Source organism: Ruminococcus sp. 1001713B170207_170306_F1, from assembly GCF_015668065.1.
Classification (GTDB): domain Bacteria; phylum Bacillota; class Clostridia; order Lachnospirales; family Lachnospiraceae; genus Blautia_A; species Blautia_A faecis.
On record NZ_JADPEX010000033.1, the window covers coordinates 1 to 52,780 of the forward strand.

Here is a 52,780-nt window from a genome sequence, read left to right on the forward strand (position 1 = left end):
ACAGAACGAAGAGCCAATGGCAAGTTAAGATGGGGAAAACCTCATTTTAACTTGTACTAAATCTTGACATAGTACCAATATTTACTGAGAAGAGGTGGTAATTATTTTGAATATCATGTATAATAGAAATCTACTGGTTACAGAATGGATAGATTTATCTGGTATGGTTATAATAAATGCCAGATTACAGATTCCGTTCAGGATTAATAGGAAGCTTTGTAGGTTTTCTTTATTAACTGGTCTTGCGGGAAGAAGGTGTTTTGAGGGGGGCTTACAGTATAGTTAGGAGTTATACATTATGAAGAAATCGGATACAGAACAGGAACAGCCTGGTCTGGAAGAGAATAAAGTTCCCGACAGCCAGTCCAAGCGGGAGCTTGACAGAGAATTACAGGAACTGGCAGAGAAGGAACACCAGGAAGAGATATATTACGAAGAACGACGGCGCGAGAGACATGAGCGCAATCTGAAGAGAAAGAAGAGGCAGATACGGAATCGTAATCTGGCTCTTATTATTACTGCTTTGGCAGTGTTGGGCGGTGTGGGATACTTTTATAGAGAGCAGACAGGGTTAAAAGACGGCATGGAAACGCTGGTAGCCAAGGTAAGGGATTTGGTTCCTGATAAGAATTCCGGTAAAGAGAGCAAGGCAGCAGAAGAACTGGCAAAGGCTGACCAAAGCACCGAAAGCATCGAAAACCCCGAAAGCACCGAAAACCCCGATATTAATACAGAGGAAGCTGCTGACAGCTCAGACAGTACAGATATACAACCGGAATCTGGTGAAGGCACGGCAGATGACAGTGATGAGACAACTGGAAATACAGATGACAATTCAGAGGATACTGCACAGGATAAATCCGGGAATATGTCCGATAAAGAGAAAACAGAAGATAATTCTTCAGATTCTGCAAATCAGCCAGAGCAGGAAGCAGCCCAGACAGCAGCCATAGATTTAAATGGGGTTATGCCACAGGCAGCAGCTGCCGGCACAGGTATCATCAGGAGGCAGATCCGTCACGAGAAGAAGGTACTGACCACAGCCAAGGAGAAAGCTGCCCAGTATGATTATGACGGTGCAATCAGCCTTTTGCAGAAGGACAATGCATATGTGAGAAATGTCCATTTTCAGAATGCTGCAGAGAAATTCCAGAAGAAAAAGGATAAATGTGTAGCCTGGTCTCCGGAACAGGTAACTCACATTTTTTATCATTCCCTGATCGTGGATACTTCCAAGGCGTTTGATGGAGATTACAAGACAGATGGTTATAATCAGGTTATGACCACTATGGATGAGTTTAATAAGATAACCCAGATCATGTATGACGAGGGATATGTAATGGTAAACCTTTATGATCTGGCAGACGTTGATGAAAATGGGAAAATGCAGGCAAAGCAGATTTATCTTCCTAAGGGAAAAACACCGTTTGTTCTTTCGCAGGACGATGTATGTTATTATCACTCCCAGGATGGAGATGGAATTGCCACCAAGCTTGTTATAGACGAAGAGGGGAAGGTTCGCAACGAATATGTACAGGATGATGGAAGCACAGTTGTAGGTGACTATGATGTTGTACCGCTGATCGACCGGTTTGTGGAGGAACATCCTGATTTTGCATATCATGGACATAAGGGAATTGTAGCGCTTACAGGCTACAATGGAATCCTGGGTTACCGCACAGATATCAGCTATCAGACAAGACCAGATGATCTGAATGATGATAAAAAGGCGTGGCTTGACGCGCATCCTGATTTTGATCTGGATACAGAGCGGGCAGAAGCGAAAAAGGTCGCAGATGCCATGAAGGCGGAGGGCTGGACTTTTGCCAGCCATACATGGGGACATAAAAACATGTCCACAGTTTCCATGGAACGCCTTGAAACAGATACACAGAATTTCAAAGAGAACATTGACCCGCTTATTGGCGGAACAGATATTATTATCTTTGCTTTCGGAGCAGATATTAATAACGGCGGAGAGTACACTGGCAATGAGAAATTTGAATATCTGAAATCCCAGGGCTATGATTATTATTGCAATGTGGACTCTAACAAATATTTTGTACAGATGACGGATGAATATTTCCGAATGGGAAGAAGAAATGTGGATGGATACCGAATGTATTACAATCCGGACATGCTGGCAGATCTGTTTGACGTAAGCCAGGTATTTGACTCATCCAGACCCACTCCTGTACCGCCGATGAACGGCGGCTGATAAGACCAGCTGCACAAAAATCATGCATTCGCATGATTTCGCGCTGAGATTCCCGGGGTTTCTGTGAACGTTGTTCACAAAAAGCACCTCGCGGAACGTTTCCAGTGAACAGTAACGGTGGAGAGGCAAAATAAAAATGATTGCCTCAGTGGGCTTTCTTTTTAATAGAAAATGTGATAATTTTATAAAAGAGTAACTGAAGGGAGTATGAAATGAAAAGAAAAGTATATTTGGCAGCGTTAGTAATGTGTATGGCACTTGCTGTAAATGGCTGCGGAAGTGATAAAGAAACTACCAGTACAGAGAGTGAGAGCACTGCCACAGAGCAGCAGGCAGAGGATTCGGCAGAGGAAGAAGAGGTACAGGAACCTTATACAGATTCTACCGGTGCGACACGCCTGGTTTCAGTGGATAATGTGGAGAAATACGTTACAATTGCAGACTATAAGGGGATAACTCTTGATAATTCTGTACCAGAAGTGACAGATGAGGATATTGAGAATCGTATCGCAGAGAATTTGAAAGATAATTCAGTGGAAGTGACAGATGAGAACGCTGTCATCCAGAATGGTGATACCGCTACTATTAATTTCGTAGGTACAAAAGACGGGGAAGCTTTTGAAGGTGGAACTGGTAATAATTATGACCTTGTGATCGGAAGCGGCACAATGATTCCCGGATTTGAAGAAGGAATCGTGGGAATGAAGAAGGGTGAGACTAAAGACGTATCGGTAACCTTCCCGGAGAGCTACCGCAACAGTGAACTGGCTGGACAGGATGCAGTATTCCAGATTACCGTGCAGAGCTTTAAGAGACCACCGGAACTGACCGATGACTGGGTTGCAGCGAATACCGATTACAAGACAATTGATGAATATAAGGCTTCTGTTCGCGCACAGCTGGAGCAGGAGGCACAGGATCAGGCCGACAGCAGTCTGCGCAGCACTGCATGGAATACTGTTTACACCAATTCTGAGGTTGTGGAATATCCGGAGAAAGACGTAGAAGAGGCAGTGAAGACATTTAAGAAACAGGCAGAAGCATACGCGAAGCAGGGAAATATGGAGCTTGAAGACTTCGTAGAGTCTCAGGGCGTTTCCATGGATGATTTCGAAGCCCAGTGCCAGCAGTATGCCCAGGCCAAGGTAAAACAGAATCTGCTTATTCAGGGAATCATGGACGCAGAGGGAATGACTCTGGAGGATGAGGAAAGCCTTGCAATCCAGAATCAGCTGGTAGAGCAGTATGCTTCTGGCGATCTTGCAGTTCTTATCGATACTTACGGTCAGGTTGCAGTGGATGAGAGTATCGGACTTATGAGAGTTCAGGATTTCATTATTGCAAATGCAAATTATGATCAGACAGCAGCGGATACATCTGCTGAAGGTGAGGCCGCACAGGCTGCTGAGGGAACAGAAGCAGCAGATCATGCAGATGGCAGTACAACTGACGGACAGAGCACGGATGGCGGGGATACAGCAGAAGAGCAGGAAGCTGGTGCAACCGCAGATACAGGCACAGCAGCGGATGCTTCAACAGATACACAGGATGACAGTACGGAGAATTGACGGTTGCCGCTTATAACAGAAACAGCAGCCAATGAATCTCAGGAGGGAATGGAGTTATGATTATTAAAAATGGAGAAGTTTTTCAGGAGGATGGAAGCTTCAGATTACAGGATCTGTATGTGGAGAATCATAGAATCGTGGCTTCAGAGGATGAGGTTACGGACAAGACGATTGTAGACGCGGCTGGGCTCAGGGTGCTTCCGGGGCTGGTGGATATTCACAGTCACGGTGCATTTGGACATGATTTTTCTGATGCTGATCCGGAAGGACTTAAGATTATTCTGAAATACGAAAAGAGTCACGGAATTACTTCCTATTGTCCTACTTCCATGACATTGCCGGCAGAAGAACTGAAGGAAATTTTTGCTACTATTAAGACTGTGGGAGAAATGAAAGACGGAGCTGCTGTCCGGGGAATCAATATGGAAGGCCCATTTCTGGATGCGAAGAAAAAAGGCGCCCATGTGGAGGGCTATATCCGCAAACCAGATGCCGGATTTTTCCGTGAACTGAATGAATATTCCGGAAATATGGTGAAGCTGGTAACTCTGGCACCGAATGTGGATGGTGCTATGGAATTCATTGATGAGGTACATAATGAGGTGTGCATTTCCCTTGGTCATACAGCAGCTGATTACGATACAGCAGCGGAGGCCATGAGAAGAGGTGCACACCATGTGACACATCTTTATAATGCCATGCAGCCACTGGCGCACAGAGAACCAGGACTGATCGGAGCTGCCTGTGATGATGGGCAGTGTATGGCAGAGATGATCTGTGATGGCATTCACATTCATCCCGCTGTGATCCGCGCTACATTTAAGATGTTTGGACCAGAGAGGATTGTACTGATCAGTGACTCTATGATGGCTACTGGAATGGAGAACGGAACCTACCAGCTGGGTGGACAGGAAGTAACGATGAAGGACTGTAAGGCAACTTTGAAGGACGGTACGATTGCCGGTTCTGCTACGAACCTGTATGATTGTATGCGCAAGGCTGTTTCTTTTGGTGTTCCCCTTGAAGAAGCGATTTTTGCAGCAACACGAAATCCGGCAAAGAGTATTGGTATTTATGATGAAGTTGGTTCCCTTTCTGTTGGAAAGAAAGCGGATATTCTTCTTGTAACAGATGATCTGGAGCTGAGAGAAGTGCTATGACAGAACTTTTTTGCGGAAAATTTTTTCCACTATGTAACGAGAGATAAAGAGGGAATATGAATGGATAGAAGGGTTTTGCGCGAAAGAATGCGCAGGAAACAGCGCCAGATAAGACGAAGGAAGATCATTAAGCTGGTTACCTATGTTGTGGCAATGGTGCTGGCTGTGATTTTTGTAATAAGAGGAGTGATTTTTCCAATCGTAAGTCGTGTGGGAGGAAAGAGTACTGGAAAATCACAGAGCGTGCAGGCGGATGCAGGTGACGGAGCTGCTTCGAATGCGGATTCCAATTCTACAGATGCTCTGAGACAGCCTCTGAAAGGACAGAGCGATGTGACCAAGGTTTCTTCACTGACTCCAGGCTGGCATGAGGATTCCAGCGGACGCTGGTATCAGAATGCAGATGGTACATATTATACCAATGGTTTTGCAGAGATTGACGGAGTGAAATATGCATTTGATTCCAATGGATACATGCAGACCGGCTGGGTGACCAAGGGGGTAAACGATTATTATTTTAATGAGGATGGTTCTTACAATGCTGAGAAGAAACGCCCTTTGATCGCACTTACCTTTGATGATGGTCCGGGACAGTATACAGACAAGCTTCTGGACTGTCTGGAGGAGAACAATGCACATGCTACCTTCTTTATGTTGGGACAGCTGGTTGGACAGTATCCGGACGAAGTGAAGAGAATGGTGGAACTTGGCTGTGAGATCGGAAACCATTCCTGGGATCATCAGGATATGCTGAATCTGAGTATTGATGATGTTATAAAGGAATTCGGCGATACCGATCAGGCATTGATCGATGCCTGTGGACAGGAGTCCACGGTAATTCGTCCGCCTTATGGAGACTGCAATGATGAAATTATTTCGGCAGTTGGGAAACCTTTTATTTTGTGGTCTATTGACAGTCTGGACTGGAAATATCTGGATGCAGATCTGGATTACAATGGCATTATGAATGACAGCAATCTGGGAGACGGAGCCGTTATTCTGATGCATGATATTCATGGTCCTTCAGTTGATGCGGCACTCAGACTGATTCCAGATCTTATTGCACAGGGATATAAACTGGTAACGGTAAGTGAGATGGCAGCGGCGAAGAATGTTACCCTTCAGCCAGCAAAATATGCAGAGTTCTGGCAGAGCGCCCTTGATGCAGGTTATGTGCCTGGATATAATGGAAATGGCTCTTCTGAGGACTCTTCCACAGATGGAACTTCTGATGGCAGTTCAGATGACAGCAGTAATGGAGATGAGAGCGACTTCAGTGATGGTTCCGGTGATGGAAGCGACGGCAGTGAAAGTGACGGATACACAGACGGCAGTGAGAATAGCGAAGGGGATTTTAGCAGCGACTCAGGCGAATAACGGAGAAAATAAGAGGCTCTAGAGCCTGTCTGGCATATGTGTTAAGCTTCGGGACTTCCGGAAATCGCAGATGCTGTATAGTGTGAATGATAGTATACGCTTGTACTTATGAGAAAAATGTCAAAGTACAGGCGTATTTTTTTACAGTAAAAATGAATTTTGATGTAGATTTTTTATGAATAATAGACAAGTTTTTGGTGGCATGGAGGAAAAGAGTATGCTATAATGTGCATAAGAATTTGAAAGTTTAGGGAGGTAACTTTCTGATGGGAGAGAAATTACAGTTTACAGAGCTTGACCAGTATCTCTTTGGTCAGGGAACCCATTATGATGTTTACAGAAAGCTTGGCGCACATCCTGTGAAACAAGGGAAAAAAGAAGGTGTTTATTTTGCAGTATGGGCACCTAATGCGCAAGCTGTTTCTGTAATTGGAGAGTTTAATGACTGGAATGAACAGGCTGCTCCAATGAAAAAGGCAGGTCCGATCGGTGTATTTGAGACATTTGTCCCTGGAGCGAAAATTGGACAGCTGTATAAGTTTTTTATTGTAGGAATGAACGGGGAGCATATTTATAAAGCTGACCCTTATGCAAATGAGGCAGAATTAAGACCGGGAACGGCATCCAGAATCACGGATATCGGGGATTACAAATGGAAAGATACCACCTGGATGAAGAATCGTCAGAAATTTGACGAGACTAAGGATGCCATGGCGATCTATGAGGTACATCCTGGCTCCTGGATGAAGCATCCGGCTACAGAGGAGAATGAGAAAGGCTTTTTCAATTACAGGGAACTGGCGGTGAAGCTTGCCCAGTATGTGAAGGATATGGGCTATACACATGTGGAGCTGATGGGGATTGCAGAGCATCCCTTTGACGGTTCCTGGGGATATCAGGTCACCGGTTATTATGCGCCTACTTCCCGCTATGGAACACCCCAGGATTTCAAATATCTGGTAGATTATCTTCACAGACAGAAAATCGGGGTTATTCTGGACTGGGTGCCGGCACATTTTCCCAAGGATGCCCATGGACTGGCGAATTTTGACGGAACTGCAGTTTATGAGCATGCAGATCCCAGACAGGGAGAGCATCCGGACTGGGGAACCAAGATCTACAATTATGGCAGACCGGAGGTAAAGAACTTCCTGATCGCAAATGCTCTGTTCTGGATCGAGGAGTGTCATGTGGACGGTCTTCGTGTGGATGCCGTTGCATCCATGCTGTATCTGGATTATGGAAAGAATGATGGTCAGTGGGTAGCCAATAAATATGGCGGAAATCAGAATCTGGAAGCAATTGAGTTTTTTAAGCATCTGAATACAGTGGTTCTTGGAAGAAACCATGGTACTGTGATGATTGCAGAGGAGTCTACCGCATGGCCGAAGGTTACAGGTAAGGCAGAGGATGACGGCCTTGGATTTTCCCTGAAATGGAACATGGGCTGGATGAATGACTTCCTGGAATATATGAAGCTGGACCCCTATTTCCGTAAGTTTAACCATAATAAGATGACTTTCTCCATGACATATGCTTACAGTGAGAAATATGTGTTAGTAATCTCCCATGATGAGGTGGTTCATCTGAAGAAGTCTATGCTGGAGAAAATGCCAGGTGAGCTAGATGATAAGTTTAAGAATCTGAAGGCTGCTTATACATTTATGTTCTGCCATCCGGGCAAGAAGCTTTTATTTATGGGGCAGGAATTCGGTCAACTTCGGGAGTGGAGCGAGGAGAGAGAACTTGACTGGTTCCTTCTTGGGGAAGAGAAGCATCGGGATTTGAAGGATTTTGTGCAGACATTGCTGAAGATGTATCGCAAATATCCTGCGCTCTATGGAACGGATACGGATCCGTCTGGCTTTGAGTGGATCAATGCAGATGACGGGGACAGAAGTATTTACAGCTTCGTAAGGAAATCCCCTACAAAAAGAAATAACCTTCTGGTAGTATGCAATTTCACTCCTGTAGAACGTCCGGATTACCGTGTTGGTGTGCCGAAGAAGAAACAATACACACTGGTTCTGGATGAAAACGGACAGACTGCGAAGAAGGTATTTAAGGCAGAAAAGCAGGATTGTGACAATCGTCCGTTCTCCTTTGCTTATCCGCTGCCAGCTTACGGGGTTGCTGTGTTCCAGTATTAGAAGCTGTCAAATTCCGCAAGGAACAATTCTCACAGACAATTTTCAGATTGCTGTGATAATTTAGTATTAAAAATACCCAAAGAATGGGGCAAATTCGGGTTTTGTTTGTGACTGTTGGGGATTTTTTCCCAGAAGGTGAAAAACCTGTTGCTATTTGGAAAAAGTTGAGATATAATGAGCCCGAACAAAAAGAAATGGAAAAAGTTGTACATGTTGAAAGGAGAATATTGACATGAAGGTATCTAATATTAAAGACATTCAGAAATTTTTTGATGTAGTAGACAGCTGCGCTGGTAAAGTAGAGCTTGTAACTGGCGAAGGTGACAGACTGAACCTGAAATCTAAATTATCACAGTATGTATCTCTTGCAAACATCTTCTCTAACGGTGAGATTCCGGAGCTTGAGATCGTTGCATATGAGAAAGAAGACATTGATAAGCTTATGCACTTCATGATCAACGGCTGATTTGCATAAAACTGTGAAATTGGGATAAATATATTAGGGGATGTGACTTGGTCATGTCCCCTTTTTCTGGCATAATAGAAAGGGGAATACAAAATGGTAAAGATTGACATTATCTCCGGTTTCCTTGGAGCTGGTAAGACAACTCTTATTAAGAAACTGCTGAAAGAAGCATTTGAAGGTGAACAGGTAGTTTTGATCGAGAATGAGTTCGGTGAGATTGGTATTGACGGGGGATTCCTGAAAGATGCCGGAATCGAGATCCGTGAGATGAACTCCGGATGTATCTGCTGTTCTCTGGTTGGAGATTTTGGTGCTTCCCTGAAGGAAGTTGTAGAGAAGTATCATCCGGACCGTATCCTGATCGAGCCATCAGGTGTTGGTAAGCTTTCCGACGTTATCAAGGCTGTACAGGGTGTGGAAGAGGATGTTGATATTCAGCTGAACAGCTACACTACAGTTGTTGATGCCAAGAAATGCAAAATGTATATGAGAAACTTCGGCGAGTTCTTTGACAATCAGGTTCAGTATGCAGGCGCGATTATCATGAGCCGTACCGATATTGTAGACGAGAAGAAAGCAATGGAGTCTATGGAGCTTCTTCGTTCTATCAATGAGAAGGCAGCTATTATTACCACTCCGATTGAGAAGCTGGATGGAAAGAAAATCCTGGAGGTTATGGAGCATCCGGTATCTCTGGCGGATGAGCTGCTGAAAGAGGAGCATGAGCATCATCATCATGCCCATGATGATGAGTGCGGTTGCGGACATGACCACGATCACGAGCATCATCACGACCATGATGATGAGTGCGGCTGCGGACATGACCACGATCATGAGCATCATCACCATCATGACCATGATGATGAATGTGGCTGCGGACATGACCACGATCACGAGCATCATCATCACGACCATGACGAGTGCGGCTGCGGACATGACCACGATCATGAGCATCATCATCACGACCATGATGACGAATGTGGCTGCGGACATCATCATGATCATCACCATCATCACGCAGACGAAGTATTTACCAGCTGGGGACGTGAGACTATTAAGAAGTTTACAAGAGAAGAGCTTGAGAAAATGCTGGAGAGCCTTTCCGCTTCTGAAGAGTATGGCGTGATCCTTCGTGCTAAGGGAATGCTTCCGGCAGAGGACGGAACATGGATCTACTTCGATATGGTTCCGGAAGAAACTGAGATCCGTGAAGGTTCACCGGAGTACACCGGACGTCTTTGCGTAATTGGTTCCAAGTTAAATGAAGAGAAACTGGTCAAGCTGTTCGGCGTAGCTTAATGATTGACATATAAACGGGATAAAAGACTTTTGGTAAGCTTATTTGTTGCTGTTTATAAGCGATATATGCGAACGTACTGCTTTTAATTAAGAAAAATACAGGGAGGTTTCTGTAAATGGATGAAATTACAGTACCGATTTATCTCATAACCGGCTTCCTGGAAAGCGGCAAGACCTCTTTCCTTAGCTTTACCCTCCAGCAGGATTACTTCCGTACAGAGGGAAAGACACTTCTCATTCTCTGCGAAGAGGGAGAGGAAGAGTACGATGAAGAGGCTCTTGCAAAAGATAATGTTGTAGTTGAGGTTATTGAGAAAGAAGAAGATTTTACACCGGAGCGCCTTCAGGCACTGGATATTATCCATCAGCCGGAGCGTGTGGTTATGGAATATAATGGAATGTGGCTGGTAAGCAAATTTGAGGAGATGAAGCTCCCGGCAGGCTGGGGAATTGAACAGCACATTACCTGTGTAGATGCAAGCACATTCCAGGTATATATGCAGAATATGAAATCCATTTTTATGGATATGGTTCGTAATGCGGATATGGTTGTGTTTAACCGCAGCAAGAAAGAATATCCTCTTGCAAACTTCCGCAGAAGCATTAAGGTTGTAAACCCAAGTGCAGAGGTTATTTTTGAGGACGAAGAAGGCGAGATGACGGATATTTTTGCAGATCAGATGCCATTTGACCTGGATGCAGAGATTGTAGATATTCCGCCTGAAGATTACGGAATCTGGTTTGTAGATGCTATGGATCATCCGGATCGCTATGTGGGAAAAACTCTTCGCTTTAAGGCTCGTGCAAGACGTCCGAGAGGTATGGGAAGCAAGTTCTTCATTCCGGGACGTACTGCCATGACCTGCTGTGCAGATGATACTTCATTCCTGGGATATATCTGTAAGAGTGCATATGCACCGAAGCTGAAGCCCGGCGAGTGGGTTGAGGTGACTGCCAAGGTTGCCTTTGAAAACCGTTCTGAGTACCAGGGCGAGGGAATTGTTCTTTATGCAGAGAATGTGACCCCGTGCGAACCTCTGGCTGATGAGATGGTTTATTTCAACTAATTTGATGATACCAGTGTCAAAAGGTCAAAAAGCTGTTCGTGCTTGCACGATAAGGCTTTTGAACTTGGGACACGCCAAATATGAGAAAGTAGCGATTTACGCAGTAAATCAGCGGATTTCGAATATTTGGAGGATTGCGGGAGCAACGTAGCTGCGTAGCAATCCGGGTATCAAATGAGTGTCAAAAGACCTTTTGACACTCATATCATTCGATAATAAATGAAAGTCATCTGTTTTATGCTATTGGTTAAGCCGGTTGCGGCAGTGATTACAGGGCTGTGGCTGACCAGAGCTTTGGAATTGCTGTGGAGGACTTTCGTAGTAGAATAAGGAAAATAAGATTATGTATTTAGTTGTTGGACTGGGAAACCCCGGGAAGCAGTATGAGGCGACCCGCCACAATATGGGTTTTGATACGATCGATGTGCTTGTGGAACGTCATAAGATTCCGCAGGGCGGCGTAAAATTTAATGCTATGTACGGTTCCGGATTCATCGGAGGAGAGAAGGTAATCTTTATGAAACCTTTGTCCTTTATGAATTTAAGCGGTGGTCCGGTACAGGAGATGGCTGCTTATTTCAAAATCAATCCGGAGAGTGAGCTGATCATTATTCAGGACGATATTGATCTGGAGCCGGGACAGCTTCGTATCCGGAAGCAGGGCAGTGCAGGCGGCCATAATGGTCTGAAGGACATTATTGGCAGACTTGGCACACAGAAATTCATGCGTGTAAAAATTGGTGTAGGAGCCAAACCAAAAGGATGGGATCTGGCAGACCATGTGCTTGGCCGTTTTTCATCCGGGGACCGCAAGCTCGTGGATGAAGCAATTGAGTTTGCAGCAGACGCTGTAGAAAAAATCATAACAGATGGTCCGGATGCGGCGATGAATGAATACAACCGAAAGAGGGTTACTGAGTAACAAAGGAAGTCCAGCAACAAGCTGGGCTTCTTTTGCCCCTGGAGCGTCCCCAAAAAGCTTTGTGAAAATTATGACGTGCAGATAGCTTGCAGGAATGGTTTCATGTTTTGGGTGGGCTCTGAGGTGCGGCTTTTGAGAAAAGGAGGAAAGCCATGCTTTCATTTACCCAGCCCCTGAAGGGGATGGCAGAATTTGAAGAAATAGAGAAAAGCCTTGAGAAAAATCAGGGCATTGTGCAGATCACAGGCTGCCTGGAATCCCAGAAGGCACATCTGATCCATGGGCTTTCCGGCAAAACACCTATGCGCCTTGTGATCGCAGGAGATGAGCGCCAGGCTAAGGAAATCTTCGAGGACTTGCGCTTTTATGACAAAAATACCATGTTTTACCCGGCGAAGGATCTTCTCTTTTTCCAGGCAGATATTCAGGGAAATCTGTTGATCCGCCAGAGAATGTGTGTGGTAAAGGCACTTCTGGAGCAGAAGGAACTGACTGTGGTTACCAGCATTGACGGCTGTATGGACTATCTGATGCCCCTGGAAGAAATCGGGAAAAAGGTGCTTCATTTCTATTCTGACAGCGTGATCAACATGGATGTACTGAAAAATACCCTTGTGCAGCTTGGATATGAACGCGTAGGACAGGTGGAAATGCCGGGACAGTTTTCTGTGCGCGGTGGTATAGTAGATATTTATTCCCTTACAGAAGAGAATCCATGGAGAATTGAGCTATGGGGAGATGAAGTGGATTCTATCCGAAGCTTTGACGCAGAGAGCCAGCGCTCTCTTGAAAATCTGGATGAGATTGCCATTTATCCGGCTGTGGAGTGGAATGATGGCAAAAAGATGGTATCTTTTGTGGATTATTTTCCCAAAGAAAAAATGCTTCTGTTTCTGGATGAACCCAACCGTATTCTGGAAAACGGACTGGGCGTGGAGGAAGAGTATGCCGCCAGCCGCACACATCGCGAAGAAAAAGGGGAAAAGAACCTTCCGGTTCAGTGGCTTTGTGAATTTTCCAAGGTTCAGAAAGAACTGAATAAACTTCGTGCAGTGTCGTTGTCGGCATTGGAGCCAAGAGGCGTGGAGTGGAATTTTGCCTCGGAGAAATACAATCTGACGGTGCAGAGTGTAACTTCTTATAACAGCAGCTTTGAGCTTCTGGTGGAGGATCTGAAAAAGTATAAGAAAAAAGGCTACCAGATTGCCTTGCTTTCCGGTTCCAGGACAAGGGCGGAGCGTCTGGCGAAGGATTTGCAGGAGCATGAGCTGAATGCTTTTTACGGTTCAGATTATGACCGTGTGATCAATCCAGGGGAAATTATGGTCCTCTATGGACACGCCCGGAAAGGCTTTGAGTATCCACTGATCAAATTTGCGGTGATCACAGAGTCCGATATTTTCGGTCAGGAGCAGAAAAAAAAGAAAAAGAAAAAAGTCTACAACGGCAAGCGGATCCAGGATTTTGCAGAGCTGTCTATCGGGGATTATGTGGTCCATGAAAAGCATGGACTGGGAATTTACCGTGGAATTGAGAAAGTTGAAGTAGATAAGGTCTTAAAAGACTATATCAAGATTGAATACCGTGACGGAAGCAATCTGTATATTCTGGCGACGCAGCTGGATGCGCTGCAGAAATATTCCGGCGCAGATACAGCCAGGGCACCGAAGCTGAACAAGCTGGGAACCCAGGAGTGGAATCGCACGAAGTCCAAGGTAAAGGGCGCTGTCAAAAATATCGCCAAAGAGCTGGTGGAGCTTTACGCTGTGCGTCAGGAAAAAGAGGGGTATGTGTGTGGCCCGGATACAGTGTGGCAAAAGGAATTTGAGGAAATGTTCCCATATGAGGAGACAGAGGATCAGCTGAACGCCATTGAGGATACCAAGCGGGATATGGAGAGCACCAAGATCATGGATCGTCTGGTGTGCGGAGATGTTGGATATGGTAAGACGGAGGTTGCTCTTCGCGCAGCGTTTAAAGAGGTGCAGGAGAGCCGGCAGGTTGTTTACCTTGCACCAACTACCATTCTGGCGCAGCAGGTGTACAACACCTTTGTCCAGAGAATGAAGGAGTTTCCGGTGCGCGTGGATCTGCTTTGCCGATTCCGTACACCTGCCCAGCAGAAAAAGACTTTGCAGGATCTGAAAAAAGGACAGGTAGACGTTGTGATCGGTACTCACAGAGTTCTTTCTAAGGATGTGGAGTATAAGAATCTGGGGCTTCTGATCGTTGACGAGGAACAGCGTTTCGGTGTTACCCACAAGGAGAAAATCAAGCAGCTGAAAAAGGATATTGATGTTCTGACTCTGACTGCGACTCCCATTCCACGAACCCTTCATATGAGTATGATCGGAATCCGTGACATGAGTGTGCTGGAGGAGCCGCCTATGGATCGTATGCCGATCCAGACTTATGTAATGGAGTATGATGAGGAGACTGTCAGGGAAGCTATCGGAAGAGAGCTGCGAAGAGGCGGCCAGGTTTATTATGTTTATAACCGGGTTACAGATATTGATGAGGTTGCCCTGCGGATTTCCAAACTGGTGCCGGACGCAAGGGTGGATTTTGCCCATGGACAGATGAGCGAGAGAGAACTGGAACGGGTTATGTACGATTTTATCAATGGGGACATTGATGTGCTGGTTTCCACTACTATTATCGAGACAGGACTGGATATTTCCAATGTGAATACCATGATCATCCATGATTCTGACAAGTACGGACTTTCCCAGCTTTATCAGCTGCGAGGCAGGATTGGACGTTCCAACAGGACGGCGTATGCGTTTCTGATGTACCGAAGGAACACCATGCTTCGGGAGGTGGCGGAAAAACGACTTTCTGCTATCCGTGAGTTTACAGATTTGGGAAGTGGATTCAAGATCGCCATGCGTGACCTGGAGCTTCGTGGCGCGGGAAATCTGCTGGGAGCACAGCAGCATGGGCATATGAACGCAGTGGGCTATGATCTTTACTGTAAAATGCTTAGCGAGGCGGTCAAAGAGGCAAAGGGTATTCATACTATGGAAGACTTCGAGACTACCATTGATCTGAATATGGATGCTTTTATTCCGGACACCTACATCAGCAATGAATTCCAGAAGCTGGATATTTATAAGCGCATTGCAGGGATTGAGTCCCAGCAGGAGTATGATGATATGCTGGAAGAACTGATCGACCGGTTTGGGGAGCCGCCGAAAGCAGTGCTGAATCTGCTAGCTATTGCAAGACTGAAAGCACTGGCACATCAGGGCTACATTACGGAAATCAAGCAGATGCAGCGTGAGATCAGGATCACCCTTTACGAAAATGCACATCTGAACCCGGAAGGAATTCCGCCGCTGGTTGCCAAGTACCGCAGACAGCTGCAGTTTAAACCGGATAAAGAGCCGAAGTTCCTGTTTGCGCCAGTGGGGGATATTGTGCAGGCGCTGACGGTGTTTGCGAAGGAACTGATGGAATTGGTGGAAGAGGAAGGAAAGAGCGAAAAGTAGTAGGCGGCTGGGCTGTTGAATGCTTTCGGATATTTTGATTTAAAGTAGGTTTTGGGTGGAGAAGATCCGATGGAAATTCGCGAAAATTGTGTGAATTCTATCAGATTTTCCCCTTTCTACTTGCCCTCATGGGAAAAAAGTTTTATACTCTTATTAGCGTGTCCGCATTGGGAAATCATGCTGGCTGTGCGTGGTGACTAAGCGGCACATCAGTGAAAGGGTAATTGGTGATCAATATGAAGAAAATCGTGAAGAACACAACCGTAGTGGCATTAAGTGGCGTAATGGCAATTGGAATGCTTTCCGGATGTGGAAGTAAGTCTATAGATGGAGAGAAGACCGTTGCAACTGTAGATGGCACAGACATTCCTATGGGTGTTGTAAGTCTGTATGCACGTGAGTCACAGGCACAGACGGTTGCTATGTATAAGAGCTTTATGGGAAGTGCAGGAAATATCTGGAGCCAGGTAGTAGATGAGAATGCTGGTACTACATACGGTGAGCAGGCTGTAGGACAGTTCCTGGAGCAGGTTGAGCTGATGTACATCATGAAGGAGAAGGCAGCTGATTACGGTGTTGAGGTTACTTCTGATGATGAGACTGCTATTGCAGATGCAGCAGCACAGTTTATGCAGGACAATGACGAGGACACTCTGAAGGAGCTTGCTGTTTCCGAAGACCAGGTTAAGACTCTTCTGGAGCTTGAGACTTACCGTCAGAGAATTTACGATCCGATCCGCAATGAGGCTGAGGTTAACATAACGGATGAGGAGGCACAGCAGTCTTCTTTCAGCTATGTAAGTATTTCCATCAGTGGAGATGACCTTACCGATGATGATATTGCTACCCGCAAGGAGCAGGCACAGGAGATCCTGGATAAGATGAAAGAGGATCCGACAGCAGACATGGGCGAGACAGCCAAGGCTGTTGATGATACTTACAGCGGACTGACCGGAACTATTTTCACAAATGACAGTGATGATGAGGATATTTCCAATTCTTATGATGACGCTGTTGTAGAAGCGCTGAGAACTCTGAAGGACGGCGAAGTTTACGGCGAGCTGGTTGAGACTGATAGCAGCGTATACGTGCTTCGGATGGACAAAGTAAATGACGAGGATGCAACCGCTTCCAAGAAAGAGTCCCTTGAGAACACCAAGCGCAGCGAATACTATTCCGAGACAACTCAGAAATGGCTGGATGATGCTGATATTACTGTAAATGATAAGGTGCTTTCTACTTTGACAATTACAGATGAGCACAGTTTCACAATTAAAGAGACTACAGCGGATACAAGTGAAGATGCAGCAGCAGATACAACAGATGCTACTGAGGATACTGCTTCTGAGGATGTCGAGGCAGCAGATGAGAGCGATGATGCTGATACTGCTGAGACAGATGCTGCAAAGAGCGACAGCGCAGAGGAAGCTGATACTACAGACAGCGCTGACAGTACAGACGAGACTGCAGAAGCGAACAGTGCAGACAGCAAGGCCGAGGACAGCAGCGAGAGCGCTGATTCTGAGGAGAACTAAAAGTGAGATAAAGACCGAAACTTGTTATATCGTATGTATTGCAAAATGTTTTCTGAAAGAATTGAGATTATATAAAGTGGAGAAAATGATAAAAGAGCCTGCCTGGGGTGATTCGGGCGGGCCCTTTGTCTATACAAAGTAAAATACTTATGAAAAAAAGCTTTTCGCTACAAAGTAAGGTTTGAGAAAATGCAGGTACAGCAGATTGAACATGTGGATAACAATTACACAGGGGGACAACATGAAAAAGATACTTCTTATTGCAACCGGGGGGACCATTGCTTCCAAATATACAGCAGAGGGGCTGGCACCGCAGATTTCTGCAGATGAGCTGTTGGAATATATTCCTGAAGCCCGGGAATTCTGCACCATTGATACCGTTCAGCCTTTTGCCCTGGACAGTACCAATGTGTGCGCAGACCATTGGCTGAAGCTGGCCAGACTGATCGAATCCAAATATGAATTTTATGATGGCTTTGTGCTTTGCCATGGAACGGACACTATGGCATATACGGCTGCTGCTTTGTCTTATCTGATCCAGAATAACCGCAGACCTATCGTGATTACCGGTGCACAGAAACCTATTGATCTGGCAATTACAGATGCACGTTCCAATCTTCTGGACAGTCTCCGCTTTGCCTCTCACGACCGCGCTCATGGAATTTCCATTGTGTTTGGGGGAAAAGTGATCGCAGGAACCAGAGCAAAGAAGGAATTTTCCAAAAGCTACAATGCCTTTTCCAGCATTAATTATCCGGATATTGCATCCATTCACGATCAGAAGATCATTTTTTATATTGATGACAAAGACCAGTCCACCAAGCCACTGGTGTTTTATCATGAGATGAATCAGAAGATTTTTCTGCTCAAACTGATTCCAGGGATTGACGGGAAAGTATTGGATGCTCTTTTTCCATCTTATTCCGGACTGATCATTGAATCCTTCGGTGTAGGCGGTCTGCCTCATTACGAAAATGATAATTTTATAGATGCGATCGCGCATTGGATTGAAGCTGGCAAGCCTGTGTGTATGGCGACCCAGGTTACCCATGAGGGAAGTGACATGGAAGTTTACCAGGTTGGAAAAGTCATCAAGGAACGGTTCCCGGTGCTGGAGTCTTATGATATGACGCTGGAGGCGTCTGTAACGAAAATGATGTGGGCGCTGGGACAGACATGGGATATGGAGAAGTTTAAGGAGTTATTTTATACGACTATTAATCATGATTTATTGTTCCTGTAAGTAAGTCTTGAAATTTTCTGGAGTGTTAGGCTAAACTTGATATAGAAAATCCGATTATCCGCATAAATACAGCATTTAAGGGCTGTTCATCACTTGAAAAAATAAGTGTTTTACCACGAATTTACCATAATTGAATATGAGTCTTGATATGACGAAATATAAAGGGAGATTGCACGTATAATAAAACCGCGTATCTCCCTTTAACAAACTATCTAAAGTTTTCTACATTTATAACTCTGGAAAAACAATCGCACAAATTCATGTTGTGAGTGACCATGATTATAGTAATGCCCTTTTCATTTAATTCTTTCAAAAGTTTCATCACTATCAATTCGTTCTCTTTATCAAGTCCAGAAGTTGGTTCATCAGCTAATATAATCTGACTTCCTTGCAAAATCAATTTAATAATTGCAATTCGCTGTTGCTCTCCACCGCTTAACTGATATACTTTTTTGTTAAGCATGTCACTTAGCTCAAATTGCTTTAAATACTTATTGATTAGTTTCAGTTTTTCTTCTTTTTTTACTTTTTTATATTCAAGAGCTAATTTTAAATTCCACAACACGCTTTCATCTTCTATTAGTCCATAATTTTGAAATAGATAGCCTATTGTATATCTTCTCAAAATCATAGCATTTTTACCGTTCATGGACAAATTTTTATGACTATCAATAGTGATTGTTCCCTCGGATATATCAGTAATCAATCCTATTATATTTAAAAGTGTCGTTTTACCTGCCCCGCTTTTCCCTACAAGCCCCACAAATTCGCCTTTTTCTATTTCTAAAGATAAATTTTCAAATAGAACCTGATTTTTCCCATATTCTTTTTTGACGTTCTTTAATGTAATCAATGACATACTTATGCCCCCTTTTCAATCTCATATAAAGCGTTTGAGATATAAATTCTATAAAGCAATTCGCAGAATATGTAGTCAATAAGTATAATCGCAAAAAGGCAAGCAAAATAATAATTTATAGCAGTTAATACGCCTGATATAATTATTTCGATTCCCCAAAAAATATACCGATTTTTCAGTGTCCTAAAATGAGAGAATCCTAAAATCTCTTTTGCCGCATATCTCTTTCGATTTACAAAAATGTCCACATAATTTGAAATATACAAAATAAACAGTAAAGACACTATAAAGACAATCGTAAACATAGTGAGTGTTTTAAGAACGAATGTCACATTTTCAAGTTGCATTAAATAAGGTGTAAGTAATGTTCCAGCTGTAACTAATTGCTCTAAATCATATTCTGATAACAAAGAAGAAAAATCTTCTCTTGACTCCATTTGAAAAAATAAACACCTTGTATTTAAAGAATCCAAATAGTAAAGTCCTGCAAAATTGCCCGTATCAACAATGATAACAGGATTAGCCATATCCGAAAAACCATTTTCTGTATTGACTTTTATCGTAGAATCATCGTCTATATAAACAACATTAAATTTATCAATAGTTTTTTCTTCTCCCGGTATTCCATAAAATTGATTGTAATTCATCAATCGGAAATATTCTTGCTTAATATATTCGCTAATAGAATTTTCATCATTCTTATATTTATGTGGAACTAATACTGTTGGTTCACTAAATATATCTTCTCCCAATGGTTTTCCACTGAGCTGGATATTTGAAAATTCATTCAGATAATTTCTATTTGCAATAACAAGCTGTTGTTCATAATAGGGGCGTGATGTCTGCAAACCACCGTCTGTCCTAAAATCACATAGTAGTGAATGGTTATGATTATACATCTCTAATGTTTGTTCAGAATATTTTTCTAATATGTCTGTGTTTGCTAACGCATAATCATACTCCGATGAATTAAAACCATTAGCGGTATAATATCCGTCCAGATACTTATAATCTAAAACAGCTTGTTGGCTTTGTCTAAATGAGTTCCCCTGATTCAGCAATGAAATAATAGTGATAGCGATTATTACCGAAAAAATTATTTTTATAGCCTGAACTACAATATTTGTGCCGCTATTTAAAGTCTTATTTTTTATCATTGCCTCTAAAGAAACAAACTTAATTAAAATACTTGTAATTAAAACACAAAGTATATTTATAGCTAAAACACCAATAAAGAACAGTACACTTGTTGCTAAATAAGAAAAATCATATCTGTTTGTTAATGCGTAATATAAATTTAGCAAGAACAGTAATACTAAACATATTACAGCAAAATATTTTATTACACTGGTAATTTGCTCCTTTAAAATATGTATAGTAGAAAAGCCCATGCTTTTTTTAATACCTATTTTTTTCAAACTATAAGACGTATAAATACAGTATATGATTTGAAGTACAATAAATAAGATTACAAAATTCAGAAGATTCAATTCTAATACCATACTATACGGAATAGCGTCATTTTCAAAGTTATTTATTGCGACGGACAGTTGAGAAGCTATCTCTTTAATTGCGTTAGCTGGTAAATCTGTATAGAATACACCAACACTATCTAAAAAATCTTCCTTTTGCAATTCATGATATTGAAACAAAATAGAGGAAGATATAGGCTGTTTTTGTGTAAACTCATTTAATGGATAGCAATATAAATCATAAACAGATTTATCTGTGGAAGTGAGCGTATTGTTAATGAGTTCTAATTTATTTTGAGAATATTCTTCTGTAAATATTGTATAAAATTTGTCGAGAATTTCTGGCGATGTTTCTTCTAAAACATACCCTTTTAAATTCTCAGTAGCAATGTTATTCTTTTCATAAATGTTGTAAATAGAAGTATTAAAAATATATGCAAAGAGTATGACTTCAAGGAAAATAAAAATCTTTAAAAATTTTTTCATAACATACGCCCCTTTCTTTGAAGAAATGTATAAAATAGGGCGGGACAAATAGCCCCGCCCTAGGTGTTTGAACTATTTTACTTAATATGGATAATAATCATAATAAGATGTTTCGTTCGCCCATCAAACTCTCTTTGCATCTTTGTAAGCGTAGTTTGACTTGAATCCACTGGTATATGTATCTCCGCCGACCTTTACAGTTGCCTTTACCATGTAGTTGCGACTAATACCTGCTTTACGCCCAATTTCGGAATATACAATGGTGTCTGTTTGCCCTCCATTGTAGTACAAATCTCCACCCGCTACATCAATAGCCCACGCTGTAAGTGGAGCGCCGACAACCATAACTGCTGCTACAAGACCAACTACTTTCGTTCTCAACTTCTTTGCTCTCATTCGATAAACCTCCTTTCTCTTTTTTACTTTTTGATAGTTTTATGTCACGTACTGTTTTTACTAACCTCAACATAAAATATATTTCATTAAATGTCAAGTTATTTTTGTTTCTATTTTATATATGACCTCTTTGTTGCTATCATATTTTGTGCATAATGCACAAAATCAAAGTGCCAATATTAGTGCTTTCCACGATTGTACTTTTACAATGAAAAGACGAAGTACCTGTGATAAATTCATTGCTCTAAAATTATTAGAGAAACTATACAATATAGCTATCCTTTTTTCTCTTGTCTGCCATAAACAGAAAAGAAAAAGCCCTGTCAAGAGCCTGCCACTTCTTTAGAAGTGGTGCTTGCACTCTTGATCTGGGCTTTTTGTTTGCTGTATCTTTTTGCAAGAGGAAAAAGGCTACTCGTCCCCGTTGTCAAAATGGCTGTCCTTTAAGACTTCCCGCAACAGCTCCATATCTTCTTTTGAGTTGGGATTTATCCTCTTTACAACCTGATAAGGTGTACCGTACTTGTGTCCGTCTGTGCTTTCCCCGAACATATCCATGCTGTATAAATCATCATAACGGTCTAATACTTTCTGAAATTTCAAGTGCTGGATAAATGTTTTGATAGGGTAAAGGTCGGACGCTTGTATGTCCTCTCCCTTGATATAGTCTGTGATGTATTTCCGCAACTGCTCCAACTCATACTCTAGCCATTCTTCTTCACTGTCAAAGAAGTTATCATAGTGTCCGTGTTTCAGTTCTGCATTTAGGCGTTCTTCCGTCCGTAAAAACTTGCATACCTCTTTTTCCGCCTGTTGGACAAACTTCCATTCTCCCGACAACAATTCATTCGGTGTTACTTCCAGTACGTCCATTATCTTTTCCAGCGTGTCAAAGGTGGGATAGTTTACCCCTCGTTCAATCTTAGAAAGGCTCTGCATATTGATACCGATGGCGTCCGCAAGCTCCTGCTGTTTCATTTTCCTGTGTTTTCTTATGGTCTGTATGTTCTCCCCTAAAAAATTTATTTTCTTTGTGTCATGCTCCATAACTTCTTATATCTTTTCCTTTCCCGGCTTTTTCGTTCCTTTATAAGCCTATCATACTTATTATAGCCGAAAAAGTCAAGAAAAAGTTCTTGACAAGTAATTCTAACGGCGTTATTATCATGGAGGATATAGTGATTAAGCACAATGAGGTCAATCACACGCTTGAGTAGGCATAGAAAAGAGTTATTTTCGCTTTGATAGCATGAATAGGCATGGACTATCCGACCGAAAACGGTGTTTCTTCCTGTGCCTGCCCCGTTTAGCCACGAGCCTCCCAAAGGCTCGTGAGCGTTAAGAACGGGGCTGGTGCAGGAAGAAAAGGAACGCCGTAGGCGTTCCGTACAGGGCGTATATGTAACACCGCCCTGCGCATACATGTCATAGTACCTAGAAACTGTGATAAATAAAGGACAAAACACGATTTTTACCCCGCAAAAAAACGGGGAGTACGAAAGGAGTAATGCACTATCGCAACACATGAAAATTTATCCGTCAAGATTGATTACATCAGCATTGTCTTTGATACGGCAACGGCAGAAGATGTGATACGGCACATTTTATGCTTGCCGACCGATATTTTTAATGTCTATCCTGCAACGGTCAAATTTAAGACGTATCAGGCGCGTTGGGAAATCGGAGATATTTATGTATCGGGCGACGCAAAAAAGACAGAGGACAACCCACAAGGGCTGGGCTGTTATCTCGTGATGACAGGCAGGGGGTGTGATGATATTTTCCGTATCCTCGATAACAACGGCTTGACCTTTGGGGATATGTTCGGACGCTGTGAAAGGAGATATGGGGCTGGAAACTACCATTTCACAAGGCTGGACGTTGCCATTGACGACAGGAACGAAACGCCGTTCTTTACCATAGAGCAGATAAAGAAGAAATGTGAAAAAGAGGAATTTATCGCCAACAGTGAGGGCTACCATTTTGACGAGAGCAAGTTTGATGATTTTGACACCGCAAAGACCGTCTATATCGGGGCTGGAAAATCGGGGCTTTCCTACCGCTTTTATGACAAGGACAAGGAAGTGTGCGGCAAATACAACAGGACGCTTGATGAAGTCGGGAGTTGGAAACGGACGGAAATGCAACTGCGTGATGAAAAGGCTCATGCCTTTGCTATGGCATTTCAGGCAAGACCGCTGGAGATTGGGGAACTGGCTTTCGGACTGCTGGCGGACAACCTGCGTTTTGTCGTAGCAAACAGGAATGAGAGCAACAAGAGCAGGTGGAAAACGTGCCGTTTCTGGCAACGCTTTTTAGGGGCTGTGGAACTTTTAAAACTCCATGTACCCACACCGCATAATTCCCTTGAAGAAACGCAACAGTGGCTTACAGAGGGTGGTGTCATATCCGCTGTCAAAGGCTTTTACTTCCTCGAATCCCATGACGCTTTAGGTGGGCTGGAACGTGTCGGGGATATGGTAGATAAGGCAAGGTACAGCACTTCCCTTTCCAGCAAGCTGACCGCCCATTTACAGCGGATAGACAGGACAGAATTGATACCCTACGTCCAGTATGACACAAAGAACAGGTAGGGGGGTGGCATGATGAACGAAAAGATTGATATTCCTGTATGGGAAAAATACACCCTTACCATTGAGGAAGCGTCAAGATACTTCACAATCGGACAGAACAAGCTACGCCGATTGGTAGAAGAAAACCGACACGGCGACTGGTATGTGATGAACGGCAACCGTATCTTGATTAAGAAAAAACAGTTTGAGAAATTTATGGATAAAACAGACGCAATCTAATGCAAAAGAGCCTTGTATGTGATATTATTTCAGTAAGTCATATCAAGGCTCTTTCTTACGAAAGGAGCAGATAAGAAATGTCGGAAAAAAGACGGGACAGTAAAGGTCGCCTCTTAAAGACAGGAGAGAGCCAGCGAGCAGACGGAAGATACTTATACAAATATGTGGACAAGGCAGGAAAGACAAGGTATGCCTATTCATGGAAACTTGTGCCGACAGACCTCGTACCTAAAGGCAAGAGGGACGGGAAATCCCTAAGGGAATTAGAAACGGAGATACAAAGGGATTTACAGGACGGTATCGACACAACAGGCGGAAAAATGACGCTGTGCCAGCTATACGCCAAACAGAACGCCCAGAGAGCCAACGTAAAGGAAAGCACAAGACAGGGCAGGAAAAAGCTCATGCGGACATTAGAGGGCGATATACTGGGGGCTAGGAGCATTGACAGCATACGCCTTTCAGACGCTAAGGAATGGGCGTTACGCATGAAAGACAAGGGCTATGCTTATCAGACCATAAGCAATTATAAACGCTCGTTAAATGCGTCATTCCGCATTGCCATAGCGGACGACCTCGTGAGGAAGAACCCCTTTGATTTCAAGCTGAATGAGGTCATAGAGGACGACAGGACACCACGGCAGGCATTGACCGAGGAACAGGAAGAAAGGCTCTTGTCCTTTGCCAGCAGGGACAGGGTATATAAAAAGTATTATGACGCAATCGTAATACTGTTAAAGACAGGGCTTCGTATCTCGGAACTGTGCGGACTGACAAGGCAGGATATAGACTTTGAAAACGGCGTTATCCATGTAGACCACCAGCTATTATCCAGCAAGGAAACGGGCTATTATATCGAAACACCAAAGACAAAAAGCGGTGTGCGTGATGTTCCCATGAGTGAGGAAGTGAAACAGGCATTTGAGCGTGTCATGGCAAACAAGGCAAAGGCAGAGCCGACAGAGATAGACGGGTACAGTGGTTTCCTCTTTCTGAACGGGAAAGGCTTTCCTATGACGAATGCCTATTATACTTCTACTTTCGCTAATCTGAGAAAGAAATATAACAAGAGCCATGAGGACAGCTTACCAAAGATAACGCCCCATATCCTGCGTCATACGTTCTGTACCAGACTTGCGAACAGGAACATGAACCCTAAGAGTTTACAGTATATCATGGGACACGCAAACATCAGTATCACGCTGAACCTGTACGCCCATGCGTCCATAGAGAACGTCAAGGCAGAATTAAGAAGCATGATAGCTTAAAGTTTTACCACGATATTTACCACGATTGACCGTGAGAAAACGTGATGAAACGTAGCTGTTTGGAAGTATCAGCCGAAAAGAGAAATGCCCGTAAAGCTGATAAAATAAGGCTTTGCGGACATTTAAGAAGATATGAAAAGATAATCAAAAATTTATATTAAGTTTTTGTTAAAAATAAAAAAGCTGAAATCATGGAGCTGATAATACTTTCAGAGAATCTTTATGAATGGAGAGCAAGGCAACAGACTCAAATTCATATCAGAGATGGGATATCGGTTTTGAAAACATATTTTCTGGAATACTGGAGGACATATATAAATGAACAAAAAAGAAATTTCTGAAATCAAGAAACAGCTGACACCAGCCAACTGCAACATTACCAGAATTTGTGGATGCTATGTGGATGCTGAAAAGAATAAAAAAACAGAACTGAAAGAAGCATTCCTTTCCCTTTCGGAGGAAGAAATGTTCAAATATTTTGAAATATTCAAGAAAACCCTTTCTGGTACTCTTGGAAAGAACCTGATGAATATGGAATTCCCACTGGCAGAGGAAAAAGAGGGCGGCAAACACGAATTTCTCATGAAGCTCCGCGCCAGTAAACTGAAGGATGACGCTTTAATCGAGAGCTTTTATGACAAAATTATTGAAAATTACGATTATCCGGAAAATTACTACATAATCCTGGTACACGCTGTGTACGATATCCCGGGAAGAACTTCAGATGGAATCGATATGGATGATGCTTCTGAAGAGATTTATGAGCACCTTCTTTGCAGTATCTGTCCAGTGAAGCTGTCTAAAGCAGGTCTTTGCTACAATGCGGAGGCAAATTTGATCCAGGACCGTATCCGTGACTGGATCGTGGAAATGCCAGAGAACGGCTTCCTTTTCCCGTTATTTAATGACAGAAGCACAGACATCCACGGCATGCTCTACTATTCCAAGAATGCAGAGCAGCTTCATGACATTTTCGTGGACGAAGTGTTTGGATGTACAGCACCGCTTTCCGCAGGCGGACAGCGTGATTCTTTCAACATGCTGGTGGAGGAAACCCTTGGTGACGACTGCCAGTATGACACAGTTATTGGAATCCATGAGAAATTGAACGAGATCATTGAAGCACAGAAAGATTCCCCAGACCCGGTTGTGCTCACTCAGTCTGAGGTGAAACGTCTCTTTGAGGACTGCGGTGTAGAAGACGAGAAACTGGAAACTTTTGATAACCAGTATGAGGCTGTAGCCGGTGAAAAAGCCACCATGGTAGCCTCTAATATTACCAATACCCGTAAATTCGAGATCAAAACTCCGGATGTAGTGATCCATGTTGAACCAGATAAAGTGGAACTGGTGGAGACCAGGATCATTGACGGCCGCAAGTGTCTGGTGATTCCTATGGAAGACGTAGAGATCAACGGAATCCGTGTGCGGATGGGCGGGGAGAGCAGTGAGGAATCCGAGGAAGAGTTTGAGTAATATTCTTGGTTGTGATAAAATTTTTTTGCCGAATATGAAATATAAAAGGCTTGTTGTAAAAGAAATAGTTGTAAAACAAATAGTTTTAAAACAGGAAGGATGCAATTCTTGGCGAGTTGCATCCTTCCTGTTTTTGCCTGGATGAGGGTTTCATAATGGGGGCATGCAAATTGTGGGAATGATTTTGGGGCGTAATCTGGAATTAAGAATATCAGAAGTAAAACCTAAATAATTCTACGATTGTAGAAAAAGTGATTGACATTTAATTTCTACAGATGTAGTATATAACCAACTTCTACAAAAGTAGAAAATGAAAGGGGATTTTACTATGAAAATGAAACTGGTTAAAATGATAGCACTTATGGCGGCGGTGACATTAAGTGGTTGTTCAGCTGGAACTTTAGAAAATACCGGAAATTCTGCCTCTGATTCTGCTGCAAATATAGTATCTTCAAATAAAAAGGCTTCTTCATCCACGAAGGGATCAAATACTGTAAGTTCCATTGGTACGGCAGGTAATACTGCAAGTGGTGCAGCAGGTAATACCGCAAATAGCACAGCAGGTAATACTACAGGTGGCGCGGCAGGGAATACCATAGCCAGTACAGCAGGTAATACCACAGCTGGCACAGCAGGTAATACCACAGGTGGTGCGGCAGGGAATACCACAGCCAGTACAGCAGGTAATGCCACAGCTGGTACGACAAGTAATACCACAACTGCCACAACAGATGCTACATCCGATATTCTTTCCACCACAACAATCACCCTGTATGATAGTGATGGAAATACAGTTTCTGTAGAAAGAACAATTTACAAAAATTATGACTGCGAATATGTAGATGCTGACGGTATGGAATATAGCACCGATGACGATGTTTATTTTACAGATGAAAATGGAAAGACCTACCAGTCCTTAAATGACAGTACCCATTATTTTGGTGCCGAGTTAGAGCAGCATGTATTACAAGATGCCAATGGAAACGGTGTGACAGTTACAGAAACAACTAATGGAGATTATTACTATATGGATGATAATGGTACTGGTTATATTGACAACGGCGACGGAACCTGGACGGATGAGAATGGGAATAGTTATACAGAATAAGAGGAGGGATGCGGCTGAAAGTTTTTTTCAAAAAGGTGTCAGGCTGTGTACCATTCTCGGGCTATAGAAATGTGGTGTTTGGCTTTTTTAGTCATACACCCTTTTTTTGTATTAAAGACTGGCAAAAATCCTCAGTGGAATAAATCGCAGTGCTGTGTTAATATAGAAGAAAATTGTTATTGTTTATTGGTAACGCAAAATCGCAGAAAGGACGGCTGTCTTATGGGAATCTACCTGAATCCGGGGAATAATAAATTCAAAAGAGCGGTGAATTCGGATATTTACGTGGATAAAACAGGATTAATAAAATATACAAATAGTATTGTCGATACGCTGCAGTCCTGTGTATGTGTCAGCAGACCAAGGCGTTTTGGAAAGTCTATGGCAGCAGATATGCTTACGGCTTATTACAGTAAGGGCTGTGATTCCAGAGAACTCTTTTCCGGTTTGGAAATTGCCAAGGATGAAAGCTTTGAGGAACATTTGAATAAATACGATACCATTTTTCTGAACATGCAGGAATTTTTGAGCAGAAGTTCAAATGTGAAGGAATTGTTGGAGAGAGTAGAAGGCAAAGTAATCCGCGAATTGAAGAAACAGTACCCTGATGTGGAATTATATGACGAAAATGATCTGGCGGAAACTATGCAGGATATTTTTGCAGAAAGTGAGTGCCCTTTTATAGTTATTATTGACGAGTGGGATTGTATTTTCCGGGAGTTCAAACATGATAAGGCTGCGCAGGAGATTTACCTTGATTTTCTGCGTGATCTGCTTAAGGATAAAGAATACATTTATCTTGCCTATATGACGGGAATTTTGCCAATAAAGAAATACGGAACCCACAGTGCACTGAATATGTTCGATGAATTTTCAATGATTGATCCGGGCCCCTTGGCTGAATATGTAGGTTTTACAGAAAAAGAAGTAGAAGCACTTTGCCAGAAGTATCAGATGGATATTAATGAGATCAAAAACTGGTATGATGGTTATTCTTTTGAAGAAGTAGAATCTGTATACAGCCCGAAGTCGGTTGTGAGCTGCATGCGCCTTGGAAAACTGGGAAATTATTGGAATCAGACAGAGACTTTTGAGGCATTGCAGATTTATATTGATATGAATTTTGAAGGACTCCGGGATGATATATTAAGTATGATTGCCGGAGAAACAGTACCAGTGAACACCAGAAGCTTTACAAATGATATGACAACTTTCAGAACAGAGGATGATGTACTTACACTGTTGATTCACTTGGGCTATCTGGGGTATCGTTATGCAGATAAAACAGTTTTTATTCCAAATGAGGAGATTCGTTCCGAATATGTAAGCGCTATTGCTGTGTCTGATTGGGGTGAAGTTTCTAAAGCATTAAAAAATTCAGCAGATACATTGCAAGCCATATGGCAGGGAAGAGAAGAGCAGGTCGCAGAGGGCATTAGGCAGGCGCACTTTGAAACATCTCATCTCCAATATAATGACGAAAATGCGCTTAGCTATACCATTTCGCTTGCACTTTATGCAGCACGTAATTTTTACACAGTACACCGGGAACTCTCAGGGGGAAAAGGCTTTGCAGATATTGTTTATGTTCCAAGAAAGCGCTTCTTAGATAAACCAGCATTGGTAGTTGAATTAAAATGGGATAAAAACGCAGAAGGTGCAATCCAGCAAATTAAGGAGAAAGAATACTGTCGCAGTCTGGAAGAATACAAGGGAAACTTGCTGTTAGTCGGAATTAATTATGATAAGAAAACACAGGTGCATACCTGTAAAATAGAACAATACAGAAAAGAGGAATCCATATGACTCTGGCACAACTTCGTTACGCGATTACGGTGGCGAATTCCAATTCTATGAATGAAGCTGCCCGGAATCTTTTTATATCACAGCCCAGTTTGTCCTCAGCAATCCGTGAACTGGAGGAGGAAATCGGAGTGGAGCTTTTTCGCAGGACCAACCGTGGAATTTCCGTAACCCCTGAAGGCGAGGAATTCTTAGGCTACGCCCGCCAGGTGGTAGAGCAGTACGAGCTGATCGAATCCAAATACGTTTCCAAGGAACATACCAAGAAGAAATTCAGTGTTTCCATGCAGCACTACACCTTCGCAGTAAATGCTTTCGTGGAAATGGTGAAGCAGTTCGGAATGGACGAATACGAATTCGCCGTCCACGAAACCCGCACCTACGACATCATCACCGACGTAAAAGACTTCAAAAGCGAGATCGGCATCCTTTACCTGAACGACTTTAACCACAAAGTCCTTGAGAAACTTTTCCACGAGTTCAATTTGGAATTCCACCCAATTCTGGAATGCAGCATCTATGTCTACATGTGGAAAGGCCATCCCCTTGCCGACCGCGACCTGATCACCCTGGAAGACCTTCGCGAGTACCCCTGCCTCTCCTTCGAGCAAGGCACCTACAACTCCTTCTACTTCGCCGAAGAAGTCCTGAGCACATACGAATACAAACGCCTTATCAAAGCCAACGACCGCGCCACCCTCCTGAACCTGATGGTAGGCCTCAACGGCTACACCCTCTGCTCCGGAATCATCTGCGAAGAACTAAACGGCTCCGACTACTGCGCCGTGAAGCTAGACTCCGACGAGGTCATGACCATCGGCTACCTTGCAAGAAAAGGCACCACGATCAGTAAGTTAGGACAGAAGTACCTGGAAGAAATTGCCAAATACAAAGACAAAGCATTACGATAATCCACACACTTACATAAACTTCCATTTGGAACTAAAGCTGAACCTAACCACCCACTACACCCCCCACTTTCAGTTTGGGCGGAAACAGCGCAGCGCCTTCCCGCCCAAACGTCCGCTGCAACCAACTGTTCACCAACCAGTACACAGCCAGTGGGGGAGGGATAAATCTAAGCGAGCCATTTAAGGAGCGCTCTTAGTGGCGGTGAGATCCATGACTTACGGAGACTTATGCGAGAGGGCTCTCCCGAGCGCATTAGTCGCAGTTAGTCATTAGCTCACCAGAACGTTGCGACGGCGAGCGTGATTTATCCCTCCCCCGCTGGCGTCCACTTTAGCTATAGCTTTACCCTATAACTAGCCCTAACTTTTATGAATTAACACTTTTACTCCAATTGTGTTATAGTAACCATATCGACGATGAAACACCACTTAAAGGAAAGAGGAAAGACATGTCTTCAATATTAATCCAAGATGTGAGCAAAACCTTCGAAACCAAAGACGGTTCCGTACAAGCCCTGAACCACGTAAGTCTCTCCATTGAAACCGGAGATATCTACGGAATCATCGGAATGTCCGGTGCAGGAAAAAGTACCCTGGTACGATGTATGAACTTTCTTGAAGTACCATCCGAAGGAAAAGTTTTGATAGACGGAAAATCCCTCAGCGAATTTTCCCCCAAAGAACTCCGCAAAGAGCGAGAGAAAATAGGAATGATTTTCCAGCATTTCAACCTGCTCATGCAGAAAAACGTACTGGAAAACGTCTGCTTCCCACTGTACATTCAGGGGAAGAAAAAAGCCGAAGCAAGAGCAAAAGCCCTGGAGCTTCTGGAAATCGTAGGACTGGCAGACAGAGCGAAAGCCTATCCCGCACAGCTCTCCGGTGGACAGAAACAAAGAGTGGCAATCGCCAGAGCCCTGGCCTCCGATCCGCAGATCTTACTTTGCGACGAAGCCACAAGCGCCCTGGATCCCCAGACCACATCCTCCATACTTGAACTTTTGCAGGACATCAACCAGAAATTTGGAATCACCATCGTGATCATTACCCACCAGATGTCAGTTGTCCGTGAGATTTGTACTCATGTGGCAATTATGAAAGACGGTGAAGTAAAAGAACAAGGCCTTGTAGAAGAAATCTTCAGCCACCCGAAATCACAGGTTGCCAAAGAACTGATCAGCAAGGACTCTGGAAACGACGTAGAAAGCAAAAAGCTTACCCAGTCCGAAATCCAGGACGGCGAAATCGTTCGAATCGTATTCTCTGAGAACTCCGCATTCGAACCAGTAATCGCAAACCTTATATTAACCTTCCACGAACCTGTAAACATTCTGAAGGCAAACACCAAAAACGTAGGCGGTGTAGCCAAAGGAGAAATGATCCTCCAGTTCATGAGTGACAGCACCAATGTACCGGAGATGAAGAAATTCCTTACAGAACGTGGACTTGAGATAGGGGAGGCGAACTGATTATGTGGACGAAACAAGTAACCGATATGATAATCGCAGGTGTAGGGGAAACATTATACATGACCCTGTTTTCCACCTTCTTCGGATATGTATTTGGAATGCCCCTTGGAATCCTGCTGAAAGTATCCGACAAAGAAGGCTTGCGGCCAAATGCAGTACTATATAAGATCCTGGATGTGATCGCAAATATTTTCCGAAGCATCCCATTCCTGATCCTGTTGATCCTGCTCATTCCATTCACCAGATTTCTGGTAGGAAAAAGCTATGGAACCACAGCCACCATCGTACCCCTTACCATTGCGGCAATCCCTTTTATCGGACGAATGGTAGAGTCTTCCTTAAATGAGGTAGACCCGGGAGTTATCGAGGCTGCAAGATCCATGGGAGCAAGCAACCTTCAGATCGTATTTAGGGTAATGCTGGTAGAAGCAAGAACATCCTTGATCTCAGGAGCTACCATTGTAACAGGAACTATCCTTGGTTACTCCGCAATGGCAGGAACTGTAGGAGGAGGCGGACTTGGAGACATTGCAGTCCGTTACGGATACAACCGCTGGCAGACAGACATTATGCTGGTGACAGTTATCCTTCTGGTAGTACTGGTACAGATTTTCCAGACTATTGGTATGTTGATCGCCAACAAGCTGGATAAAAGAAAATAAGTCAAAAAATGATTGTAATGTAGAAACTAAATATATTTTTAAAAAAAGAGGAGGAACTTTATTATGAAAAAATTAATCGCAGCAGCACTCACAGGAGCATTAGTACTTGGAACCGTTGGAACATCCGTTGTTTTCGCAGCAGATGATGACAAAACCATTACAGTAGCAGCATCCGAGACACCACATTCCGAGATCCTTGAAGCAGCAAAACCGATCCTTGAGGAAGAGGGATACGACCTTGAGGTAACGGTATTTGATGATTATGTACAGCCAAACGAAGTTGTAGAGAGCGGCGATTTCGATGCAAACTACTTCCAGCACATTCCATATCTGAACAGCTTCAACGAGGAAAAAGGAACTCACCTTGTAAATGCAGGCGGAATCCACTACGAACCATTTGGAATTTATCCTGGAACAAAATCCAGCCTTGATGATATCGCAGATGGCGACACAATCGCAGTACCGAACGATACCACAAACGAGGCAAGAGCACTTCTTCTTCTCCAGGACAACGGAATTATCAAACTGAAAGACGGTGCTGGCCTTGAGGCAACTGTAAACGATATTGAGGAGAACCCATACAACGTAGAAATCGTTGAGCTTGCAGCTGAGCAGGTAGCACGTGTTGCAGAAGAGACTTCTTACATTGTCCTTAACGGAAACTATGCACTTCAGGCTGGTTATTCTGTATCCAAAGATGCACTTGCATATGAGACCTCTGATTCCGAAGCTGCCAAAACATATGTAAACGTAATCGCAGTAAAAGAAGGAAACGAGAACAGCGACAAGATCAAAGCTCTTGTAGATGTATTAAAATCTGACGAGATCAAAGACTTCATCAACGAGAAATATGACGGAGCCGTTATCCCATTCGAGGATAGCGATGACGCAGAGGCTGAGGACACAGAAGCAGCAGATGCTGACGAGAGCGCAGATGCAGAAGCTGACACAGCAGACGAGGCAGCTGAGGAGACAGACGCTGAATAATCTGTAAAAATTAAACAGGATTTTATTAAGAGAGTGATTATAAATCGGATTGAAATGCATTGGAAAAGATACATTTCAGTCCGATTTTTGCCTGAAAAAAAAGATGTGTCCAATATATAGAACAGCACATAATTATGGAAAAGGGTGACCTGCAGCCCTCTGCAAAAACAGTTGAAAAACCTTATAAAATCTGCTATTATAAAAACGAATTTTTTAGGTATCGAGGTGAGGCCAAGTGAAAAAAAACGAATGTGCGAACCGGTTTGTCTGCCTGTTTTTCAGTGTGGCAGTTGCGGTTTTGTGTGTGCTTTTTGCAGGCATGGAAGCGAAGAGCATTATGCATGTTTACGATCTGAAACCGGCCTCAGCTTCTTTGATTTCACCAGAGCTTTCCAGAAGCACCCAGACAAGTGCAGAAGAATTGACAGGACTTCGGCAGGTGTCTGTAAGGCTGGAGGCGGACCAGCGCCTTCGCCACAGGTCAGGCGTGGAAACCCAGGTGCTCATCATGCTGGCAGTTCTGCTGGCGAATACCGTATTTTATAAAGCAAAGAAACATCTGCTGACCAGAAATGATGCTGACGGCAGACGGTTTATCATCTGTTACATCCATCATCAGGACGGACAGAAGCACTGAAGATCATATACCATTGTTTCATATTGCTGATTGCTGCAATTGTTTTCATTATGAGTAAAGCATTGCAGTGGAGAGCAATTATTTTCCATGTAAACAAACGTATATGATTGGAGGTATGACACTATATGTTACTTAATATTTTTATAGGAGTAATGATTGTTGCAGCCATTGCTGTCGGTATCTGGATGGCATGGTTTGACAGTCATGGAGGAAAGAAATGATAGCACAGATTTTTGCAGTAGTAATTTTCCTGGCGATGTTCATTCTGATCATCACAGAAGTATGGGAAAGACATATTGTTACGCTGGGATGTGCGCTCCTTACATTGATTCTTGTATTTGGAATCTGTATGCACAGCCCCTCAGCAATTATTGAAACACTGAACATACATAGTATTTTTTCACCGGGATTCTGGCACACAGCAGGTGAAGCAAGCGAAGCTTCTGCTGGAATCAACTGGGAAACTATCGTGTTCATCGCTGGTATGATGATCATGGTAGAAGGCATGGCAAACTCCGGATTTTTCCGCTGGTTATGCATGAAGATCGCGAAATTGGTTAAATACCAGATCATCCCGATCTTTATCACATTTATGCTCCTGTCCTTTGTACTTGCTATGTTTATCGATAGTATCACCGTAATCCTGTTCCTTGCAGCGGTTACCGTAGAACTGTCACAGCTGCTGAAATTTAATCCGGTACCAATGATCCTTGCAGAGATTTTCTGCGCCAACCTTGGTGGATCTGCAACCATGTGCGGAGATCCGCCGAACATTATCATTGGAACATCACTTGGATTTTCCTTTGCAGATTTCGTGACAAACACAGGTCTGATCGCGGTGATCGCACTGGTACTGGTTGTAATCTATTTCTACTTTATTTTCCGCAAAGAGCTTACTGAAAATGCGGGAAAAATTGATCCGTCTACCTTGCCGGATCCGGAAGAAGCAATTGTAAGTAAGAAGGGCTTCACAATCAGCTGTGTGATCTTCCTTTGCGCTGTTGTCCTTCTGGTAACACATTCTCAGACAGGACTTACCGTATCCTGTATCGGTGTATTTATCGCAGCTGTGACACTGATCACTTCCGGAAAAGATGCTTTGGACCTTCTGAAAAAGGTTGATTACAAGACACTGCTGTTTTTCGTAGGACTTTTCGTAGTTGTTGGTGGTCTGGAGCAGACTGGAATCCTTACCATCCTGGCCGGATTCATTGGTAAGGTCAGCGGCGGCAACCTGAAGGTAATGATCGCCATTATTATCTGGGTATCTGCTGTCGCAAGTGCATTTATTGATAATATTCCGTTTGCAGCTACCATGATCCCGGTTATTGACAGTCTGGCAGCCGCACAGGGAATTGATATTTCCATTCTGGCATGGGCTCTTGCAATGGGTACTGACATCGGCGGAAGTGCAACCCCAATTGGAGCTTCTGCAAACGTAGTCGGTATCGCAACAGCAGCCAAGAGCGGTCACATGATCAAATGGGGAAAATACTGCAAGGCAATGGCACCTGCCACGATCCTGGTTGTCCTCGTTTCCATGCTGATGATTTATGCAAGATATTTATAATGCCATAAGAGGGAAATGCAGAACTGTCAATTATCGGAGAGAAGGTAGTGCCAGGGATCTGGCATGCTATGAATAAATGACAGTTGGTCTTGCCCGCTTTTAACGGCATTTTATCCGGAAAAATCCGTGAAACAAGGGCGGATTTCTCTGGTTAGAAGGGAGGATACCATGAAAACACAAAAACAGGTGATCATTTCCATTGGACGAGAGTTCGGAAGCGCAGGTCATGAAATTGCAGAGCGAATCGCCAAGCGCTATGGACTTTCCTTATACGATCACAATCTTTTACGCGAGGTGGCAGACAGCCATAACGTAAATCCAGAAGAACTGGAAATCTTTGACGAGATGAAGCACAACAAATTTCTTTATCGTACAGTGAAAGGAATGAGCAGTTCTCCAGCAGACAACGTTGCTATGATGCAGTTCAATTTTCTTCGGGAAAAGGCTGAAAAAGGAGAATCCTTTGTAGTTGTAGGACGTTGCTCTGAGACAATCCTGAAGGATTATGCGGGCCTGATTTCCATCTTCATTATTGGAGACATGGATCAGAAAATTGCCCGTGTAGCCCGTCTTTACGGAAAAACCGATAAAGAAGCTGAGCGTTTCATCAAAGAGAAAGACAGAAAGAGAAAGAAATATCATGACAGCCACTGCAAGACCAAATGGTCTGAGCCGCACGTCTATGATCTGAGTCTGAACAGCAGCACTCTTGGCGTGGAGGGAAGCGTTGAATTTCTTTCATCCTATATTGACAAAAGGATATCAAAAATGAAATAATAAGCTTAATGACAAAAGGTTCTGCCAGGACGCATACAGGTGTCAGGGCGGAACCTTTGTGGTTTTTGTGACCGTAGTCAGTAAGAGTAGTCAGAAATAGTTCTGATGTTGGGAAGGTGCTACCCTAAAGCCACGAACTCTCATTTATCCAGGAGGAAAATTTATGTTCACTGATGACGAAAAAGACTACATTATGCGTATGATCAAAGAGATTGCCCGTGTCCTTGCCAGTGTCATGCTTGGGAAAAAATATGTCCAGGTGGAATTGCCGGTAGAATCCAAATACCAGATTTCCGGAGACAAGCTTTACCATATGAAAACCATGGTGGACAGAGGCGAGATCAACGAGGCAGAGAACGAACTTCTTGACCGGATCGATTACGCTGACAAAGAAGCTCTGGCAGAAGCTATGTTTTTCTACGAATATGCTGCATCCAAAGGGGATGAATTTCTGGAAGCGCACAACTATTCCCTGGAGGAAATAAGGGATGGGATCCAGCAGCTGGCAGAAGATGCAGGATATGGAAATATTATAAATATGCTTGATATAAAATAGAATCTCTTGTGATATATGAAATACTGCGATTTTATTAAGTCTGCTCCCAAAAGTATTTTTGCCAAGTGGGAGCGCCATAGGCGTGGAACAGCTGACTTTCCTATATGGAGATGTCGCCGACAGGCGGCATGTCCGTTTAGAGTGAAATTGTGATCACGCTTAAAATGATGAGGAGATTATAAGATGTTTCTTGAAAAAAACAGAGACCGGATAGAAAAAGACTTTGAAGATTTTTCCAGGGAACTGCCAGGAAAAGCGGAAGAAATAAAGAAGAGAATGGAAGCACTAAGTCCTGATATTGTGATCGGAATGAAATATCTGTACAGCAATATGCCCTACAGCGATGTGGGAAACTATACCTTTGACACTTATCTGGATTATGTGCAGCAGGGAATCTATCTCTGGGAAAATTCCCCTTATGTAAAGAATTATCCAGAGCTTTATTTCCTGAATTACGTGCTTTTTCATCGGACAAATGATGAAGAAATCAAACCATGCCGTACCTATTTCTGGGAAAAAATAAAGGATAAGGTCCAGGGGAAGACCATGGTGGAAGCTGCACTGGAAATCAATCACTGGTGTGCGGGAGAAGTGATGTACCAGGGAACGGACATGCGTACCGGCTCCGCACTGGAAATTTACAGAAGCGGTGTAGGCCGCTGTGGTGAGGAAGCCGTCTTTGTGGTAAATGTAATGCGAAGCGCCGGAATCCCTGCAAGACCGGTGTATGTGCCAAGATGGTCCCATTGTGATGACAACCACGCCTGGGTAGAGGTCTGGTGCGATGGCGACTGGCATTATCTGGGAGCTTGCGAGCCAGAAGCTGTTCTGGACAAGAGCTGGTTTACCAATGCAGCATCCAGGGCCATGATGATCGGCTCCAGATGGTATGACCGCGCTATGCCAGACGAAAAAGTGATCGGAAAAGACGGAATGAACCGGATCATTAATCTTCTTGGTAAATATGCCAAAACCAGGTGGATCACTATTACAGTGGAAGATCTGGATGGAACTCCGGCAGCTGGGGCAAAAGTACGGGCTGAGGTAATGAACTATGGGGAATTTTCCCCGATTGCAATAATGGAAGCAGACAAAAATGGCTGTATTTCTTTTGAAACCGGTTTTGGAAGCCTGCTGATCTGTGCTGTTTATGATGGTGCTTACGGGGAAAAGGTAATCGACACAAGAGAGGACGACCATTTTACCTGTACTCTTGGTGAGGAATATGAAGATGAGCTTTGGGTGGATTTTGACATGAATGCACCGGAGGATACCGGCAGAATAAGCTGGAATATTACCCAAGAACAGGAAGAAGAGAATAATCGCCGGATTGCCGCTGAGGCAGAACACTGTCGACGTAAGATTGAGAAATTCCAGCCGCTGTGGAAGCGCTGCCTTTTTGGACATACCATGAAGGAAGTGGAGCCTATGATGGCTGTTTTGTCTGAGAAAGACAGAAGGGATGCTTTTCCAGAAGTGCTGGAGGGCCATTATCAGGAGGCCTCGGTTTATCGCGAATTTAATCCAGATGAGATTTACATTCCATATGTATGGAATCCCCGCGTGGAAAATGAGGTTCTTACCAGGTGGAGAAAGAAGATCCTGGGCTATTTTGACAAGGGGCAGAGGGATGCCTTTGAAGCAGATCCCAAGAGCATCTGGACCTGGATCGAAGAGAACATTTCAGTCCGCAATGACAAAGAGCGCCTGACTGCATACACCACTCCTGGTGCAGCACTGGAGCTTGGAATTGCCGGAGAGAAATCCCACAAGGTGCTTTTCGTGGCAATCGCCAGAACTCTGGGAATCCCGGCACGTCTGAATCCTGCTGATGGAGCTATTGAATATTGGGATGGAATGAGGTTTGTAGCAGTATTGGAAGAGAGCCGGAAGGAATCCCATCTTACAGTCTTCGCCGGGGAAAAAGGGGACTGGAATTATTTCCAGAACTGGACCATTGCGGTGACAGACGGAAGAGGATACCTTACCCTGGATTTCAGCGACCGCAAGTGGGAAGCTGGAAAACTGGAATTGGATATTATGCCGGGAGATTACCGGATCCTGACTGGAAACCGTCTGCCAAATGGAAACATTCTGGGAAAAAGATACGATTTTCATATTGAAAAAGATGAGACGAAGCGGGTGGAACTGGAGCTTCGGGAGTATTGTCTGGAGGAAATGTTCAACCGTCATTCCATTCCGGATTCCAAGCTGACCAATCGGGCTGGAAATCAGGTGCTGGTGTCCCAATTGACGGGAAAAATAAGCGGAGATGCTGCCAAATGTGAGAATGGCATGGCTGAACGAGGCATCCTCTTCTGGCTGGAAGAAGACCGTGAGCCTACTGTGCACATTCTTAATGAAATAATGGAATTGAAAGAAAAATATGAAAAAATACAAAAACAGATTATATTTATCCTTCGCAGCGAAGAATCTTTAAAGAATGCTACTCTGGTGAAATGTCTGGAACTGCTCCCTGAAATTCAGGTGTACTTCCACGATTTCGGCAAGGACAAGGAAATGACCGCCCGCCGCATGTACGTAGATTCCGGGAAGCTGCCGCTTATGACCATTACCGAGGGCCAATGCCAGGGTATCTTTGCAGCAGCTGGATACTCCGTGGGTATGGCAGATATGTTGGTGAGGATTTTTGAGGCATGAACCGGGATCAGATCAAATACGTAGCCATGTTTACCATGCTATTAAACCATATTGCAAACGTTTTCCTGGAACCAGGTACCTTTCTTTTTGAGGTGATGGTGGACGTGGGTTATTTTACCGCTATCACCATGTGCTACTTCCTGGTAGAAGGTTACGGCTACACCCGCTCCAAAGAGAAATACGGCAAACGGCTTCTGCTGTTTGCCCTGATTTCCGAAATCCCCTTCTGTCTTGCGTTTACAGAAGAAGGAACCATCAGTTTCGTAAGCATGAACATGCTATTCACTCTTTTCCTGTGCTTCCTAATTCTCTATGCAATGGAAAAAATCCCTTCAGGAACCCGGCAGACACTCTGCATCTTGGGCCTGGTATTTGCCTCCGCCTACAGCGACTGGGCCTTTCTTGCCCCTATCTTCACCTATTGGTTCGCAAGCTGTGGCCTCCGGGATGCACAGGGGAAAATGTTGCCAGCCGGCGGCCGGAATGCTGATCAGAAAAGCCATCTGGCTGGCGGCCAGAATTCTGAACGAAAAAAACTTTTATGGAAGGTTTTCAGAAAGGCAATGCTGTTCTTTGGTCTGTTAAACCTTGTAGAAAACATGGAGCAGACCACTCCTGCCAGGGCTGTTATCCAGTCCCTCGGCGCCACCGCCGGAATTCCGCTCTCAGCACTTTGCATCATCTATCTCTACAACGGAAAGCGCTCAAAAAAACATCGAACCTTTTCTAAGTGGTTCTTCTACATTTTTTATCCGGCACATTTGCTAATATTAGGTATATTGAGAATTGCTATTTAATGTGTTGGTCGTTATCCCGGACGCGATTTCACAATGTATATTCACCGCCGCGCGTCGCAACGTTCCGGCAAGCTAATGACTAACTACGACTAAGACGCTCAGGAGAGCCTTCGCGCCTAAGTCTCCGTAAGTCATGGATCTCGCCTCCACTAAAACCGCTCCTGAAATGCGCGGCTTGCGAATATACGTTGCAAAATCGCTGGTTACTGGAAAGGGAAAAAAGAAACAATAACGACAACAACAGGGGTGGGGTGAAGTAGTTGGTATCCCGCAACTTTATTATTTTTTGCTAATCTATCGTTACCAAAAAAGTATAGGGAAATCAATCACTCGCCCTCCCCCTTCGTAAAAAGTTCTTATATAACATCAGTTCCAGCCAGTACATAGCATTTGGGCAATGTGTATTACTCCAGCGAGCCATTTTAGGCGCGTTCTTAGCGCAGATGAAATCCAGCGCTTACGAAGACTTATGCGTGAGGGCTCTCCCGAACGCATTAGTCGCAGTTAGCGATTAGTTCATCGGAGCGTTGCGCCGGCGAGTGAGTAATACACATTGTCCAAATGCGTCCCTCCTGAAAAACTTTTCACCCTCCCAACACACTAAATAGCAACTTAGAAAACCTTGTACAATAAAACCGGCTATGCTAAAATAAAGAAAGATTTCAGGGACAAAGCAGTTTGTCCCTTGTTTTACGTTTGAAGAAAGGATACCCTATGTTTCACATAATCCCCAACAATTTTTTTGTTCCGCTATCCTCGCCAAACCGAATTGTGTACTGGGAATGTATCAGCCGCCTTTTTGCCATTATGGAACACCAGCTCTCCTTTGGCGTGGAAAGAGAAGTGCTGGTAGACGAGCTGGAATTTTATTTTGGGCAGGAAAATGCGGCCCAGCTGGTGGAAGAAGAATTCCAGGCTGATGACAGCCGAAGCCGGGCTAACGGCATTTTGCGCCGCCTGGAATACTACGGCTGGATCGAAGTGGAAACAGACAAAAGCTACGTACAGCGTGTAAACTTCAAGGAATACGCTGTGAAAATAATCAAAACACTCCTGGATATCGCAGATGGGAAACAAATTGAATACCAGGGGTACATTTATACCATTTACAGTCTGGTAAAAGGCACCATGGATAAGCCGGGTATCGTGCTCATGCAGATCTGGGAAAACACCGACTACCTGATCACTGGTCTGAAAAACCTCAATTCCAACATCAAACACTACATTGATGACCTTACCAGACACAGCACGGTTGCCCAGATTATGGATGCACTGTTTAACGACTACATTACCAATATTGTAGACAAAGCCTACCACCGCCTGTTGACTTCTGACAATGTTTCCAAGTTTCGTCCGGAAATTATGCAGTGCCTGGAGAAAAGAAGCCACAATGAGGAATTTCTGGAAAAGGCATCTGCAGAGATTGCAGCTATCCGGGAGGTTTCCGAGGAAGAGGGGCGGGAACTGACCTACCGTTATCTTCACGAAATTATTGAGGCTTTCCGCAATATGGACGAGATTCTTCAGGAAATCAACCAGAAAAATACCCAGTACCAGCGAGCTGCCATCAACCGTGCCAAATTTCTCCTGGCAGGAAATGAAGATGTGCGGGGGCAGCTGAAAGAAATACTCATGGGAATTAATGAAGAAATCAACCGGGAAAATATGGATCTTGGGGGAATCTACCGCATTGATTTTCTGGATGATCTGGTGCGTATTTACCAGTGTTCTATTCTGGAACAAAGTTCTCTGTATCTGGCAGTAGAAGGGAAAAAGGAATTCATCCCCTCCAGTCTGGAGAATGAGGAACCAGACGAAGAGCTTCGCCGTGAGAAAATGAGAAAGATGGCAGAAAAGATCCGGAAAGTGATCAGTGTAGAGAAAATTCAGAACTATGTAAACCGTTATCTGGCGGAAAAGGATGAGCTGGAAGCAAGCCAGCTTCCTCTTAATAATGAAGAGGATTTTATCAAACTGATCTATGTGCGCCTTTATGGTCAGCGCAAAAATATGGGATATGTAATAGAAACTCTGGAAGAACGGGAAGTAAACGGCTACCGTTTCAAAGATTTTCGGATACGGAGGAGAGAAAATGGAATATCTGGAAGGAATGCTGCAAAAAGAAAAGGATAATTTCAGCAGGGTTTGCAACCGTCTTCTGGGAACCTGCTTTTTGTGCAAAGGAAACCAGAATACCAAAGCAGATTATTATTTTGTGCTGAAATACAGGAAAGAATTTAAAGAATATCTGGGCGTTCTTGGCTATCGCCTTGAGATAAACGAGGAATATGGAGTGATTCAGCTGACCAGTCCGAGAGGGTATAACCGGATGAATCTGAAGCTTTATGATTCCATTGTACTTCTGATCCTGCGAATTCTTTACGATGAAAAGAAGCGTGAGCTTTCCGCAATAGAGGAAGTAATCGTGAACCTTGGAGACATTCAGGATAAGTTTGTGAGTCTTAATATCCGTGACAGATTAATCGACAAAACCACCATGCGAAATGCCCTGAGCCTATTCCGAAGATATCAGATCGTGGAGCTTCTGGATAAGGATATGGGAGATGAAGAATCTCGTGTTCTGATTTACGACTCCATTCTGATGGTGGTACGTGCAGAAGACATTAAGGCAGCATATGAGAAACTGGAGACATACAGAAAGGGAAGAAACGAAAGCGATGAAGAAACTGACGAGGATGAAGCTGATTAACTGGCACAGGTTTAATAACTGTACCATAGAGTTTGGAGATTCTACTCTTTTATCTGGTGAAAACGGCGCTGGAAAATCCACTCTTTTGGACGCAATCCAGTTTGTGATCATCTGTTCCACCGGCTATTTTAACAAGGCGGCCCACGAGAATGGCAAGCGAAGGCTTACCGGATATATCCGCTGTAAAACAGGAAAAGAAAACCAGCCTTATGAGCGTACCGGCGAGATCAGCGCTCATGTTGCCCTGGAATTTTATGAGGAAAGCAAGGATAAATATTTCATTATCGGTGCTGTTGTGGATTCTGCTTCTGAGGGCCAGGAGACTACAGTGCGGTATCTGATGGAGAATACCAGGATCTCAGATGATCTTTTCCTGTACGGAAACCAGGTGAAATCCATTGCAGAATTCCGTGGTTCCAACATTGATATCCGCCAGTGGTGCAAGACCAATATGGAAGCCCGTAGAATGGTCACAGCAAGACTTGGAAGGATTGAAGATAAGTTCTTTCGTCTGATTCCAAAAGCGCTTGCATTTAAGCCAATCGACGATATTAAGGACTTTGTTTACTCTTACGTGCTGGATGAAAAAGAAGTCAATATTGATGTACTTCGGGAGAATGTGCGTACTTATCAGGATATGGAACGTACCCTTGATAACGTGAAAAAACGCATGAAAAAACTGAAAAAAATACAGGAATTGTACCAGCGTGTACAGGAGCGTATTGAAAAGGACAGGATGTACGAGTATTTCCTGAAACGTAGTGATCTGGAGCTTGTGGAAGGACAGCTTTCCAGTCTGGAAACTGCCAGAAAGAACGAAGAAATCCGTCTTTCCCAGGCGAAAGCCCAGTTGGAAATGCTTCAGAAAGAGCGCTCTGAAAAGCAGGAAATTGCCACAAATATTCGTGTAGAACTGCGTCATAACCAGGAATTTGTAGCTTTGGAAGAGGAGAAAAAAGAGCTAAAAAGGCTTCAGGATAAGAGACAGGAAGCTATGAATGAGGGGACGGAATTGAAGAAGAGCGTGGCTCAGGCGGCCAGGGACTGCGAGAGTTTATTGCGGACTATGGGGGCAGGGGACACTTCCGGATATTCTGCAGCAGTTTCTGCCGAAATGAGTCAGTCTGCAAATGCAGAAAATGGAACTGGCGCAGATTTCGCTTCCTGTATCCGTGAATACCGGAAAAAACTTCAAACTCTGGATGGTGATATCAATGTAACAGAAATAAAGAGCCTTACAGATGATGTGATCCATTTCAAACAGATGCGCTATGGAGAACAGCAGGAAGAGCAGGCGCAGCTGAAGATCCGGCTGAATCAGAACCAGACAGAATGGGAGAAATTAAGCAAAAAGATCAATAAACTGAAACGCAAAAAGCTGACTTATCCATCTGGTGTAGAACTTCTTGTGGAGTCTGTACAGGAAGAATTTGCGGGCATTGGAAGAGAAATCCAGCCTGGAGTGCTCTGCGAAATGCTGGAAATTAAGGATGAGGAATGGCGAAACGCAGTGGAGGGGTATCTGAATACGCAGCGTTTTTACGTGCTTGTAGAACCGGAGAACTTCGATATTGCACTTGGTATTTATGACCGTCTTCGAAGAGAGAAAAAGGTTTACGGAGTAGGTCTGATCAACACGAAAGATCTGGAAAAATACGACACTGCGCCTGCTGGAACTCTGGCAGAAGTAGTCACCTCCCAGAACAAATATGCCCGTCAGTACAGCAACATGATCCTTGGAAAAGTACAGATGTGCGAGCGTTACGAAGACCTGAAAAAGTATTCTGTTTCTATCACAAAGGGCTGTATGAGATATCAGAACCGTGTGGCAAGTGCCATCAAACCAGAGGTATTTCGTGTGCCGTTTATCGGCAAAAATGCTTTTACCGTACAGCTGGCACAGGCTGAAGAAGAATTTCAGAAGCTTAGTGAAACAATGGAAAATCAGGAGAAAAAGCTGTCTGACACAAAAGAGATTCTGGGACTTCTTTCTACAGAAAGTGACGTGGATATTAAGTACCGTCTGGATGTGATCGCTACCCTTCGTATGTTAAATAAATCCATTGATAAATGTGAGGAAAATATACGAAAACTGAAAGAAAATTCCACCCTGATCCAGAAGCAGCTGCAGCTGGATGAGCTGGAAAAAGTGCTTAGGGGATTGGATTACACCATCAGCTCCGACACGGAAAAAATCGGTGGAATGCGTGCCCGAATCCAGGATTTGGTTGCCAGAAAACAGACACTTCTGGAAAAACAGGTTACCGGAAAGAGTGAGGTAACCGCTCTTGCAGCAGATGCGGGAGAACGTTTAAATAGCTGGAATCGGGAATATAAGGAGGCTCTGGGAGTAAGATCAATTGAGCAGTTTCAAAGTGAATATTTTTATAAACTGCCTTCTAATAAGAGAAAATATAACAGTGAGAGATGTCAGATTGCCAAAGACAATATGATAAATGCCATGGTGGAATATAAGACCGAGCATGATTTTGGTGCAGCTGCCAGTCTGGAAGGTTTTCCTGAATTTGAGGCGGTGTATGAACGTTTGAAAAACTCTGAACTTCTTGATTATGAGGAGAAAGTACAGTCTGCCCATAAAGCGGCAGAAACAGAATTTCATGAGCAGTTTCTGGCGAAATTACAGGAGAATATGAAGCTTGCCCAGGGGGAATTTAAGGAACTGAACAAGGCGTTAAAGGGCATTGATTTCAGCAGTGAACGATATGAATTCCAGTTTATGCCAAGTAAAAAATACCGCAATTATTATGAAATGATCATGGATGATTTCAATGTGACACAAGGCGAATCCCTGTTTTCGGGAATCTTCCATGAGGCTCATAAAGATGTAATCGAGGAGCTGTTTGAACAGCTTTCGGTAAGTGGAGATAACAGTGCACAGGCTCTTGACGAGTTTACGGATTACCGTACTTACATGGATTATGACATTAAGATCATTCATAATGACGGCACCTATTCTTACTATTCCAAGGTATGTGAAGAGAAGAGCGGCGGTGAGACACAGACCCCGTTTTATGTGACAGTGGCAGCCTCTTTTGTGCAGCTTTACAGCAATAATATTGGTGGCGAGGCAGCTGGGCTGGTGCTCTTTGATGAGGCCTTTAATAACATGGATGATGAAAGAATCGGCGGCGTTTTGGAATTCCTGAGACGCCTTCCATTACAGCTTATTATCGCCGCTCCTCCAGATAAGATCCAGTATATCGGCCCGGCTATGGATGAAGTGATGCTAGTAATGACAGATCAGAAGCAGAGTTATGTGGAGGAATATCATAACGCGGTGTAGGCCCTGTTTGAAAAATCATTCCCATAATCTGCACGCACCAGTATGGTTGACAGGTGTTGTGTTTTTTTTGAGATGATCCCACAATTCACAGTTGCACAGTGGCAGATTAAGCGTTAAAATAAACGAAAATAATGCAGAGGAGGTACCGCATATGACAACATTGGAAATTCTGAACCGTCTGCAAGGTGATGCACTGAAAGATGGTGAACTTCGAAAAAAGCTTTTGGCCACCCGTTTGGAAAAGGATCCTCTCACTGTTTTTTGCAGATTATGCAGGGAACTTGGCTATGAATTGTATGAAATGGACCTAATATCTGCCGGAGAAGACTTCTATGCTACCATGCGCCGCAGTACCAATGGCGGCGGAGAAAACTCCCCGAAGCTGGAGGGGGAAGATGACTTCTATGAGCTTTTGATGGCAAGCCTGGAGGCAGCAGAGAAAGCAGAATAGAATTGGCTCAAATAGACATCAACTATGAGTGTTTTTGGTAAGCCAAAAGCATTATGCAAAACATTATGTAAACTAAAAAGACGACAGTTGAAAACCCAAATTTCGTTGAAAATTAGAGTGAAATGTCTGTTATAGATTGAAAAACAGGGAGTGTGTATGGCAGAATTAACGGAATTGCAGAAGCAGTTATTCGAATTACAGGATATAAAATATCGGGATTTCCACAGCAAATTAATGCCCGAAACAGCCAAGGAAAAGATTATTGGAATCCGTACTCCTGTGCTTCGGAATTTTGCAAAAGTATTCGCCGGTACTCCGGAATTAGAGGACTTTTTGCAGCAGCTTCCTCACCAGTTTTATGAGGAAAATAACCTTCATATGATGCTGATCACTGGGATAAAGGACTATCCGAAATGTATGGAAGAAGTACAGCGATTCCTGCCCTATATCGACAACTGGGCCACCTGTGATTTCCCAGAGCCAAAGTGTTTCCGTAAGAACAAAAAAGCAGTATTAGAAGAGGTCCGGAAGTGGATCGCCTCCACTGAAACCTACACTATTCGCTACGGGATCGGCATGCTTATGCGCCTTTTTCTGGACGAGGATTTTTCCCCGGAGTATCTTGAAATGGCAGCTGGCGTACAATCACAGGAATATTATGTAAACATGATGATTGCCTGGTATTTTGCCACCGCTCTGGCCAAGCAATGGGATGCTGCAGTACCTTATATTGAGCAGCACAGACTGTCGGACTGGGTACATAAAAAGACTATCCAGAAGGCAGTGGAAAGCTATCGGATTACGTCTGAACAGAAGGAATATTTGAAAGGCTACCGTTAAAAATAGGATTTTATGGTTTAGAGCCTGAGAAATGAAAAACGCCAGAATGAAAAGCTTTATCATGCGGTAAAGCGAATTTCATTCTGGCGTTTTGTATTTATGCAGGCATAAGATCCTGGTGGCTGCCGCAAATCAGCGGAAGCTCTTCAGCCAGTTCACCAGGGAATCATGCCAGATATTGTCATAAACGGTTTTCTTCATCTGGTCGGTTACCGGACCATTGTTTGCCATTTTCGCAAGGATTCCGGCTTGAAGCTCTTCTACGGTCATGTCCTCTGGGGACTTGGACCAGTCTACGGTTATCTGAGATTTTTCGGAGGCTGGTTCGGATGCGGTAGTAGTATTAGATGTTGTACCATCAGCTGCTTTTTCAGAAGCATTTGCGGTGCAATCAGAGTTACCTACAGTAGTCGCAACCGTTTCCTTTATGCTGTCCGTATTCACAGCATTTTTCAGTGCCTGAGAGATCGGAGTTGTATTTTGCTCTGCGACAGTGGCAGCAGCTTCCTCTTTTGTCTGGTCTGCGTTGTCAGCCTTAACTGTTGTATTAGTAGTTTCCGGTGTCTTTGCATTCATCTCTACCGGCTTATACTCTGGCATATCCCCAGCCGGAACCCAGATATTGCCGCTGTTTCCGGCAACGGTTACATGAATGCGTCCATTTTCTACAGAAACTTTTTCACCGGTCAGAGTACCTACATACTCAGCTGCATTTCCAGCAGCCAGATCCATAGAAGCGGCATTGTCATCATTATTTACAGTGACGATCACACGCACCCCATCCAGGTCACGGGCAAAAGCATACTGGCGGTTGGTGAGCATAAGCTCTGCATAGCTTCCATAATTAAGAGCCGGTGTATTCTGGCGGACTTTTCCAAGGGCAGCAATAAGAGCTGTGCAAGGATTTTTCTCCACTGCGTCAGCATAATCAGCAAGATTTAAGGCTGGTCTTAAGCTGTCATCTGAGGTTCTTTCCTTACGTCCCTCAATTCCAAATTCAGAACCATAATAAATACTTGGAACTCCCGGAAGGGTGTAGAGAAGCACATGAACTGGAGCAAAATGCGCCTTATTGGAAAGTTTGGTGTAAATTCGTTCTACATCATGGTTGTCCACGAAATTATAAAGATCAAGGTCGCCCATGTTCTGCAGATATTTTACAGTGTGCGCGATCTCAAAATAGTTATGGTCATTGTGTCCGCTGTAAAGAGCCTTGTGAAGTGCATAATTTGTAACACTGTGAAGGGTGCTGCCATTTACCCAGCGGCTGTAATCGCCGTGGATGACTTCGCCCATCAGCCAAAAATCCGGTTTCACTTCCTCAGCGGTGCGGCGCAACTGTTTCATAAAATCAAAGTCCAGAACGTCCGCAGCGTCAAGACGGATACCATCCACATCAAATTCAGAAACCCAGAAACGGATCACATCGCAGATGTAGTTCTGCACATCAGGATTGCGCTGGTTTAATTTTACCAGAAGATTATATCCGCCCCAGTTTTCATAGGAAAAACCATCGTTGTATTCGGTATTTCCAGAGAAGTTCACATTACAGTACCAGTTTACATAAGGTGAATTCTGTCGCTTCTCCTGAATATCTTTAAATGCGAAAAAGTCACGTCCGGTGTGGTTGAATACGCCATCGAAGATAACCTTGATCCCTTTTTCATGGCAGGTTGCAACGAAATTCTTCAGATCCTCGTTGTCACCCAGACGGGAGTCAAGCTTCCTGTAATCAGTAGTCTCATAACCATGTCCCACACTTTCAAATAAAGGACCTATATATAAAGCGGTGCACCCGATTTCTTTAATATGATCGATCCACGGAAGAAGTGTATTCAGCCTATGCACAGGCTCCCCATACTCATTCTGCTTCGGCGCCCCAGCCAAACCCAATGGATAAATGTGATAAAAAACTGCCTCGTTATACCAACTCATGTCTAACACCTCTGTCGTTTAAAATAAATTTGTACATTCAACGTTTTCTATAATAGCAGATTTTAGGAGCTTATTCCATATAAAAATATGATGATTCATGGTACTCTGTAGGGATTGTTAAAATTTTTGAAAACGGAAAATATATTGATAATTTTGCTTAAGGGCGAAAGGTTAAAAATAGGGATTCGATATACAAAATGCCGGAAGAACAGAAGAAAGCCTTTGTTGAGGCGTGATGGTAAGTTATATTGGCAAAACCTATTGACATACTATGAAAACTAGAGCATATTTTACACCAACATCAACGAAAGGAAAAACCACTTTCAAAAGCAGGAAAAATGGCAGTGAAGAGCTGAAAGTTTTATGCCAGAGTGCAGAAGTGGCGGGCCATCAGATGAATAAGAGGATAGATCCAAGAATTTTTCATAAAAATACTGCAGAAGATTACCTTCAGGCGGCGATAGAGACAGCGAATTGGATTGACACGCTGGCGGTGAAGACAGAACATGGAAGAATCTGGAAAGCGCTTCCGGAAGGACAGGACGGATATCGTGAAGATGTTCCTATGTTTACGTCAAAAAGTATGTATGATGGTTCTGCTGGAATCGGAATTTTCCTGATCCGTCTTTATGAAGCCACTAGTGATGAGAGATGGCTGAAAGAAGCAGAAGAAGCGGCTGCGCATATTATTGCTATTCAGGTTGGTCCGGAATGGTATGAGCATACCTTACATTCGGAGGTGAAAGGAATCATTCCTGTGCCGGGATGGGCGGCAGGATCTTATAATGGACCGGTAGGAGAAGCCTATTTCCTGGAGGATCTTTACCATGTGACAAGAAAGCAGGAGTATCGCGATTTCGTGCTACGCACAGCGGATATTCTTATGGAGGCAGCTTCTTGAGATGAACGCGGGTTGTTTTGGAGCGAGCAGGAGGATATTACTGCAGATGGCGGATTTATTGTTTTTCTGGATATTGTATATCGTCGCACTGGAATCCGGAAATATCTGGATTTTGCCAGTGAGGCAGCCGAACCTGGTACGACAGCTGGTGGAGAACCATCCCCACCAGAGTTGTAAGCTACCCGGGACTTTATGTAGGCGCAGCAGGATGCGGCTCTTCTTTACTGAGGGCTTACGCAGCGCTTACAGGAAAGAAGCTGACTAATTTGTATGAGTATCATTTTTTTGAGAAAATATAATGTACTTTATAATATGTACGAAGAATATGGAAATTATTTAACTGCAAAATATTACGGAACGTTTTCTTACATATAAATATAGCGCCTCTGCATACACTGTAAAAACAGCGTCGGCGGAGGCGTTTTTTTGAAAGAGTATATTGAAGAGCGGGCAGTAGAGATTGGAAATTATATTATCGAAACTAGGGCAACTGTAAGGCAGACTGCAAAAAGGTTTGGGATATCAAAGTCCACAGTACATAAGGACGTGACGACCAGACTTGCAAGCTTAAATCCAGCACTTGCAAGGCAGGCCAGGGCTGTGTTGGAGGTGAATAAATCAGAGAGACATATCAGAGGTGGTTTAGCTACCAGGGAAAAGTATTTGCATCAACATATGCTGGAAAACAATCTGCACAAAAAAATATAAACTTTTTTGTAAAAAGTGCTTGACGATTCCTTGCGATAGTGGTATAGTAAACAAGCTGTCGCAAGGAATTGCTTCTGAAATACTGAAAAATAAAATAGTTTTCAGAAAATTCGAATTAACTGTTGACAAATGACTGAACTTATGATAAAGTAACCAAGTCGCTTGAACAGAACGACAGAAACAAACAACTTTATACAGCTTCTTGAAGGTCTGAAAAACTTTTGAAAAAAGTGCTTGACAAGATCTGAAAGATATGATAAAGTAAACAGGCTGTCGCAAAGAGATGACAGACAAACAACCTTGATAACTAAACAGTGAAACACATACGATTCTCGAAAATTCTTAACGAATCATCATTCAAAAGAATGAACTTTTTATAACAGTAATGACGAGAGATAACTAAGCTAGTTGGTTGTCTTGAGTGCATCAAACACTTTTACAGAGAGTTTGATCCTGGCTCAGGATGAACGCTGGCGGCGTGCTTAACACATGCAAGTCGAACGGGAAATACTTTATTGAAACTTCGGTCGATTTAATTTATTTCTAGTGGCGGACGGGTGAGTAACGCGTGGGTAACCTGCCTTATACCGGGGGATAACAGCCAGAAATGACTGCTAATACCGCATAAGCGCACAGAACCGCATGGTTCGGTGTGAAAAACTCCGGTGGTATAAGATGGACCCGCGTTGGATTAGCTAGTTGGCAGGGCAGTGGCCTACCAAGGCGA

General features: G+C 43.6%; 41 protein-coding genes and 1 rRNA gene. 37 read left to right on the forward strand and 5 right to left on the reverse strand.

The genetic code is table 11. The features are described 5' to 3' along the window. The first annotated feature begins 298 nt into the window (after positions 1–298). The 12 genes from I4V84_RS16935 to I4V84_RS16990 all read left to right on the forward strand — a co-directional run bounded on the left by I4V84_RS16935 (position 299) and on the right by I4V84_RS16990 (position 18,496). Positions 299–2,218 (forward strand): polysaccharide deacetylase family protein, encoded by a 1,920-nt coding sequence (locus tag I4V84_RS16935; protein WP_334286141.1) that lies wholly within the window; start codon positions 299–301, stop codon positions 2,216–2,218. Positions 2,219–2,430: 212 nt separating this feature from the next. Next, positions 2,431–3,786, forward strand: coding sequence for a trigger factor (gene tig, locus I4V84_RS16940; RefSeq protein ID WP_195993023.1), 1,356 nt, complete (start codon positions 2,431–2,433; stop codon positions 3,784–3,786). A gap of 56 nt (positions 3,787–3,842) precedes the next feature. After that, positions 3,843–4,946, forward strand: a complete 1,104-nt coding sequence (gene nagA / locus I4V84_RS16945) for an N-acetylglucosamine-6-phosphate deacetylase (RefSeq protein ID WP_118577548.1) — start codon at positions 3,843–3,845, stop codon at positions 4,944–4,946. Positions 4,947–5,006: 60 nt separating this feature from the next. Then, on the forward strand, positions 5,007–6,323 hold the full coding sequence (locus tag I4V84_RS16950; RefSeq protein WP_148461566.1) for a polysaccharide deacetylase family protein: 1,317 nt from the start codon (positions 5,007–5,009) through the stop codon (positions 6,321–6,323). A 266-nt stretch (positions 6,324–6,589) separates the two neighbouring features. Continuing rightward, entirely contained in the window at positions 6,590–8,473 is a 1,884-nt protein-coding gene (glgB, locus tag I4V84_RS16955) for a 1,4-alpha-glucan branching protein GlgB (RefSeq protein WP_173719231.1), read from the forward strand. Between the two features lie 232 nt (positions 8,474–8,705). Continuing rightward, the gene (locus I4V84_RS16960) at positions 8,706–8,939 is read left to right on the forward strand and encodes a polya polymerase (RefSeq protein WP_118577545.1); all 234 of its coding nucleotides are present in this window, start codon (positions 8,706–8,708) and stop codon (positions 8,937–8,939) included. A 93-nt stretch (positions 8,940–9,032) separates the two neighbouring features. After that, positions 9,033–10,238 carry a CobW family GTP-binding protein gene (locus I4V84_RS16965; RefSeq protein ID WP_195993024.1) on the forward strand — a complete coding sequence of 402 codons (1,206 nt, stop codon included), beginning with the start codon at positions 9,033–9,035 and terminating at the stop codon, positions 10,236–10,238. Positions 10,239–10,354: 116 nt separating this feature from the next. Then, entirely contained in the window at positions 10,355–11,305 is a 951-nt protein-coding gene (locus tag I4V84_RS16970; RefSeq protein WP_148461569.1) for a GTP-binding protein, read from the forward strand. Positions 11,306–11,648: 343 nt separating this feature from the next. Continuing rightward, positions 11,649–12,227, forward strand: a complete 579-nt coding sequence (gene pth, locus I4V84_RS16975; protein ID WP_173719233.1) for an aminoacyl-tRNA hydrolase — start codon at positions 11,649–11,651, stop codon at positions 12,225–12,227. Positions 12,228–12,379: 152 nt separating this feature from the next. Beyond that, positions 12,380–15,718 carry a transcription-repair coupling factor gene (mfd, locus tag I4V84_RS16980; RefSeq protein ID WP_118583702.1) on the forward strand — a complete coding sequence of 1,113 codons (3,339 nt, stop codon included), beginning with the start codon at positions 12,380–12,382 and terminating at the stop codon, positions 15,716–15,718. A gap of 248 nt (positions 15,719–15,966) precedes the next feature. Beyond that, positions 15,967–17,253 carry an FKBP-type peptidylprolyl isomerase gene (locus I4V84_RS16985; protein WP_207748690.1) on the forward strand — a complete coding sequence of 429 codons (1,287 nt, stop codon included), beginning with the start codon at positions 15,967–15,969 and terminating at the stop codon, positions 17,251–17,253. A 241-nt stretch (positions 17,254–17,494) separates the two neighbouring features. Next, on the forward strand, positions 17,495–18,496 hold the full coding sequence (locus tag I4V84_RS16990; protein ID WP_173734763.1) for an asparaginase: 1,002 nt from the start codon (positions 17,495–17,497) through the stop codon (positions 18,494–18,496). Positions 18,497–18,704: 208 nt separating this feature from the next. Here I4V84_RS16990 and I4V84_RS16995 read toward each other — a convergent pair whose 3' ends face one another. The 4 genes from I4V84_RS16995 to I4V84_RS17010 form a co-directional block, all read right to left on the reverse strand. Beyond that, the gene (locus I4V84_RS16995; protein WP_009243732.1) at positions 18,705–19,355 is read right to left on the reverse strand and encodes an ATP-binding cassette domain-containing protein; all 651 of its coding nucleotides are present in this window, start codon (positions 19,353–19,355) and stop codon (positions 18,705–18,707) included. 2 nt (positions 19,356–19,357) lie between these two features. After that, positions 19,358–21,313, reverse strand: a complete 1,956-nt coding sequence (locus I4V84_RS17000) for a hypothetical protein (protein WP_101629281.1) — start codon at positions 21,311–21,313, stop codon at positions 19,358–19,360. A gap of 123 nt (positions 21,314–21,436) precedes the next feature. Further along, positions 21,437–21,694 (reverse strand): hypothetical protein, encoded by a 258-nt coding sequence (locus tag I4V84_RS17005; protein WP_243269285.1) that lies wholly within the window; start codon positions 21,692–21,694, stop codon positions 21,437–21,439. Positions 21,695–22,120: 426 nt separating this feature from the next. Then, complete coding sequence (locus I4V84_RS17010) at positions 22,121–22,756, reverse strand: helix-turn-helix transcriptional regulator (RefSeq protein WP_101629280.1); 636 nt, start codon at positions 22,754–22,756, stop codon at positions 22,121–22,123. Between the two features lie 497 nt (positions 22,757–23,253). On the opposite strand from I4V84_RS17010, the gene I4V84_RS17015 reads away from it, so the two are divergent. The 21 genes from I4V84_RS17015 (at position 23,254) to I4V84_RS17115 (ending at position 48,509) form a co-directional block, all read left to right on the forward strand. Further along, positions 23,254–24,303, forward strand: coding sequence for a replication initiation factor domain-containing protein (locus I4V84_RS17015; protein ID WP_257963366.1), 1,050 nt, complete (start codon positions 23,254–23,256; stop codon positions 24,301–24,303). Positions 24,304–24,315: 12 nt separating this feature from the next. Next, a complete protein-coding gene (locus I4V84_RS17020; RefSeq protein ID WP_101629282.1) occupies positions 24,316–24,522 on the forward strand; it encodes an excisionase in 207 nt (68 codons plus the stop codon). 77 nt (positions 24,523–24,599) lie between these two features. Continuing rightward, the gene (locus I4V84_RS17025) at positions 24,600–25,790 is read left to right on the forward strand and encodes a site-specific integrase (RefSeq protein ID WP_101629279.1); all 1,191 of its coding nucleotides are present in this window, start codon (positions 24,600–24,602) and stop codon (positions 25,788–25,790) included. 318 nt (positions 25,791–26,108) lie between these two features. After that, complete coding sequence (locus tag I4V84_RS17030) at positions 26,109–27,266, forward strand: DUF4317 domain-containing protein (RefSeq protein WP_118583706.1); 1,158 nt, start codon at positions 26,109–26,111, stop codon at positions 27,264–27,266. A gap of 328 nt (positions 27,267–27,594) precedes the next feature. Beyond that, a complete protein-coding gene (locus I4V84_RS17035; RefSeq protein WP_195699770.1) occupies positions 27,595–28,374 on the forward strand; it encodes a hypothetical protein in 780 nt (259 codons plus the stop codon). Between the two features lie 186 nt (positions 28,375–28,560). Beyond that, positions 28,561–30,180 carry an AAA family ATPase gene (locus I4V84_RS17040; protein ID WP_334286142.1) on the forward strand — a complete coding sequence of 540 codons (1,620 nt, stop codon included), beginning with the start codon at positions 28,561–28,563 and terminating at the stop codon, positions 30,178–30,180. Next, positions 30,177–31,088 (forward strand): LysR family transcriptional regulator, encoded by a 912-nt coding sequence (locus I4V84_RS17045; RefSeq protein ID WP_118583712.1) that lies wholly within the window; start codon positions 30,177–30,179, stop codon positions 31,086–31,088. The genes I4V84_RS17040 and I4V84_RS17045 overlap by 4 nt, the downstream gene beginning before the upstream one ends. A 449-nt stretch (positions 31,089–31,537) precedes the next feature. Beyond that, positions 31,538–32,557 (forward strand): methionine ABC transporter ATP-binding protein, encoded by a 1,020-nt coding sequence (locus I4V84_RS17050; RefSeq protein ID WP_117849364.1) that lies wholly within the window; start codon positions 31,538–31,540, stop codon positions 32,555–32,557. A gap of 2 nt (positions 32,558–32,559) precedes the next feature. Beyond that, positions 32,560–33,219 carry a methionine ABC transporter permease gene (locus I4V84_RS17055; RefSeq protein WP_173715778.1) on the forward strand — a complete coding sequence of 220 codons (660 nt, stop codon included), beginning with the start codon at positions 32,560–32,562 and terminating at the stop codon, positions 33,217–33,219. Positions 33,220–33,282: 63 nt separating this feature from the next. Beyond that, positions 33,283–34,206, forward strand: a complete 924-nt coding sequence (locus tag I4V84_RS17060; RefSeq protein WP_187565173.1) for a MetQ/NlpA family ABC transporter substrate-binding protein — start codon at positions 33,283–33,285, stop codon at positions 34,204–34,206. Positions 34,207–34,441: 235 nt separating this feature from the next. Continuing rightward, positions 34,442–34,843, forward strand: coding sequence for a hypothetical protein (locus tag I4V84_RS17065; protein ID WP_118583718.1), 402 nt, complete (start codon positions 34,442–34,444; stop codon positions 34,841–34,843). 217 nt (positions 34,844–35,060) lie between these two features. Then, complete coding sequence (locus I4V84_RS17070; protein WP_187565172.1) at positions 35,061–36,413, forward strand: SLC13 family permease; 1,353 nt, start codon at positions 35,061–35,063, stop codon at positions 36,411–36,413. A gap of 168 nt (positions 36,414–36,581) precedes the next feature. Further along, entirely contained in the window at positions 36,582–37,190 is a 609-nt protein-coding gene (locus I4V84_RS17075; RefSeq protein ID WP_187565171.1) for a cytidylate kinase-like family protein, read from the forward strand. Positions 37,191–37,353: 163 nt separating this feature from the next. After that, positions 37,354–37,746: a DUF6483 family protein gene (locus I4V84_RS17080; RefSeq protein ID WP_118583724.1), complete on the forward strand. Its 393-nt coding sequence runs from the start codon at positions 37,354–37,356 to the stop codon at positions 37,744–37,746. Positions 37,747–37,929: 183 nt separating this feature from the next. After that, the gene (locus I4V84_RS17085; protein WP_187565170.1) at positions 37,930–40,407 is read left to right on the forward strand and encodes a transglutaminase-like domain-containing protein; all 2,478 of its coding nucleotides are present in this window, start codon (positions 37,930–37,932) and stop codon (positions 40,405–40,407) included. Continuing rightward, the gene (locus tag I4V84_RS17090) at positions 40,404–41,204 is read left to right on the forward strand and encodes a TraX family protein (RefSeq protein ID WP_187565169.1); all 801 of its coding nucleotides are present in this window, start codon (positions 40,404–40,406) and stop codon (positions 41,202–41,204) included. The genes I4V84_RS17085 and I4V84_RS17090 overlap by 4 nt, the downstream gene beginning before the upstream one ends. A gap of 771 nt (positions 41,205–41,975) precedes the next feature. Next, positions 41,976–43,337 (forward strand): Wadjet anti-phage system protein JetA family protein, encoded by a 1,362-nt coding sequence (locus tag I4V84_RS17095; protein ID WP_207748691.1) that lies wholly within the window; start codon positions 41,976–41,978, stop codon positions 43,335–43,337. Beyond that, positions 43,297–43,914 carry a DUF4194 domain-containing protein gene (locus tag I4V84_RS17100; protein WP_118583732.1) on the forward strand — a complete coding sequence of 206 codons (618 nt, stop codon included), beginning with the start codon at positions 43,297–43,299 and terminating at the stop codon, positions 43,912–43,914. Before I4V84_RS17095 ends, I4V84_RS17100 begins: the two co-directional genes overlap by 41 nt. Beyond that, positions 43,883–47,218 carry an SbcC/MukB-like Walker B domain-containing protein gene (locus I4V84_RS17105; protein WP_195993027.1) on the forward strand — a complete coding sequence of 1,112 codons (3,336 nt, stop codon included), beginning with the start codon at positions 43,883–43,885 and terminating at the stop codon, positions 47,216–47,218. Before I4V84_RS17100 ends, I4V84_RS17105 begins: the two co-directional genes overlap by 32 nt. 151 nt (positions 47,219–47,369) lie before the next feature. Then, positions 47,370–47,669 carry a hypothetical protein gene (locus I4V84_RS17110; RefSeq protein ID WP_195993028.1) on the forward strand — a complete coding sequence of 100 codons (300 nt, stop codon included), beginning with the start codon at positions 47,370–47,372 and terminating at the stop codon, positions 47,667–47,669. 156 nt (positions 47,670–47,825) lie between these two features. After that, the gene (locus I4V84_RS17115) at positions 47,826–48,509 is read left to right on the forward strand and encodes a DNA alkylation repair protein (protein WP_148461585.1); all 684 of its coding nucleotides are present in this window, start codon (positions 47,826–47,828) and stop codon (positions 48,507–48,509) included. Between the two features lie 132 nt (positions 48,510–48,641). On the opposite strand, the gene I4V84_RS17120 is transcribed toward I4V84_RS17115, so the two are convergent. Continuing rightward, positions 48,642–50,444 (reverse strand): alpha-amylase family glycosyl hydrolase, encoded by a 1,803-nt coding sequence (locus I4V84_RS17120; RefSeq protein WP_195993029.1) that lies wholly within the window; start codon positions 50,442–50,444, stop codon positions 48,642–48,644. 271 nt (positions 50,445–50,715) lie between these two features. On the opposite strand from I4V84_RS17120, the gene I4V84_RS17125 reads away from it, so the two are divergent. The 4 genes from I4V84_RS17125 to I4V84_RS17140 form a co-directional block, all read left to right on the forward strand. Then, a complete protein-coding gene (locus tag I4V84_RS17125; RefSeq protein ID WP_118583746.1) occupies positions 50,716–51,345 on the forward strand; it encodes a hypothetical protein in 630 nt (209 codons plus the stop codon). A gap of 12 nt (positions 51,346–51,357) precedes the next feature. Then, positions 51,358–51,522, forward strand: a complete 165-nt coding sequence (locus tag I4V84_RS17130) for a hypothetical protein (RefSeq protein ID WP_195700453.1) — start codon at positions 51,358–51,360, stop codon at positions 51,520–51,522. Between the two features lie 249 nt (positions 51,523–51,771). Beyond that, on the forward strand, positions 51,772–52,053 hold the full coding sequence (spoIIID, locus tag I4V84_RS17135) for a sporulation transcriptional regulator SpoIIID (RefSeq protein WP_118583748.1): 282 nt from the start codon (positions 51,772–51,774) through the stop codon (positions 52,051–52,053). A gap of 435 nt (positions 52,054–52,488) precedes the next feature. Next, positions 52,489–52,780: ribosomal RNA gene (locus I4V84_RS17140) — 16S ribosomal RNA — on the forward strand; the annotation flags it as partial.

Excerpts from the sequence above, each read along its gene's own strand:
- mfd (WP_118583702.1), top strand. The coding sequence starts at position 12,380 with ATGCTTTCATTTACCCAGCCCCTGAAGGGGATGGCAGAATTTGAAGAA.
- I4V84_RS17110 (WP_195993028.1), top strand. The coding sequence starts at position 47,370 with ATGACAACATTGGAAATTCTGAACCGTCTGCAAGGTGATGCACTGAAA.
- I4V84_RS17000 (WP_101629281.1), bottom strand. The coding sequence starts at position 21,313 with ATGAAAAAATTTTTAAAGATTTTTATTTTCCTTGAAGTCATACTCTTT.
- I4V84_RS16990 (WP_173734763.1), top strand. The coding sequence starts at position 17,495 with ATGAAAAAGATACTTCTTATTGCAACCGGGGGGACCATTGCTTCCAAA.
- I4V84_RS17050 (WP_117849364.1), top strand. The coding sequence starts at position 31,538 with ATGTCTTCAATATTAATCCAAGATGTGAGCAAAACCTTCGAAACCAAA.
- I4V84_RS17100 (WP_118583732.1), top strand. The coding sequence starts at position 43,297 with ATGGAATATCTGGAAGGAATGCTGCAAAAAGAAAAGGATAATTTCAGC.
- I4V84_RS17120 (WP_195993029.1), bottom strand. The coding sequence starts at position 50,444 with ATGAGTTGGTATAACGAGGCAGTTTTTTATCACATTTATCCATTGGGT.
- pth (WP_173719233.1), top strand. The coding sequence starts at position 11,649 with ATGTATTTAGTTGTTGGACTGGGAAACCCCGGGAAGCAGTATGAGGCG.
- I4V84_RS17025 (WP_101629279.1), top strand. The coding sequence starts at position 24,600 with ATGTCGGAAAAAAGACGGGACAGTAAAGGTCGCCTCTTAAAGACAGGA.
- I4V84_RS16950 (WP_148461566.1), top strand. The coding sequence starts at position 5,007 with ATGGATAGAAGGGTTTTGCGCGAAAGAATGCGCAGGAAACAGCGCCAG.
- I4V84_RS17085 (WP_187565170.1), top strand. The coding sequence starts at position 37,930 with ATGTTTCTTGAAAAAAACAGAGACCGGATAGAAAAAGACTTTGAAGAT.
- I4V84_RS17020 (WP_101629282.1), top strand. The coding sequence starts at position 24,316 with ATGAACGAAAAGATTGATATTCCTGTATGGGAAAAATACACCCTTACC.
- I4V84_RS17035 (WP_195699770.1), top strand. The coding sequence starts at position 27,595 with ATGAAAATGAAACTGGTTAAAATGATAGCACTTATGGCGGCGGTGACA.
- I4V84_RS17010 (WP_101629280.1), bottom strand. The coding sequence starts at position 22,756 with ATGGAGCATGACACAAAGAAAATAAATTTTTTAGGGGAGAACATACAG.
- I4V84_RS17105 (WP_195993027.1), top strand. The coding sequence starts at position 43,883 with ATGAAGAAACTGACGAGGATGAAGCTGATTAACTGGCACAGGTTTAAT.
- I4V84_RS16965 (WP_195993024.1), top strand. The coding sequence starts at position 9,033 with ATGGTAAAGATTGACATTATCTCCGGTTTCCTTGGAGCTGGTAAGACA.
- I4V84_RS17090 (WP_187565169.1), top strand. The coding sequence starts at position 40,404 with ATGAACCGGGATCAGATCAAATACGTAGCCATGTTTACCATGCTATTA.
- I4V84_RS17075 (WP_187565171.1), top strand. The coding sequence starts at position 36,582 with ATGAAAACACAAAAACAGGTGATCATTTCCATTGGACGAGAGTTCGGA.
- I4V84_RS17045 (WP_118583712.1), top strand. The coding sequence starts at position 30,177 with ATGACTCTGGCACAACTTCGTTACGCGATTACGGTGGCGAATTCCAAT.
- tig (WP_195993023.1), top strand. The coding sequence starts at position 2,431 with ATGAAAAGAAAAGTATATTTGGCAGCGTTAGTAATGTGTATGGCACTT.
- I4V84_RS17070 (WP_187565172.1), top strand. The coding sequence starts at position 35,061 with ATGATAGCACAGATTTTTGCAGTAGTAATTTTCCTGGCGATGTTCATT.
- I4V84_RS17080 (WP_118583724.1), top strand. The coding sequence starts at position 37,354 with ATGTTCACTGATGACGAAAAAGACTACATTATGCGTATGATCAAAGAG.
- I4V84_RS16935 (WP_334286141.1), top strand. The coding sequence starts at position 299 with ATGAAGAAATCGGATACAGAACAGGAACAGCCTGGTCTGGAAGAGAAT.
- I4V84_RS17055 (WP_173715778.1), top strand. The coding sequence starts at position 32,560 with ATGTGGACGAAACAAGTAACCGATATGATAATCGCAGGTGTAGGGGAA.
- I4V84_RS16970 (WP_148461569.1), top strand. The coding sequence starts at position 10,355 with ATGGATGAAATTACAGTACCGATTTATCTCATAACCGGCTTCCTGGAA.
- I4V84_RS17115 (WP_148461585.1), top strand. The coding sequence starts at position 47,826 with ATGGCAGAATTAACGGAATTGCAGAAGCAGTTATTCGAATTACAGGAT.
- I4V84_RS17060 (WP_187565173.1), top strand. The coding sequence starts at position 33,283 with ATGAAAAAATTAATCGCAGCAGCACTCACAGGAGCATTAGTACTTGGA.
- nagA (WP_118577548.1), top strand. The coding sequence starts at position 3,843 with ATGATTATTAAAAATGGAGAAGTTTTTCAGGAGGATGGAAGCTTCAGA.
- I4V84_RS17125 (WP_118583746.1), top strand. The coding sequence starts at position 50,716 with ATGAAAACTAGAGCATATTTTACACCAACATCAACGAAAGGAAAAACC.
- glgB (WP_173719231.1), top strand. The coding sequence starts at position 6,590 with ATGGGAGAGAAATTACAGTTTACAGAGCTTGACCAGTATCTCTTTGGT.
- I4V84_RS16960 (WP_118577545.1), top strand. The coding sequence starts at position 8,706 with ATGAAGGTATCTAATATTAAAGACATTCAGAAATTTTTTGATGTAGTA.
- I4V84_RS17030 (WP_118583706.1), top strand. The coding sequence starts at position 26,109 with ATGAACAAAAAAGAAATTTCTGAAATCAAGAAACAGCTGACACCAGCC.
- I4V84_RS16995 (WP_009243732.1), bottom strand. The coding sequence starts at position 19,355 with ATGTCATTGATTACATTAAAGAACGTCAAAAAAGAATATGGGAAAAAT.